This is a genomic window from Gaiella sp. (assembly GCF_035710885.1).
In the GTDB taxonomy this organism is placed as follows: domain Bacteria; phylum Actinomycetota; class Thermoleophilia; order Gaiellales; family Gaiellaceae; genus Gaiella.
In genome coordinates this window covers 1-55768 of sequence record NZ_DASTCS010000076.1, presented here as the reverse complement: position 1 = coordinate 55768, position 55768 = coordinate 1, and the positions used below count along the sequence as shown (strand labels likewise).

General features: G+C 72.6%; 59 protein-coding genes and 1 pseudogene (1 of these 60 cut by a window edge). 33 read left to right on the top strand and 27 right to left on the bottom strand.

The genetic code is table 11. From position 1 onward, the window contains the following. Together VFO26_RS17210 and VFO26_RS17205 are read right to left on the bottom strand one after the other, a co-directional pair. A protein-coding gene (locus tag VFO26_RS17210; protein WP_325116314.1) for an ABC transporter ATP-binding protein crosses the window boundary here: on the bottom strand, positions 1-107 show its 5' portion. It extends 898 nt beyond the left edge of the window; only the first 107 of its 1005 coding nucleotides appear in the window; it begins with the start codon at positions 105-107; its stop codon lies beyond the left edge, outside the window. Further along, on the bottom strand, positions 108-839 hold the full coding sequence (locus VFO26_RS17205) for a GntR family transcriptional regulator (protein ID WP_325116313.1): 732 nt from the start codon (positions 837-839) through the stop codon (positions 108-110). A gap of 100 nt (positions 840-939) precedes the next feature. Here VFO26_RS17205 and VFO26_RS17200 point away from each other — a divergent pair, with 100 nt between their 5' ends. The 10 genes from VFO26_RS17200 (at position 940) to VFO26_RS17155 (ending at position 11947) form a co-directional block, all read left to right on the top strand. Next, on the top strand, positions 940-2097 hold the full coding sequence (locus tag VFO26_RS17200; RefSeq protein ID WP_325116312.1) for a mandelate racemase/muconate lactonizing enzyme family protein: 1158 nt from the start codon (positions 940-942) through the stop codon (positions 2095-2097). Positions 2098-2123: 26 nt separating this feature from the next. Continuing rightward, entirely contained in the window at positions 2124-3749 is a 1626-nt protein-coding gene (locus VFO26_RS17195) for an ABC transporter substrate-binding protein (protein WP_325116310.1), read from the top strand. Between the two features lie 69 nt (positions 3750-3818). After that, entirely contained in the window at positions 3819-4769 is a 951-nt protein-coding gene (locus tag VFO26_RS17190; protein WP_325116309.1) for an ABC transporter permease, read from the top strand. A 47-nt stretch (positions 4770-4816) separates the two neighbouring features. Next, positions 4817-5716: an ABC transporter permease gene (locus tag VFO26_RS17185; RefSeq protein ID WP_414653119.1), complete on the top strand. Its 900-nt coding sequence runs from the start codon at positions 4817-4819 to the stop codon at positions 5714-5716. Then, a complete protein-coding gene (locus VFO26_RS17180; RefSeq protein ID WP_325116307.1) occupies positions 5713-7320 on the top strand; it encodes a D-aminoacylase in 1608 nt (535 codons plus the stop codon). The genes VFO26_RS17185 and VFO26_RS17180 overlap by 4 nt, the downstream gene beginning before the upstream one ends. A 1-nt stretch (position 7321) precedes the next feature. Beyond that, positions 7322-8452, top strand: coding sequence for a GntG family PLP-dependent aldolase (locus tag VFO26_RS17175; protein WP_325116306.1), 1131 nt, complete (start codon positions 7322-7324; stop codon positions 8450-8452). A gap of 46 nt (positions 8453-8498) precedes the next feature. Beyond that, on the top strand, positions 8499-9347 hold the full coding sequence (locus VFO26_RS17170) for a CoA ester lyase (protein WP_325116305.1): 849 nt from the start codon (positions 8499-8501) through the stop codon (positions 9345-9347). Further along, positions 9344-9880: a MaoC family dehydratase gene (locus VFO26_RS17165; protein WP_325116304.1), complete on the top strand. Its 537-nt coding sequence runs from the start codon at positions 9344-9346 to the stop codon at positions 9878-9880. The genes VFO26_RS17170 and VFO26_RS17165 overlap by 4 nt, the downstream gene beginning before the upstream one ends. After that, a complete protein-coding gene (locus tag VFO26_RS17160; protein WP_325116303.1) occupies positions 9865-11085 on the top strand; it encodes an acyl-CoA dehydrogenase family protein in 1221 nt (406 codons plus the stop codon). The genes VFO26_RS17165 and VFO26_RS17160 overlap by 16 nt, the downstream gene beginning before the upstream one ends. A 43-nt stretch (positions 11086-11128) precedes the next feature. Beyond that, the gene (locus tag VFO26_RS17155; RefSeq protein ID WP_325116302.1) at positions 11129-11947 is read left to right on the top strand and encodes a FadR/GntR family transcriptional regulator; all 819 of its coding nucleotides are present in this window, start codon (positions 11129-11131) and stop codon (positions 11945-11947) included. Between the two features lie 6 nt (positions 11948-11953). Here VFO26_RS17155 and VFO26_RS17150 read toward each other — a convergent pair whose 3' ends face one another. Genes VFO26_RS17150 through VFO26_RS17135 form a run of 4 tightly spaced genes read right to left on the bottom strand, consistent with a single transcriptional unit; the run spans position 11954 to position 16708 of the window. Further along, positions 11954-13195: an MFS transporter gene (locus VFO26_RS17150; protein ID WP_325116301.1), complete on the bottom strand. Its 1242-nt coding sequence runs from the start codon at positions 13193-13195 to the stop codon at positions 11954-11956. Between the two features lie 9 nt (positions 13196-13204). Continuing rightward, entirely contained in the window at positions 13205-14227 is a 1023-nt protein-coding gene (locus tag VFO26_RS17145) for a succinylglutamate desuccinylase/aspartoacylase family protein (protein ID WP_325116300.1), read from the bottom strand. Continuing rightward, on the bottom strand, positions 14224-15537 hold the full coding sequence (locus VFO26_RS17140; RefSeq protein WP_325116299.1) for an aspartate aminotransferase family protein: 1314 nt from the start codon (positions 15535-15537) through the stop codon (positions 14224-14226). Before VFO26_RS17140 ends, VFO26_RS17145 begins: the two co-directional genes overlap by 4 nt. Before the next feature lie 40 nt (positions 15538-15577). Then, a complete protein-coding gene (locus VFO26_RS17135) occupies positions 15578-16708 on the bottom strand; it encodes a mandelate racemase/muconate lactonizing enzyme family protein (protein ID WP_325116298.1) in 1131 nt (376 codons plus the stop codon). A gap of 104 nt (positions 16709-16812) precedes the next feature. On the opposite strand from VFO26_RS17135, the gene VFO26_RS17130 reads away from it, so the two are divergent. Genes VFO26_RS17130 through VFO26_RS17115 form a run of 4 tightly spaced genes read left to right on the top strand, consistent with a single transcriptional unit; the run spans position 16813 to position 21871 of the window. Continuing rightward, positions 16813-17835 (top strand): succinylglutamate desuccinylase/aspartoacylase family protein, encoded by a 1023-nt coding sequence (locus VFO26_RS17130; RefSeq protein ID WP_325116297.1) that lies wholly within the window; start codon positions 16813-16815, stop codon positions 17833-17835. 1 nt (position 17836) lies between these two features. Then, a complete protein-coding gene (locus tag VFO26_RS17125) occupies positions 17837-18733 on the top strand; it encodes a carbon-nitrogen hydrolase family protein (RefSeq protein WP_325116296.1) in 897 nt (298 codons plus the stop codon). A gap of 16 nt (positions 18734-18749) precedes the next feature. Continuing rightward, the gene (locus VFO26_RS17120; protein WP_325116295.1) at positions 18750-20129 is read left to right on the top strand and encodes a hypothetical protein; all 1380 of its coding nucleotides are present in this window, start codon (positions 18750-18752) and stop codon (positions 20127-20129) included. Beyond that, positions 20126-21871, top strand: a complete 1746-nt coding sequence (locus tag VFO26_RS17115; RefSeq protein WP_325116294.1) for an IlvD/Edd family dehydratase — start codon at positions 20126-20128, stop codon at positions 21869-21871. Before VFO26_RS17120 ends, VFO26_RS17115 begins: the two co-directional genes overlap by 4 nt. Positions 21872-21878: 7 nt before the next feature. Here the strand turns inward: VFO26_RS17115 and VFO26_RS17110 are convergent, their stop codons facing one another. The 4 genes from VFO26_RS17110 to VFO26_RS17095 are packed head-to-tail and all read right to left on the bottom strand — an operon-like array spanning position 21879 to position 24426. After that, positions 21879-22691 carry an ABC transporter permease gene (locus tag VFO26_RS17110; protein WP_325116293.1) on the bottom strand — a complete coding sequence of 271 codons (813 nt, stop codon included), beginning with the start codon at positions 22689-22691 and terminating at the stop codon, positions 21879-21881. 37 nt (positions 22692-22728) lie between these two features. Further along, complete coding sequence (locus tag VFO26_RS17105; RefSeq protein ID WP_325116292.1) at positions 22729-23583, bottom strand: ABC transporter ATP-binding protein; 855 nt, start codon at positions 23581-23583, stop codon at positions 22729-22731. Further along, the gene (locus tag VFO26_RS17100) at positions 23580-23975 is read right to left on the bottom strand and encodes a SixA phosphatase family protein (RefSeq protein ID WP_325116291.1); all 396 of its coding nucleotides are present in this window, start codon (positions 23973-23975) and stop codon (positions 23580-23582) included. Before VFO26_RS17100 ends, VFO26_RS17105 begins: the two co-directional genes overlap by 4 nt. A 52-nt stretch (positions 23976-24027) precedes the next feature. Further along, positions 24028-24426 (bottom strand): hypothetical protein, encoded by a 399-nt coding sequence (locus VFO26_RS17095; RefSeq protein ID WP_325116290.1) that lies wholly within the window; start codon positions 24424-24426, stop codon positions 24028-24030. A 62-nt stretch (positions 24427-24488) separates the two neighbouring features. On the opposite strand from VFO26_RS17095, the gene VFO26_RS17090 reads away from it, so the two are divergent. The 3 genes from VFO26_RS17090 to VFO26_RS17080 are packed head-to-tail and all read left to right on the top strand — an operon-like array spanning position 24489 to position 26602. Next, entirely contained in the window at positions 24489-25154 is a 666-nt protein-coding gene (locus VFO26_RS17090) for a molybdopterin-dependent oxidoreductase (protein ID WP_325116289.1), read from the top strand. Next, positions 25135-25758 carry a cytochrome b/b6 domain-containing protein gene (locus VFO26_RS17085; RefSeq protein ID WP_325116288.1) on the top strand — a complete coding sequence of 208 codons (624 nt, stop codon included), beginning with the start codon at positions 25135-25137 and terminating at the stop codon, positions 25756-25758. Before VFO26_RS17090 ends, VFO26_RS17085 begins: the two co-directional genes overlap by 20 nt. Positions 25759-25765: 7 nt before the next feature. Next, complete coding sequence (locus VFO26_RS17080) at positions 25766-26602, top strand: PhzF family phenazine biosynthesis protein (RefSeq protein WP_325116287.1); 837 nt, start codon at positions 25766-25768, stop codon at positions 26600-26602. On the opposite strand, the gene VFO26_RS17075 is transcribed toward VFO26_RS17080, so the two are convergent. From VFO26_RS17075 to VFO26_RS17030, 10 genes are all read right to left on the bottom strand, one after another. Next, entirely contained in the window at positions 26599-27174 is a 576-nt protein-coding gene (locus tag VFO26_RS17075) for a YidB family protein (protein WP_325116286.1), read from the bottom strand. The genes VFO26_RS17080 and VFO26_RS17075 overlap by 4 nt on opposite strands. 46 nt (positions 27175-27220) lie before the next feature. Next, complete coding sequence (locus VFO26_RS17070) at positions 27221-27616, bottom strand: hypothetical protein (protein ID WP_325116285.1); 396 nt, start codon at positions 27614-27616, stop codon at positions 27221-27223. Then, a complete protein-coding gene (locus tag VFO26_RS17065) occupies positions 27613-28425 on the bottom strand; it encodes a carbohydrate kinase family protein (protein WP_325116284.1) in 813 nt (270 codons plus the stop codon). Before VFO26_RS17065 ends, VFO26_RS17070 begins: the two co-directional genes overlap by 4 nt. Next, a complete protein-coding gene (locus VFO26_RS17060; RefSeq protein ID WP_325116283.1) occupies positions 28422-29762 on the bottom strand; it encodes a purine-cytosine permease family protein in 1341 nt (446 codons plus the stop codon). The genes VFO26_RS17065 and VFO26_RS17060 overlap by 4 nt, the downstream gene beginning before the upstream one ends. Before the next feature lie 139 nt (positions 29763-29901). After that, a complete protein-coding gene (locus tag VFO26_RS17055) occupies positions 29902-30375 on the bottom strand; it encodes a flavin reductase family protein (protein ID WP_325116281.1) in 474 nt (157 codons plus the stop codon). A gap of 165 nt (positions 30376-30540) precedes the next feature. Next, positions 30541-33330, bottom strand: coding sequence for an aconitate hydratase (locus tag VFO26_RS17050; protein WP_349259099.1), 2790 nt, complete (start codon positions 33328-33330; stop codon positions 30541-30543). A gap of 22 nt (positions 33331-33352) precedes the next feature. Continuing rightward, a complete protein-coding gene (locus tag VFO26_RS17045) occupies positions 33353-33769 on the bottom strand; it encodes a type II toxin-antitoxin system VapC family toxin (protein ID WP_325116451.1) in 417 nt (138 codons plus the stop codon). Then, positions 33766-34014, bottom strand: coding sequence for a CopG family transcriptional regulator (locus VFO26_RS17040; RefSeq protein ID WP_325116279.1), 249 nt, complete (start codon positions 34012-34014; stop codon positions 33766-33768). Before VFO26_RS17040 ends, VFO26_RS17045 begins: the two co-directional genes overlap by 4 nt. Before the next feature lie 15 nt (positions 34015-34029). Then, positions 34030-34464 carry a hemerythrin domain-containing protein gene (locus tag VFO26_RS17035; protein ID WP_325116278.1) on the bottom strand — a complete coding sequence of 145 codons (435 nt, stop codon included), beginning with the start codon at positions 34462-34464 and terminating at the stop codon, positions 34030-34032. Further along, entirely contained in the window at positions 34461-35333 is an 873-nt protein-coding gene (locus VFO26_RS17030; protein ID WP_325116277.1) for a hypothetical protein, read from the bottom strand. The genes VFO26_RS17035 and VFO26_RS17030 overlap by 4 nt, the downstream gene beginning before the upstream one ends. A 17-nt stretch (positions 35334-35350) precedes the next feature. On the opposite strand from VFO26_RS17030, the gene VFO26_RS17025 reads away from it, so the two are divergent. The 3 genes from VFO26_RS17025 to VFO26_RS17015 are packed head-to-tail and all read left to right on the top strand — an operon-like array spanning position 35351 to position 37245. Continuing rightward, a complete protein-coding gene (locus VFO26_RS17025) occupies positions 35351-35584 on the top strand; it encodes a BolA family protein (protein WP_325116276.1) in 234 nt (77 codons plus the stop codon). Next, positions 35581-35946, top strand: coding sequence for a glutaredoxin family protein (locus tag VFO26_RS17020; RefSeq protein WP_325116275.1), 366 nt, complete (start codon positions 35581-35583; stop codon positions 35944-35946). Before VFO26_RS17025 ends, VFO26_RS17020 begins: the two co-directional genes overlap by 4 nt. A 45-nt stretch (positions 35947-35991) precedes the next feature. After that, complete coding sequence (locus VFO26_RS17015; protein WP_325116274.1) at positions 35992-37245, top strand: S1C family serine protease; 1254 nt, start codon at positions 35992-35994, stop codon at positions 37243-37245. Positions 37246-37344: 99 nt separating this feature from the next. Here the strand turns inward: VFO26_RS17015 and VFO26_RS17010 are convergent, their stop codons facing one another. Continuing rightward, complete coding sequence (locus VFO26_RS17010) at positions 37345-38478, bottom strand: patatin-like phospholipase family protein (RefSeq protein WP_325116273.1); 1134 nt, start codon at positions 38476-38478, stop codon at positions 37345-37347. A gap of 18 nt (positions 38479-38496) precedes the next feature. Here VFO26_RS17010 and VFO26_RS17005 point away from each other — a divergent pair, with 18 nt between their 5' ends. From VFO26_RS17005 to VFO26_RS16970, 8 genes are all read left to right on the top strand, one after another. Beyond that, complete coding sequence (locus VFO26_RS17005; RefSeq protein WP_325116272.1) at positions 38497-38874, top strand: hypothetical protein; 378 nt, start codon at positions 38497-38499, stop codon at positions 38872-38874. 65 nt (positions 38875-38939) lie between these two features. Beyond that, positions 38940-39515 (top strand): CGNR zinc finger domain-containing protein, encoded by a 576-nt coding sequence (locus VFO26_RS17000; protein ID WP_325116271.1) that lies wholly within the window; start codon positions 38940-38942, stop codon positions 39513-39515. Between the two features lie 3 nt (positions 39516-39518). Next, the gene (locus VFO26_RS16995; protein ID WP_325116270.1) at positions 39519-42596 is read left to right on the top strand and encodes an FtsX-like permease family protein; all 3078 of its coding nucleotides are present in this window, start codon (positions 39519-39521) and stop codon (positions 42594-42596) included. Continuing rightward, complete coding sequence (locus VFO26_RS16990) at positions 42593-44176, top strand: ABC transporter ATP-binding protein (RefSeq protein WP_325116269.1); 1584 nt, start codon at positions 42593-42595, stop codon at positions 44174-44176. The genes VFO26_RS16995 and VFO26_RS16990 overlap by 4 nt, the downstream gene beginning before the upstream one ends. Positions 44177-44185: 9 nt before the next feature. Further along, positions 44186-44404: a heavy-metal-associated domain-containing protein gene (locus VFO26_RS16985; protein ID WP_325116268.1), complete on the top strand. Its 219-nt coding sequence runs from the start codon at positions 44186-44188 to the stop codon at positions 44402-44404. Between the two features lie 42 nt (positions 44405-44446). Next, positions 44447-44998: a hypothetical protein gene (locus VFO26_RS16980; RefSeq protein WP_325116267.1), complete on the top strand. Its 552-nt coding sequence runs from the start codon at positions 44447-44449 to the stop codon at positions 44996-44998. A gap of 69 nt (positions 44999-45067) precedes the next feature. Further along, positions 45068-45658 carry a sigma-70 family RNA polymerase sigma factor gene (locus VFO26_RS16975; RefSeq protein WP_325116266.1) on the top strand — a complete coding sequence of 197 codons (591 nt, stop codon included), beginning with the start codon at positions 45068-45070 and terminating at the stop codon, positions 45656-45658. Continuing rightward, a complete protein-coding gene (locus VFO26_RS16970; RefSeq protein WP_325116265.1) occupies positions 45655-45900 on the top strand; it encodes an anti-sigma factor family protein in 246 nt (81 codons plus the stop codon). The genes VFO26_RS16975 and VFO26_RS16970 overlap by 4 nt, the downstream gene beginning before the upstream one ends. Positions 45901-45918: 18 nt before the next feature. Here VFO26_RS16970 and VFO26_RS16965 read toward each other — a convergent pair whose 3' ends face one another. Further along, positions 45919-46455, bottom strand: a complete 537-nt coding sequence (locus tag VFO26_RS16965; protein ID WP_325116264.1) for a nucleotidyltransferase family protein — start codon at positions 46453-46455, stop codon at positions 45919-45921. After that, complete coding sequence (locus tag VFO26_RS16960; protein ID WP_325116263.1) at positions 46452-47132, bottom strand: peptidylprolyl isomerase; 681 nt, start codon at positions 47130-47132, stop codon at positions 46452-46454. Before VFO26_RS16960 ends, VFO26_RS16965 begins: the two co-directional genes overlap by 4 nt. Positions 47133-47183: 51 nt before the next feature. On the opposite strand from VFO26_RS16960, the gene VFO26_RS16955 reads away from it, so the two are divergent. The 3 genes from VFO26_RS16955 to VFO26_RS16945 are packed head-to-tail and all read left to right on the top strand — an operon-like array spanning position 47184 to position 50766. Beyond that, positions 47184-47642, top strand: coding sequence for a (2Fe-2S)-binding protein (locus VFO26_RS16955; protein ID WP_325116262.1), 459 nt, complete (start codon positions 47184-47186; stop codon positions 47640-47642). After that, positions 47639-49888, top strand: a complete 2250-nt coding sequence (locus tag VFO26_RS16950) for a xanthine dehydrogenase family protein molybdopterin-binding subunit (RefSeq protein ID WP_325116261.1) — start codon at positions 47639-47641, stop codon at positions 49886-49888. The genes VFO26_RS16955 and VFO26_RS16950 overlap by 4 nt, the downstream gene beginning before the upstream one ends. Beyond that, the gene (locus VFO26_RS16945; RefSeq protein ID WP_325116260.1) at positions 49885-50766 is read left to right on the top strand and encodes an FAD binding domain-containing protein; all 882 of its coding nucleotides are present in this window, start codon (positions 49885-49887) and stop codon (positions 50764-50766) included. The genes VFO26_RS16950 and VFO26_RS16945 overlap by 4 nt, the downstream gene beginning before the upstream one ends. Positions 50767-50814: 48 nt before the next feature. Here the strand turns inward: VFO26_RS16945 and VFO26_RS16940 are convergent, their stop codons facing one another. The 4 genes and pseudogenes from VFO26_RS16940 to VFO26_RS16925 form a co-directional block, all read right to left on the bottom strand. Continuing rightward, on the bottom strand, positions 50815-51969 hold the full coding sequence (locus tag VFO26_RS16940; RefSeq protein WP_325116259.1) for an amidohydrolase family protein: 1155 nt from the start codon (positions 51967-51969) through the stop codon (positions 50815-50817). Positions 51970-51988: 19 nt separating this feature from the next. Then, positions 51989-52195: pseudogene (locus VFO26_RS16935) on the bottom strand (thioredoxin family protein); the annotation flags it as partial. 12 nt (positions 52196-52207) lie between these two features. After that, the gene (locus VFO26_RS16930) at positions 52208-52633 is read right to left on the bottom strand and encodes a hypothetical protein (protein WP_325116258.1); all 426 of its coding nucleotides are present in this window, start codon (positions 52631-52633) and stop codon (positions 52208-52210) included. A 4-nt stretch (positions 52634-52637) separates the two neighbouring features. Further along, a complete protein-coding gene (locus tag VFO26_RS16925) occupies positions 52638-54125 on the bottom strand; it encodes a carboxypeptidase M32 (RefSeq protein ID WP_325116257.1) in 1488 nt (495 codons plus the stop codon). A 48-nt stretch (positions 54126-54173) separates the two neighbouring features. Here VFO26_RS16925 and VFO26_RS16920 point away from each other — a divergent pair, with 48 nt between their 5' ends. Together VFO26_RS16920 and VFO26_RS16915 are read left to right on the top strand one after the other, a co-directional pair. Further along, positions 54174-55337, top strand: a complete 1164-nt coding sequence (locus VFO26_RS16920; protein ID WP_325116256.1) for a M24 family metallopeptidase — start codon at positions 54174-54176, stop codon at positions 55335-55337. Further along, positions 55334-55768 (top strand): acetyl-coenzyme A synthetase N-terminal domain-containing protein (locus tag VFO26_RS16915; RefSeq protein WP_325116255.1); only part of this gene is annotated, 435 nt, incomplete at its 3' end. The genes VFO26_RS16920 and VFO26_RS16915, both read left to right, overlap by 4 nt.

Genomic DNA, 55768 nt, shown 5'->3' with positions numbered 1-55768 from the left:
GTCCGGCCGGGCTCGAGCACGAAGTCGACCCCGTCGACGGCCCGGAGGACGCCGCGCGGGGTCCGGAAGGAGGTGCGCAGGCGCTCGACGCGGAGGAGCTCGGCCATTCAGTCCGACGCGCGGCGCGCCTTCGCCTTCCCCTTCTCGCCCCGCGGGCGCCGCGTCGCCGGCGCCTCGGGTGCCGGCGTCCGCACGACGATGTGCTTCTCCAGCATGCCCAGGACGAGCCTCGGGTCGCGCGTCTGGAGCGCGTCGAGCAGCTCGCGATGCTCCTCGACCATCACCTCCAGGCTGGCGCCCCGCCCGTACCGGAAGAAGTACGCGCGGATCCTGGGCCAGATCGTCCGCCAGATCTGGGCCGTGTGGAGCTGGCCCGCGCTCGTGATCACGATGTCGTGGAAGCGCAGGTCCGCCTCGACCACCTTCGGCAGGTCGTTCGCTCGGGCCGCCCGCTCCATCACCCAGATCTGCTTGCCGAGCTCCGCGAAGTCCGCTTCGGTCATGCGCTCCAGCGCACGCGCGAAGCTGTACCGCTCCAGCACGAGCCGGATCGGGATCAGGACCTCCTGCACCTCGTCGTCGGAGACGCCGAGCACGACCGCGCCCTTGTAGGGCTCGGAGACCACGAGGCCCTCGTTCTCGAGCTGCCGGAGCGCCTCCCGGACCGGGCCGCGACTCGTGCCGAGCTCCTGTGAGAGGGTCGCCTCGATCAGCCGCTCGCCGGGCTCGAACCGGCCGGTGATGATCTCGTTGCGGAGGACGTCGACGACCTGCTGGCCGCGAGGCCCGGTCCTCTCGCGCTTCGGGTCGGGGGCGACGGGCACGGCGTCGGAGCTCACGCGAACCTCTTTCACGACAATGTCGACACTAGCATTGATTGTCGACAATCCCGGAATAGTTGACAATCGATCATCCTCGCGCGTACCCTAGACCACTCCGGTGGAGATCACCAACGTCACGACGACTGCGGTCCGGACGCCGATGCGCGAGCCGCTCAAGTGGCCCGGAGGCGTGCGCCAGTCCGCGTCCGGGCTCATCGTCGAGATCCACACCGACGAGGGTATCTCGGGGATCGGGGAGGCGCCCGGGCCGACGCTGCCGACGATCCAGACGATCATCGAGCGCGAGCTCAGCCAGTTCCTCGTCGGTCAGGACCCGCTCCGCGGCGAGTGGCTGGTGCACCGGCTGGAGGAGTTCTCGCGCAACTGGGCCGCGATCGCCGCGTACGCGATCTCCGGGCTCGAGATCGCGCTCCTCGACATCAAGGGGAAGGCGCTCGGCGCCCCCGTCGCCGAGCTGCTCGGCGGCTATTGCCGCGATCGGGTGCCGGTGGTCGGCTACCTCTTCATCGACGAGCCCGAGGCGAACGCCAAGAAGGCGAAGGCGTTCGTCGACGCGGGCTACACGGAGCTGAAGCTCAAGGTCGGCCGCGACTTCCAGCAGGACCACGACTCGATCGCCGCGATCCGCGACGCGGTCGGCCCGGACGTGAAGCTGCGGATCGACGCGAACATGATCTGGAGCGTCCCGGCGGCGATCAAGTGGATCCGCGGGCTCGAGCAGTTCGACCTGCAGTACGTCGAGCAGCCGGTTCCCGACTTCGACGTCCAGGGGCTCGCGCAGGTGCGCCGCTCGGTCTCGGTGCCGATCGCGGCGGACGAGGCCTGCACCGACGTCCGCTCCGCGCTCGAGCTCGTCAAGCACGACGCGTGCGACGTCTTCGTCGTCTACCCGTCCGAGGCGGGTGGGCTCGTCCACGCGCGCCAGATCGCCGGGATCGCCGAGGCGGCGGGCAAGTGGTGCGCGGTCGGGAGCTGGGCCGAGCTCGGCCCCGCGACGATCGCGAACGCGCACCTGGCCGCGGCGACGAGCAGCTTCGTGTTCGCAAGCGACACGCACTACCCGCTTCAGGTCGAGGACGTGCTCTCGCAGCCGCTCGACCTCTCGGACGGGCTCCTCGCCGTGCCGCGCGCACCCGGGCTCGGAGTCGAGCTCGACCGCGAGGCAATCGAGCGGCTCGCCAACCTTCAGGTACGCGAAGCCGTCTTCTACGACGACGTCGATGCAGAGGCACCGAGGGTCGGTCAGATCCTCTGACGACCGCACGGAAGGAGGGAAGGCACGTGTCAGACACTCCGACACCAGAAGGAACGGGTGGAGCCGGCGAGCTCAGTCGCCGAGACCTGATCGTCAAGGCCGGCGTGGTCGGTGCCGGCGCCGTCGCTGCCGGCTCGATCGCGGGCAAGGCGACTGCTGCCCCGAAGAGGGTCGGCGCGACACCGAGGAAGGGCGGCAAGATCACGTTCGCCCTCGAGCAGGATCCGGTGCACATCGCGCCGTTCGGGGCGATCCTGACCTCGAACCACTGGGGCAAGGAGCCGATGTACGAGTCCCTCATCGAGTGGGACGCGAAGCTCAACCGACGGCCGGCGCTCGCCGAGAGCTGGAAGGTCGTCGACCCGAGGACGGTGGACTTCACGCTCCGCCGCGGTGTCCGGTTCCACAACGGCAAGGAGGTCACCGCCGCCGACGTCAAGTACTCGGTCGAGGGGTGGCTCAACCCTCCGCTCCCGGGCAGCGTCGCGACGCTCGGCCAGATCCCGTCGATCACGTCCGCCGAGGTGCGGAGCAAGTACGTCGTGCGCTTCAAGCTGGCCAAGCCCGACGCGCGGCTGTTCGGGTTCCTCGCCTGGAACCGGTACTCGCCGATCGTGCCCGAGGGCATGTACCAGCAGGTGAACGCCGGACGCGAGGGGATCGGCACCGGGCCGTTCCGGCTGGTCAGCTACGTGCCGGGACAGGGAGTCGAGTACGCCGCGTACGCGAACTACCGCAAGCGCGGCCTGCCGTACCTGAACCAGCTCTCCCTGCCGACGCTGCCCGATGAGCAGGCGCGGATCGCCGCCCTCCGCGCCGGTGCGATCGACGGGGCGACGCTGTCCGCGGACGGGGCCCGGTCGTTCCAGGGGAACAGCAACTTCACGGTCCTGCGTGGCCTCACGGCGGCGTTCCGCGAGCTGCAGATGACGCAGAAGATCGGCGAGAACAAGCCGTGGACCGACAAGCGCGTGCGGCAGGCGGTCAACTTCGCGATCAACCGCCAGGAGATCCTCGACCGGGTCTACAACGGGTTCGGCGAGTACTCGGGCCACGTGCCGCCCGGCTACGGGCCGTGGCCCCTGACCCGCGCCGAGCTCCGCAACAAGTACCTCAAGTTCGACCTGGCGAAGGCGCGGACGCTCATGCGGCAAGCGGGCTTCGCCAACGGCTTCGAGGTGACGATGACGACGTTCTCGACACCGCTCGACTTCGGGCAGGTGGCCGCGGTCATCAAGGCGCAGCTCGACCGGATCGGCATCGAGGTCAACATCAAGGCCGAGGAGCCCGGCACGTTCGCGGCAAACAACGGCCCCGGCCGGTTCGAGTGGGATCTGACGGCACGCGGCATGCGCGGCGACGTCGACGGCTACACGGCCGAGTTCAACCCCGTCAACACCTCGTACAAGGCCTGGTACCCCGCGTACCGGAACGTCAGGATGTGGCGACTGGTGGGCAACGGCTTCATCCAGCTCGACGAGAAGAAGCGGCTGCCGATGTACAAGGAGCTCCAGCGGCTCCTGCTCGAAGAGCAGCTCCAGGTGCCGCTCGTCGCCGTGACGAAGTTCCAGGTCGTCCGCAGGCGCGTCAAGAACATGTACGTCGCCTTCAGCGACTTCAACACCGGTCTCAAGACCGCCTGGGTGGAGTGAACTCGAGGCTCGACCCTGCGACCGTGGGGGCCTGGACGGCCAGGCCCCCACGAGAGCCTCGCTGACGCTGTGCTCGGGTTCATCGGCCGCCGCGTCCTGCTCACGATCCCGACGATCATCGGGATCTCGATCATCATCTTCCTGATGGTGCGCCTGATGCCCGGCGACATCATCGACGTCCTCTTCTCGGGCGACGTGACCGCGACGGAGGAGGTGAAGCAGCAGGCGCGCGAGGACCTCGGGCTCTCGGGCTCGTATCCCGAGCAATACTGGAACTGGGCCTCCGGTGTCGTCCAGGGCGACCTCGGCGACTCGTACCGGAACACCGAGCCCGTCAGCGACGTCCTGCTGCGGGCGCTCCCCATCACGCTCGAGCTGATGATCCTCGCCCTGCTCATCGCGGTGCTGATCGGCGTCCCGCTCGGCGTGATCTCCGCCGTCCGGCGCGACTCCGCCGGAGATTACGCCTCGCGTGTCGGTGGGCTGATCGGGATCAGCATCCCCAACTTCTGGCTTGCGACCCTCCTGCTCCTCTTCACCTCACGCGTGTTCGGCTGGGTGCCGCCGCTCGGGCACATCTCCTTCTTCGACGACCCGATCGGCAACCTCAGCCAGTTCGTCCTGCCGGCGATCTCGATCTCGGTCTTCACGCTCGCGATCGTGATGCGGATGGTCCGCGCGACGATGCTCGAGGTGATGAGCCAGGACTACGTCCGCACCGCGCGGGCGAAGGGCGTCCGTCGGCGGCTCGTCGTGTACCGCCACGCGCTCCGGAACGCGCTCGTTCCCGTCGTGACGGTGATCGGATTCGAGGTGGGGATCCTGATGGGCGGCGCGGCGATCGTCGAGCTGATCTTCGGCCTGCCCGGAGTCGGCTACGTGCTCCTCCAGGCGATCTTCAACCGGGACTACCCGCTCGTGCAGGGGGCGACACTGCTGATCGCAGTCATCTTCGTCCTCGCCAACCTGCTGGTCGACATCGTCTACGGCTGGCTCGACCCGAGGATCGTGCAGGAATGACGCCGAGCGACCCGCGTCCGACACCGGTCCCCGCGCTCGCCGGCGACATGCCGGCCGACCTCGTCGCGTGGGACGCGATCCCGCGCCAGCGGTTCGGTTTCCTCGGCAAGTGGCGCAACCCGATCGGGCTCGTCGGCGCGGTGATCATCGGCTTCAACGTCCTCGTCGCCGTCTTCGGCCCCTACGTGTACACCGTTGACCCGGACGCGCAGGAGTCCGACCGACTGCTACCGCCCAGCTGGGACAACCCGATGGGGACGGACGAGCTCGGCCGCGACGTCCTCGCACGGATCATCCACGGCGCCCAGGTCTCTCTCCAGGTCGGGGCGATCGCCGTCGGCATCGCGCTCGTCGCCGGAACCCTGCTGGGGCTCCTGGCCGGATACCACAGGGGCATCGTCGACGGCATCCTGATGCGCGTCGTCGACCTGATGTTCGCGCTTCCGGGCCTCGTGTTCGCGATCGTGATCGCCGGCCTGCTCGGCCCGAGCCGGCGCAACGCGATGATCGCGATCGGGATCGTGATCACCCCGGCGTTCGCGCGCGTCGTCCGAGGGGCGGTGCTCGAGGTGATGGGGTTCCCGTACATCGAGTCGACCCGCGCGCTCGGCGCAAGCGGGTACCGCGTGATGATCCGCCACCTGCTGCCGAACATCGTCGCGCCCCTGACGGTGCTCGTCACCGTCTACCTGGGAACGGCGATCCTGAGCGAGGCTGCGCTGAGCTTCCTCGGCCTCGGCACGCAGCCGCCGGAGGCGTCGTGGGGCGGGATGCTCAACACCGCACGCTCGTACATCGATCTGGCCTGGTGGCTGTCGGTCTTCCCCGGGGCCGCGATCATGCTGGTCGTCCTCGGCTTCAACTTCCTCGGCGACGGGTTGCGCGACATCCTCGATCCGAGGCTCGGGCCGACCGTCGGGGAGGTCCCGGCGGCCAAGAAGGAGTGACCCTCGACGTCCTGATCCGCGGCGGCCGGGTCGCCGACGGCACCGGCAGCCCGCTGTTCCTCGGCGACGTCGCGATCGCGGACGGGAGGATCGAGGAGGTCGGCCGCCTCGCGCCCGAGGCCACGGCCGCGCGGGTGATCGACGCGACGGGGAAGGTCGTCTGCCCGGGCTTCGTCGACCCTCACAGCCACAGCGACTTCTCGCTGCTCGCGAACCCCACCGCCGAGAGCACGATCCGGCAGGGCGTGACGACGGAGGTCGTGGGGAACTGCGGCACCAGCCACGCTCCCGTGACCGATCACTCGCGGGAGGTGGTCAGCGGCTGGCTCCACACCTTCGGCTACGACGGGCCCGTGATCCCGTGGACGACGTTCGGCGAGTATCTCCAGTTCGTCTCGGACGTGGGGCACACGCCGAACCTCGCCTGGTTCGTCGGGCACAACACGCTCCGGGCCGCGGCCGGCGTCTCCGGGTCGGAGCCGACCGAGGAGCAGTTCCTCGCGATGGAGGGGTTCGTGCGCGAGGCGCTCTCCGCCGGAGCCCTCGGCATGTCGACCGGCCTCGAGTTCGACCCGGGTCGCGAGGCGACGCTCGAGGAGCTCGTGCGCCTGAACGCCGTCGCGGGCGAGGCGGGCGGCATGTACACGAGCCACGTCCGCAACCGCGATACCGGCCTCCTCCCTGCGATCGAGGAGTTCCTCGCCATCGCCCGCGCCGGCGGCGGCAAGGCGGAGATCTCGCACCTGAACGTCCGTCACGACACGGGGGCGCCCGACCGCGGCTGGGAGAGGGCCGTGGAGCTGATGGCGAGCGCGCGCGAGGAGGGGCTCGACGTGCTCGCAGACACGACGCCCTTCCGCGAGGGGCTCGGCCAGCTGGCCGGGATCCTGCCGCACTGGGTCTCGGCCGACGGGCCGGAGGCAGCGCTCCGTCATCTCGCCGACCCGGACACGCGCGCCCGCCTCCGCGGCGAGTGCGACCGCTACTGGCGCTTCATCCACAAGGGGCAGTGGGAGCGCGTGCGGCTCCAGGCGAGCGAGGCCCATCCCGAGCTCGAGGGCCTCACGTTCGCGCAGATCGCCGAGGCGCGCGGCCTCGACCCGTGGGACTGCTACTTCGACGTGCTCCTCGACGCGGGCACGGCGTTCCAGTCGGTCCTGGTCGTCGGGACGCTGTTCACCGACGAGCACCTCGCCGAGATGATCTCGCACCCGCTCTTCTCGCTCGGCGTCGACGCCTTCACGGTGACCCTCGAGGGGCCGCTCGCCGAGGTGATGCGGCACCCGCTCGGCTATGCCGGCCACGTCCACTACCTCACCCACCACGTGCGCGAGCGCGGCACGCTCCGGCTCGAGGAGGCGATCCGCAAGATGACGAGCATGCCGGCGGCTCACTTCGGCCTCCAGGACCGCGGTCTGCTCCGCCCGGGGTACGCGGCAGACGTCGTCGTCTTCGACTTCGACGAGCTGGAGGACGTGTCGACCACCGACGCGCCGCACGCGTATGCCCGCGGTGTCGAGCACGTGCTCGTGAACGGCGTCCAGGTGATCGACGCGGGCGAGCACACGGGCGCGCGACCGGGGCGGCAGTTGCAGCGGGCCTGACGTGGCCCGGGCGACGGCGATCGACCTCCGCTCGGACCTGTGCACGGTCCCGACGGCGGAGATGTGGGACGCGATGCGCGCCGCCGAGCTCGGCCTGGCCGCCTTCGGCGAGGACGCCTCGGTCAACGAGCTGTGCGGGCGGGTCGCGGAGCTGCTCGGCAAGCCCGCGGCGTTGTGGGTGCCGACCTGCGGGATGGCGAACCTCGTGGCGCTGCTGACGTTCTGCGAGCCCGGCGACGCCGTCGTGCTCGAGTCGAGCTCACACGTCCTCACCTCGGAGGCGATGGGGATCGTCGAGATCGCCGGCCTCGAGCCGCGGTCGCTCTGGGCGGCGGACGGGCGGATCGCCCCCGACGCGGTCGACGAGCTCGTGGCCGAGAGCCGCGCGCCGCTGCTCGTGCTCGAGAACACCCACACCCGCGCGGGCGGCACCGTCCTCTCCGTCGAGCAGGTCGCGGCGCTCGCCGATGCGGCGAACCGTCACGACTGCCGGGTGCACGTCGACGGCGCGCGGCTCGTGAACGCCTCCGTCGCCCTGGGAGTGCCGCTCGCCGCCCTGGCGCAGCGGGCCAACTCGGTCGCGCTCTCGCTGAACAAGGGACTGTCAGCTCCGCTGGGAACGGTGCTCGCCGGGAGCGAGGCGGTCGTCGCGCGTGCGCACGTGATGCTCCGGAGGCTGGGCGGCGCCACGGTGCACAGGGCAGGCATCGCGGCGGCCGCGGGCCTCGTCGCGCTCGACACGATGATCGACCGGATCGGAGACGACCATCGCCGGGCCCGCGAGCTGGCGGCCCGGCTCGCGTCGGTCCCCGGGCTGCGGCTCGACCCGGAGGTCGTCGAGACGAACATCGTGCTCGTCGACGTCGCGGCCACGGGGCTCCCGCCCGAGGAGCTCCTCGGGCTGCTCGAGCAGGTGGGCGTCCGCGCCATGGAGCGCGACGCGAGCCGCATTCGCTTCGTCACCCACCGGCTGATCGGCGACGACGACGTCGAGGAGGCTGCCCGGGTCGTCGCAGACGTCGTCGAGCGGCACTCCGTGCCGCCGTTCGAGCTGCCGGAGGTCGAGGGTCTCGCCGAGCTCGAGGAAGCGGAGCCGGAGGAACCGGAGCACGAGGAACGCGGGGCCGGTTGACGACCTCGACGTTGTCCCTCCGATAAATGTCTGACATTATCGCCGGATGGATGCGCTGCTCCGCAAGCTCGCTGCGGCGCGCACGTTCCTGATCTTCCCGGGAGACGAGGAGCGGAAGCGCGAGCGGGCGCTCACGAGCGCGGCCGACGCCGCCGTGCTCGACCTCGAAGACGGTGTCGCGCCGGACGCGAAGGAGGAGGCCCGTGCCGCGGTCGGCCCATTCGCAGAGGCTCCCGGCGGGCCGGCGAGGCTCGTCCGGGTCAACGACCCCCTTGGCGAGGACGGGGCGCGAGACCTCGCCGCCGTCGCCCGCCTCGAGGCGCCGGTCGGCGTTCTCGTCCCGAAGGCGACCGTGCATGCCGTCGAGCGGGCGGCCGAGCTGGAGCGTCCGCTGGTGGCGCTCGTGGAGGACGCAGCGGGGATCCGCGACGCCTACGCGCTCGCCGAGCATCCGGCGGTCTTCGCCCTCGCGCTCGGCAGCGCCGACCTGACCGCGTCCCTCGGCCTCCTCCCCGACGGCTCGGGCTCGGAGCTTCTCTTCGCGCGCTCTCAGCTCGTCGTCGCCTCCGGCGCCGCGCGCATCCGGCCGCCGATCGACGGGCCCTGCCTGGACGTGCACGACCCGGCTGCGCTCGAGCGCGAGGTCGCTGCTGCCCGCACGCTCGGACTACTGGGGAAGGTCTGCATCCATCCCGACCAGGTCGAGGGCGTGCGGCGCGGCTTCGCCCCGACCCGAGCAGAGCTGGAGCAGGCGCGTCGCGTCGTCGCGGCATGGGCGGCGATCGTCGCCCATGGGGGCGCCGTCGGCGTCGTCGACGGGTTGCTCGTCGACCCGCCGGTCGCCGAGCGGGCGAGGGCAGTCATCGAAGCGAGCGAAGGGAGTGGGACGGCATGAGCGCGACGGAGCCGCCGGCGGCGCCGAAGGAGTGGCGCGGCAGGTTCTTCGAGGACTTCGACGTGGGGGACGTCTTCCGCAGCCGGCTCGGGCGGACGATCTCCGAGACGGACAACACCTGGTTCACGAACCTGACGCTGAACACGAACCAGGTGCACTTCAACGCGCCGTATGCAGAGGCGACCCGCTTCGGGCAGATCCTCGTCAACAGCTGCTTCACCCTCTCCCTCGTCGCGGGCCTGACCGTGCCCGACACGAGCGAGAACGCTGTCGCCAACCTGGGCTGGACGGACATCCGCCTCCCGAAGCCGGTCTTCGTCGGCGACACGTTGTGGGCGGAGAGCGAGATCGTCGAGCTGCGGCCCTCCGAGTCCCGGCCGACCGTCGGGATCGTCTCGATGCGCTGTCGTGGGATCAACCAGCGCGGGGAGGTCGTGATCGAGTACCTGCGGACGTTCATGGTGCTGCGCCGGAGCGCGCCGGAGGCCCGGTCGTCGTTCCCCGCCACGGACACACCGTGGGGGGTGGGCTGATCGTGCACGCCCAGACGCAGGAGCAGCGCGAGATCGTCGCTCTGGTGCGGGAGTTCGTCGACCGCGAGGTGATCCCGCAGGCCTCGGCCTTCGACCACGACGACGTCTTCCCCGAGCCGCTCGTCGAGCGGATGCGCGAGCTCGGCCTGTTCGGGATCACGATCCCCGAGGAGCACGGCGGCCTCGGCCTCGACGTGACGACGTACGCGCTCGTCCAGGCCGAGCTCTCGCGCGGCTGGATGTCGCTCTCGGGCGTCCTCAACACGCATCTGATCACCGCGCGGATGATCGCGACGCGGGGCACCGGTGAGCAGCGTCAGCGCCTGCTCCCACGCATGGCCACCGGCGAATGGCGGGCCGCCTACTCGATGACGGAGCCGCACGCGGGCTCTGACGTCCAGGCGATCCGCACGACCGCACGCCGAGACGGTGACGACTGGGTGATCGACGGCCAGAAGATGTGGGTCACGAACGGCCTGCGCTCCTCGCTCGTCTGCCTGCTCGTCCGCACCGACCCGGAGGCAGACCCACCGCACCGGGGGATGACGGCGTTCGTCGTCGAGAAGCCCGCGGGCGCGGCCGACGTCCCCGGCCTCACGATCGCCAAGCTCGAGAAGCTCGGGTACAAGGGAGTCGAGTCGACGGAGCTCGCCTTCGACGGCTTCCGGACCCCGGCGTCGTCCGTCCTCGGCGGCGAGGAGGGGCTCGGTCGGGGGTTCGCCTGGTTCATGGAGGGGATCGAGCTCGGCCGCATCAACGTCGCGGCGCGCGGCGTCGGGATCGCGACCGCGGCGCTCGAGGCTTCCCTGCGGTACGCCCGCGAGCGCGAGACCTTCGGCAAGCCGATCGCGGCGCACCAGGCGATCCAGATGAAGCTCGCCGACATGGCGACGAGGATCGAGGCCGCGAGGATGCTCATGCTCTCGGCCGCGGCGAAGAAGGACCGTGGCGAGCGCGTCGACCTCGAGGCGGGCATGGCGAAGCTGTTCGCCACCGAGACCGCCCAGGAGGCCGCCCTCGAGGCGATGCGGATCCACGGCGGCTACGGCTACTCGCCGGAGTTCGTCGTCGAACGCCTCTACCGCGATGCGCCGGTGCTCGTCATCGGCGAGGGCACGAACGAGATCCAGCGGCTCCTCATCGCCCGCCGTCTGCTCGAGCGGGCCGAGGAGAGCGATCCCGGGCCGGAGGCACGCGGACGGTGACCGGCCCCCGGTCGGACGGCGGCGCTGCGGTCGAGTCGCCTGCATGACGGCGGTGCCCGCCAGGCAGGACGAGCGGGCCGCCCTCGAGGGGTTGCGCCGCGCGCTCGCGGGCGACCCCGTCGGCACCGAGGCTCCCGGGCCGCCGGCCCGCAAGGCGTACCAGCACGTGGCGGAGCAGCTCCGCCAGCTGATCCTGACCGGCGCCCTCCAGCACGGCGAGCGCCTGCCGACCGAGTCGACCCTGGCGGCGGAGTTCGGCGTCAGCCGCGCGACGGTGCGCGAGGCGCTTCGCATGCTCGCTGCGCAGGGCCTCGTGGTGGCGACGAAGGGGGCAAAAGGAGGCACGTACGTGACCCGGCCCAGCCTCGACTACGCCTCGAGCCTGCTGCGGGCCAACGTCGCCCTGCTCGCGGAGATGGACGACATCACGCTCGAGCAGCTGTTGGAGGCCCGGCGGGTGATCGAGGTCCCCGCCGCCCGGCTGGCGGCACGACGACGGGTCGACGGCGACCTCCGGCGGCTCGAGGCCTCGATCGCGGACGACGCGCGACCGCACGGCACGGACGAGCGCTACCGGGCGAACACCGGGTTCCACACGAGCCTGATGGCGGCCTCGGGCAACGCGCTGCTCGAGGTGGCGGCGCTGCCCGTGTTCGCCGTGCTCCAGACGAGCCTGGCTCGCTCGGGGCTCGGCGCGCGCTTCGCGCGGCGGATCGAGGCGGACCACCGGGCGATCACCGATGCGATCGTGCGGGGCGACGAGGACGGCGCAGAGCAGGCGATGGGCGCCCACCTCGACTATCTCCAGCCGCACTACCGGCGTGTCTGGCGCCTCGCACGCGACCCGGCGCCGCGGCGCTGACCGCGTTCAGGGCGAGCGCGGCTCGACCCGGCGCGGCGGCGCGGTCCTGACGAGCGCCGCCGCCCCGAGCGCGGCGACGAGGATCGCGATCGCCCCCGCGCTCGTGAAGGCGAGCTTCGTGCCGCCGAGCGAGGTCAGCGCCCCGGCGATCAGCCCTCCCACCGGCGCGCCTCCCTGGAAGCCGAAGAAGTAGAGGCTGGCGGCCCGGCCGCGGAGGTGCTCGGGTGCCGCGAGCTGGAGCACGGCCAGGGCTGAGGATCCCCAGAGGATGTAGAAGATGCCGATCACGAAGAGCAACGCGCACACGACCGGCAGGGAGCTCTGCGGGGCAAGCGCGAGCTGGAAGGCTCCGAAGCCCGCCGCGCCGCCGAGCACCAGCACGAGGCGGGCACGTCCGACGGTGGCGAGGATCAGCGCCCCACAGAGCGCTCCCGCGCCGAACACCGAGGCGATCAGCCCGAACACCGCGGCCCCCTCGTCGAGCGTCCGGCGCGCGACGAGCGGAAGCAGCACGTCGAAGTTGAAGGCGAACGTGCTCACCAGGAGCACCGTGAGGAACGTCACCGTCACCCGGCGAACGCTGAACGCGAAGCGGAACGTCTCGGCGATCCCGGCCAGCAGGGGGCCGGCCGCCGCCCCGAGTCGCTGCCGGGAGAGGCGCATCGCGAGCAACGCGACGATCGAGACGATGTAGCTCCCCGCGTTCACCGCGAATGCGACGCCCGGGCCCGCGGCGGCGACCACCAGGCCGCCGAGCGCAGGGCCGACGATCCGCGCGGTCGTGCCGAGGCCCGAGCTCAACGCGACGGCGTTCGGCAGGTCGTCGCGCCCGACGATCCGGAACACGAGCGTGTGGCGCGAGGGCGCGCCGAGCGCGACCACGACGCCGTACACGAGCCCCAGGGCGTAGAAGTGCCAGACCGCGATCGCGCCGGACAGGGCCAGCGCCGCCAGCGTCGCCGCCACGACGGTCAGCACCGCGTCGCAGGCGACGAGCATCCGACGGACGTCCACGCGGTCGGCCAGCGAGCCGCCGACGAGGCTGAGCACGGTCACGGGCAGCGTCTGCACGAGCGCGAGCGCGCCGACGGCGACCGGCGAGTGGGTCAGGTCGAGCACGAGCCAGAACGCCGCGATCTGCTGCATCCAGGTCCCGATGAAGGAGACGGCGCTCCCGGCGAAGTACAGCCGGTAGTCCCGGTGGCGCAGGCTCGCGAACGTCCGTCCGCCGAGCCGCGCGCTGCCCATCGAGGCCGCTTAGAGGAGCTCGGAGCGGTCGAGCGGCTGGCCGAGCACGAACACGCAGTCGCCCTGCTCGACGACGGGGATCGCCTTCGTCACGGCGACATGGCCGCCGAGAGGCGCCTCCAGCTCGAGCGGCGGGCGCGTCGGGGTGTCGACGAACCACAGCCGGCCGACGGGCTGGCCGACCGAGACGGGCTCCCCGGGCTCGAGCAGCGCCTCGAACAGCCCGTCCTCGGGCGAGACGACGATGTTGGCCGGGTTCCGCCCGTCGAGGATCACGGCGGGGGGAAGACCGAGCGAGGCGCGCGTCTGCACCTCACCCTCGAGCACGCCCACGTGGCGGAGGACGTTGGTGAGCCCGCTCCACGCGAGCTGGTGGACCGGTGCGGGAACCCTGCCGCCGCCACCGAGCTCGGTCGTGATCACGAGCTTGCCCTGGTTCTCGGCCTCGACGGGGAGGAGGCCCGAGCCGTTCACGTCGATGTAGAGGTAGTGCCAGTCGGAGTTCCAGGCCTCCATGCCCTCGAGCATCGCCCTGCGCTGCGCCGGGTCCTCGACGACGTGCATGTGCGAGCAGGGGATGAACCACGCGCTGCGGCCTCCGGAGTGCATGTCGATCACCACGTCGGCCATGGGGAACAGCACGCGCGTGAGGTAGTCCGCGAGCTGCTCGTTCGGGGGACCGTCCGGGCGGCCGGGGAACGAGCGGTTGAAGTTCGCGCCCGACGGCCAGTTCCGCGTGTTGGCCTTCGCCGCGGCCTTCGACAGCACCGGGATCACGATCACGCGGCCGGAGACCTGCCCGGGCTCGAGCTCCTGGAGCAGGCGGAGCGCCGCGACCTGCCCCTCGTACTCGTCGCCGTGGTTGCCTGCCAGCACGAGCACGGTCGGGCCGTCGCCGTTCGCGATCTGCGCGAGCTGCACGAAGGTGCTCGCCCAGCCGGCCGTGTTGGTGATCTTCTGGAGCGAGAGGTGGCCGACCTGCTTGCCCTGGCGCGTGTAGTCGATCGTGCAGCCGACGGGCGACTCGATCATGCGCGCGTCCCGAGGTAGCGCGTCACGGCGACCTCGGTCGCCTCGAGCAGCCGGTCGACGTCGTCGTCCGTGTGGGCGTAGGAGACGTGCGAGCGCTTGAGGTTGAGCGGGAGCTCGAAGATGCCTTCCCTCATCAGCTCGCGCCTGTACCCGACGAAGAGATCGACGTCGTTTCGCAGCAGGTCGTCGTACGAGACGACGGGACCCTCGAGGAAGTACGTGACGAACACCGAGCCGAAGCCGCTCACGACGGCCGGGACGCCGAGCCGTGCGTAGAGCGCCTCGAGCCCGGTGCGCGCACGTTCCCCCAGCCGGAACACATGCTCGTGCACGGGCTCCCGACGGAGCTTCTCGACCGTCGCCAGCGCCGCGGCCGTCGTCGCCGGATGGCCGTTGAAGGTCCCCGCGAAGAAGGCGGGGCGACCCGGCGTCGTCGAGAAGAGGTCCATCAGCTCCGCCTTGCCCCCGAGCGCGGAGACGGGCCAGCCGTTCGCCATCGCCTTGCCGAGCGTCGTCAGGTCGGGCGTGACCCCGCAGACGGCCTGATAGCCGCCGAGCCCGTGGCGGAACCCGGTGATCACCTCGTCGAACACGAGCACCGTGCCGTGCTCCGTCGCGAGAGACCGCAGCCGCTCGAGGAAGCCGGGGACGGGAAGCACCGCGCCGATGTTGTGGGGGATCGGCTCGAGGATGATCGCCGCGACGTCGTGCTCGGAGAGAGCGCGCTCGACCGCGTCGGCGTCGTTGAAGGGCACCACGATCGTCGCGTCGAGCACCTCGGGGAGGATCCCGGCCGAGAGAGGGTCCTTCGACCCGACCTTCTCCGCGGGCGAGATCACGTTCATCGCGACGGCGTCGTGCCAGCCGTGGTAGCAACCCTGGAACTTGATCACGTGCCGCCTTCCCGTCACCGTGCGCGCGACGCGCAGGGCGTGGAAGGTCGCCTCGGTCCCCGTCGCCGTCAGGAGCACCTTCTCCACCGAGGGGACCGCCTCGACGAGCCGCTCGGCGAGCTCGATCTCGACCGGCGTCACGCCCACGCCCATCAGGTCGACGGAGCGGCCCGTCGCGGCCACGGCCGCGTCCACGTCGGGGTCGTTGTGACCGAGGAGCGGAGGCCCGAACGCGGCGTGGTAGTCGGTGTACACGCGCCCCTCCGCGTCGGTGAAGGTGGCACCGCTCGTCGCGGTGATCACGAGCTCCTCGAGCCCGGGCACGCGCCGCTGGCCGCTGTTCACCCCGCCGGGGATGACGGCTGCCGCCCGCGCGGCGAGCGCGGCGGCGAGCTCCGATGCCGTGAGGCTGCTCATCGCGCTTCCCCCACGGGGGCGAGCCGAAGGCGAGCGACGCTCATGCGTCCACCCGCAGGGACGCGAGGACGTCCTCGTCGAGCTCGACGCCCAGCCCCGGCGCGGTCGGGACCGCCACGCAGCCGTCGGCCTCGAGCGGCAGCCGCTGCACGGTCAGCGTCGTGTTGATGGGCGTCTCGGCGACGCAGTACTCCTGGTAGCGGGCTTCGGGCAGCACGGCGTTCACGTGGAGCGAGGCGGCCTTGATGATGCCGCTCTTCCACGCGTGCGGCACCGTCTCCACGCCGCGCTCGTCGGCCAGCTCCCAGATCCGGAGCGTCTCCGTGATCCCCCCGCAGCGGGTCACGTCCGGCTGGACGACGTCGACGTGTCCGCGCTCGATCAGCTCCCGAATGCCCCAGCGCGTGACGTCCTGCTCGCCCGCCGCGATCGGGATGTCGACCTCGTCCGCAAGCTCTGCGTAGGCCTCGTAGGCGTCCGGCAGGAACGGCTCCTCGAGCCACCCGATGCCGAGCGCCTCCAGCTCGCGCGCGACGCCGATCGCGGTCCTCGCGTCGTCCCCGTACCCGAGGCCCGCGTCGATCAGCACGTCCACGTCGGGCCCGGCCGCCTCCTTCGCCGCCGTCGCGAGCTGGACATCGTGCGCCGAGTCCTCGCCGAGCGGCCCCCAGCCGAGCTTGATCGCGGTGAAGCCCTGCTCCCGCAGGCCGGTGACGCGCTCGCTCGTCTCCTCCACCGTGTCGGGCATCAGGAGCGACGCATACGCGCGCACGCGGTCGCGGCGGACGGTGCCGAGGAGCTCGCAGACGGGCTTCCCGAGCGCCTTGCCCTTGATGTCCCACAGCGCGATGTCGATCCCGCTGATCGCGTGGATCGCGATCCCGCGCCGACCCACGTAGATCAGCCCGCGGTACATCGCGTCCCACAGCCCCTCGACGTCGAGCGGGTCGCGGCCGATCAACGTCCCGCGAAGGCTCTGCGCGACCGCGTGCGAGGCAGGCTGGCGGACGAGCGCCGCCACGACGTCCGGCGCCGAGTCGACCTCGCCGATCCCCGTGATCCCCTCGTCCGTCGAGACGAGGATGACGAGGTCGTCCTGGCTCCCGTCCGCGATCCCCTCGTCGACGGCCGCCTGGCGTAGGACGATGGCCTCGACGTCGGTGATCTTCACGCTTCCTCCCGGGGTCTGGACGGGTGTGGCCCCGAGCCGCCCCCGGCACCGATTGTCGACTATAGCGAAATTGTCAACAATCCACTAACCTCCCGGCGGAGCTCATGACCGACTCTCCGATCCGCTGCACGATCGACCTGGACGCCCCCGGGAAGCAGATCGGACGGCTGCAGGTCCCTCGCTCCTCGAACACGAGCGGCTGGTCGAGCCTCTTCGTCCCGATCGTCTCCGTCGCGCGGGGCGAGGGCCCGTCGGCGCTCGTGATCGGCGGCGTGCACGGCGACGAGCCCGAGGGCCAGGTCGCCGCCCTGAACCTCGCGCGCGATTTGCGGCCGGATCAGGTGACCGGCCGGGTGACCGTGATCCCCTGCCTCTCGCCGGACGCGTCCCGCGCCTACACGCGCCTCTGGCCGTCGGGGGCCAACCTCAATCGCTCGTTCCCCGGCCGGCCCGACGGGCCGGCCGACGAGCAGCTCGCGCACTTTCTCTCGACGGAGCTGTTCCCGCGTGCGGACGTCGTGGTGGACATCCACTCCGGCGGCCGAACCGCGCTCTGCCTGCCCTGGTCGGAGATGCACTGGGTCGAGGACGCGGACCAGCGCCGACGGATGGTCGAGGGCATGCTGGCCTGGAACACCGACTGGTGCTGCGTGTACATCGACGTGGCAGGGACGGGGCTCCTCGTCGGCGAGGCGGAGCGCCAGGGGAAGACGGTGATCTCGACCGAGCTCGGCGGCGGAGGGCACGTCACGGCGGAGATCCATCGCCTCGCGGCGAGCGGCCTCGCCAACGTGCTGCGCCACGAGGGTGTCCTCGCAGGAGAACCGATCACGCGGGCGGCGCTCGGCAAGCCCGACCCCACGCTGCTGATGGCGACGGACGTCGACGACTACGTGCTCGCTCCGGAGACGGGGCTCTTCGAGACCCTCGTCTCGCTCGGCCAGCACGTCGACCCGGGCCAGCCGGTCGGCCGGATCCACTTCCTCGAGCGCCCCGAGCGGCCGCCCGAGGTGGTCGGGGCCTCGAACGGCGGCATCGTCTGCGTGATCAGGGCGATCGCGTCCACGAGCCAGGGGGACAACGTCGTCGTGACCGCTCGCGTCGCCGAGCGCTCGGAGCTCGACTGACGTGGAGCGCTGTCGCGTCGCAGCGACGCAGGTCGACGTCCGGCACCTCGACGTCGAGCACAACCTCGAGACGCACCTGCGGCTGATCGGCGAGACAGCGGACGCGGGCTGCGACCTCGTCGTCTTCCCCGAGTGCTCGGTCACGGGCCACAACGGCAGCCCCGAGGTGACCCGCCTTGCCGAGCCGCGCGACGGCCGGATCTTCGAGACCCTGGCCGCGCGCGCGAGGGAGTGCCGCATCGTCGTCGGCTACGGCTTCTGCGAGCTCGACCGCGGCACGCACTACAACTCGTTCGCACTCGTCGGCCCCGACGGCATGCTCGGCGTGCAGCGCAAGGTGCACGCGTCGGACGACGAGTTCAACCGCTTCCGGCAGGCGTACGAGTGGGGCGTGGTCGACCTCGGCTTCTGCCGGGTGGGGACGGCGATCTGCCACGACAGCGACTTCTTCGAGAGCTGGCGCATCCTGGCGCTCAGGGGCGCGGAGCTCGTCCTGCTGCCGCACGCGAACAGGACGATGCCCGCCGGCGGCGGTGAGCTGACGTTCGACGGCCGCGGGCGCGAGGCGGCGAACGAGGAGCTCGTCCGAGCCCAGCGCGAGCTGCTCGCGGGGTCACCCGGCCCGCCGCGCCTGCACGACGTCCTGGCGCGAGACAACGCGGTCTTCGCCGCGTTCTCGGACCAGGTCGGGTTCGACGGCCATTCCACGCACATCGGCGGCGCCTACGTCCTCGGGCCCGACGGCTCGCAGCTCGCAAGCTCCGATGCGGGCACCGACACGTGCTGGATCGCCGCCGAGCTCGACCCCGAGGCGCTCGGCCGGGCAAGAGAGAACCCCTGGTTCGCGCTGCGCAAGCGGCGCCCCGAGGCCTACGACGAGCTCGTCGCGCGCCGATGAGCGGGGAGGGCACATCATGAGCACGCTCACTGCAGGCGTCGCCCGCGTCGACGTGACGCCGCCGTGCGGGCTGCCGCACGGCTGCTGGGCGGCCAGGACCGGCCTCGCGGAGGGCGTCCACGACCCCATGCTCGGCCAGGCCCTCGTGCTCGACGACGGCCGCACGCAGCTCGCGATCGTCGCCGTCGACCTCGTCTTCGTCGGCTCCGGGCTGACCGCGGACGTGCGACGGATCGCCGGGGAGCTCACCGGGATCCGCCCCTCGGCGGTGCTCGTCAATGCGGCCCACAACCACAGCGCGCCGAGCCTCTCCCGCGGCTCGACGGTCGCCGGTCTCGCGGACACGCCCGCGTTCGCCCGTTACGCGGACGGCCTCGCGGAGCGCCTGGCGGGCGCGGTGTACGCGGCCTGGCGCGGTCGGGTGCCCGCGCGGGTCGGCTGGGGAGTGGGAAGAGCGGGGGGCGTCTCGGTCAACCGCGTGCGGCACGAGCGGCCGGTCGACGACAGCGTCCCGGTGCTGCGCGTCGACAGGGCCGACGGAGCGCCCCTGGCCGTGGTCGCCTCGTTCGCCTGCCACGCGACGCTGATGGGTGGGCAGACACTCCTCTGGAACGCCGACTTCCCCGGTCCGCTGCGCACGGCGGTCGAGGAGGGGCTTGCCGGAGCCGAGTGCCTCTTTCTCTCGGGCTGCGGCGGCGACGTCGCTGCCTGGGACTTCTGGTTCGGCAACCGAGACGCCCGCCCGCACTCCTACGAGGGTCGCGACGAGCTCGGCGGCGCCCTCGCCGCGGCGGTGCTCGCGGCCGCCGCCGCCGTCGAGCCCCAGGACGAGGCGCCCCTCGGCGCGGCCTCGGAGAGGCTGGCGCTGCGGCGCAGGCGCATCCCGTGGGAGCTCGACGAGCTGGAGTCGAGGCTGGCCGAGCTCGAGGCCACGCGCGCGGTCGCCTACCCCGAGCGATGGCCGGACGGGATGCACACCGCGACGTCCGCGCAGGACGAGCCTGCGATGTACCAGCGCTCCGCGCTCGCGATGTACGCGGACATGGTCAGGCGAAGAGACGAACCGGTGGAGGCGGAGATCCAGGCGCTGCGCATCGGGGACCTGGGTTTCGCCGCCAACCCCTTCGAGCTGTTCAACGAGTGCGGGTCGCGGATCCGGTCGGCGAGCCCCTTCGCGACCACGTTCACCCTCGGGTACTGCAACGACTACGCCGGATACCTCCCCGCGAGCGAGGACCTCGCGCTCCTGGACGGCGTCCCCCTCGACGACCTGCTCGACCAGGACCGTCACCGGTGGGCCTACGGGATCACGAACTCGAACGTGGACGCGGGCGGGGTCGACCGGCTGATCGACCGGAGCGTCGCGGTGCTCGACCGGGTGCGCGAACGCCCGTGACCCGGCCGCTGCGCAGCGCGCGCTGGTTCGGCGGACACGACCTCGCGGGCTTCATCCACCGGGCAACCCTCCACGCAGAAGGCATCTCCCGGACGGCGCTCGCCGGGCGCCCCGTGATCGGGATCTGCAACTCGTGGTCGGAGCTCGTCAACTGCAACCTGCACTTCCGCGGTCTCGCGGAGTCCGTCAAGCGCGGTGTCCTGCTGGCGGGGGGCGTGCCGCTCGAGTTCCCGACGATCTCGCTCGGCGAGAACCTGATGAAGCCGACCTCGATGCTGTTCCGGAACCTGATGGCGATGGACGTCGAGGAGTCGATCCGGGCATACCCCCTCGACGCCGTCGTCCTGCTCGGGGGGTGCGACAAGACCGTGCCGGCGCAGCTGATGGGCGCGGCCAGTGCGGACGTCCCCGCGATCATGGTCACGGGCGGGCCTGCCGAGCCCGCCGTCTTCCGCGGGCGGCAGCTGGGGGCGGGAACCGACCTCTGGCACTACGCGGACGAGCTCCGCGCCGGCCGGATGACACGCTCCGAGTTCGACGAGCTCGAGGCCGCTGCGACCCCGACCGTCGGCCACTGCAACGAGATGGGAACGGCGTCCTCGATGACCTCGGTGGTCGAGGCGCTCGGGATGTGCCTCTCCGGGACGGCCTCCATCCCCGCGGTCGACGCCGCACGCCACCGCGCCGCAGAGGCGACGGGGCGGCGGGCCGTCGAGCTCGCAGTCGACGGCCCTCGTCCCTCCGAGGTGCTCACCCCGGCCGCGTTCGACAACGCGATCACGCTGCTGATGGCGCTCGGCGGCGCGACGAACGTCGTCCTGCACCTCCTCGCGCTCGCAGGCCGCGTGGGGGTGCCGCTCTCGCTCGTCCGCTTCGACGAGCTCTCGCGGCGGACACCCGTGATCGCGAACGTGCGCCCCTCGGGAGAGCACCTCGTCGAGCAGCTGCACCATGCCGGGGGAGTCGCCGCCTTGCTGAAGGAGCTCGCGCCGCTGCTCGACCTCACCGCGCCGACGGTTGAGGGTCAGGCTCTGGGAGAGCTCGTCGAGCGGGCGAGCGTGCACGACCGCGACGTGATCCTGCCCCTCGAGAGCCCGCTCGCCGCAGAGGGCGGCATTGCCGTGCTCCGCGGCAGCCTCGCGCCGGACGGGGCGATCGTCAAGCAGAGCGCCGCGACCCCGGCGCTGATGCGCCATCGGGGGCCGGCGCTCGTGTTCGAGGACGTCTACGACGTCCAGGCCAGGATCGACGAGCCTGCGCTTCCCGTCACGCCGGAGACGGTGCTCGTCCTGCGGAACTCCGGCCCCCGGGGCGGGCCCGGGATGCCGGAGTGGGGGGCGATCCCGGTTCCGAAGAAGCTGCTCCGGGCGGGCGTGACCGACGTCGTCCGCGTCTCGGACGCGCGCATGAGCGGTACGGCGTCCGGCACCGTCGTCCTCCATGTGGCACCGGAGGCCTACGCGGGCGGGCCGCTCCGGGCGGTGAGGGACGGCGACCCGATCCTGCTCGACGTCGCCGCGCGGAGGCTCGACCTCGACGTGCCCGAGCCGGAGGTTCGCCGCCGCCTCGAGGAAGTGGGTCCTCCGACGCCGCGGTACGCGCGGGGCTGGGGCGCGCTGTACGCGGACCACGTGCTCCAGGCCGACACCGGGTGCGACCTCGACTTCCTCCGTGCCCGTCCCGGGGAGCCCGCCGAGACGGAGCCGTACGGCCTCCTGAGCGGCTGGGTCGGCGGCTGGTAGCCAGAGGTCAGCGCTCGCGCGGCTGCCAGCCGAAGCGGCGGACCGCCACGGCGAGGCCGGCGAGCCCCCAGGCGACGACGACCGCCACGGCCCCCATGTCGTGCGCCAGCGACTCGCCGTGGAGGTACGCGGCTTGCACGAGGCGGATCAGGTACGTCAGCGGCAGCACGTCGGCGATTGCCTGGAGGACGTCCGGGTAGTCGGCTGTCGGCCCGAACGAGCCCGAAAGGAACGCCATGGGCAGGACGACGAGGTTGACGACCGCCGACGCGCCCTCGTCCGAGCGGATCAGCGCCGCGAGTCCGATGCCCATCCCCGCGAAGGCCGCGGCGCCGAGCAGCAGGACAGGGACGAGCGCCGCCCAGCTCTCGGCTCCGTGCGCGCCGTAGAGGAGCATCCCCAGGGCGATCGTGACCGCCATCTGGAGGCAGAAGACGATCAGCGTCGAGACGAGCACGGCGGTGAGGTAGGTCGCCGGCGGGAGCGGCGTCGCTCGCAGCCGCTTGAGGATGCCGCCCTCGCGTCGGACGACGAGCGTGATCGCGAGCCCCGCCAGCGCCGTGTTCGCGCAGCCGTACCCCATGATCCCGACGAGCAGCCGGTCGACCGCGGGCTCGCCGTCGATCTCTCCGTCGTACACGGCGCCGAGCAGCAGGAACAGCATCGGCGGGAAGACGAAGATGAAGACGGCGGACTCCCTGTTCCGCCAGAACAGGAGCTGCTGGTTCCGCAGCTCGTGCCAGAGCAGCGTCACGTTCCCGCCGCCGCTCGCGGCACGCTGCTCTCCGGGCCCGTGCCCGCGCACTGCGCCCTCCGGCATCGCACCACGAGCGACGACCCGGCAACGTCACGGAACGTCACTCGTCGCCGTCCACGAGCTCGAGGTACACGTCCTCGAGCGTCGGCCGCCGCACCTCCAGCGCCTCGAGCTCGCGCCCCTCCGCGATCGCGCGGCTGGTCAGCTCGGCGAGGACGCGTGTCGGCTCGCCCGTCGTGACGACCATCTCCCGGCCGTGCGCGCGGTAGCGGATCTCGACCTTGGGCGTCGCGCCGATCAGCTCCGAGGGCGTACCGATGCGGACGAGGCTCCCTTCGCGGATCACGGCGACGCGGTCGGCGAGCTGCTGCGCCTCGTCGAGGTAGTGGGTCGTGAGGACGATGGTCTTGCCGAGCGACCGGAGCGAGCGGACGAGGTCCCAGGCCGTGCGCCGCGCGGCGGGGTCGAAGCCGGTGGTCGGCTCGTCGAGGAAGACGAGCTCTGGATCGCCGACGAGCGCCACGCCGAGGTCGAGACGGCGCTTCTGGCCCCCGGACAGCGTCTTGACGCGCTCCTCGGTCTTGTCGGCGAGCCCGACGAGCTCGATCACCTCGTCGATGTCGCGCGGATGGAGGTAGTACCCCGCGAACATCCGGTGCACCTCGCGGACGGACAGCGCCGGCGGCAGCTCCGAGTGCTGCAACACCACGCCGATTCGCTCGCGGTGGGATCCATCGCTCCGCCACGGGTCGACGCCGAGCACGCGCACCTCGCCGGCGTCGCGCTGCCGGTAGCCCTCGAGGATCTCCACGGTCGTGGTCTTGCCGGCACCGTTGGGCCCGAGGAGGCCGAAGACCTCGCCGGGGAGGACGTCGAAGTCGATCCCGCGGACAGCCTCGTTGCCGTCGTAGGACTTCCGCAGCCCGCGGACGAGGATCGCGGGAGCCCCGCTCACGCGTCGAGGTCGAGCTCGGCCATCGCCCCGGGGGAGAATCCCGGGTCGGCGCCCGTCGCGGCGAGCGCGATCTCCGAGCAGTCGGGCTGGTGGCCGACGGTGGCGACCGGCCCCTCGAGGCCGGCGAGCGAGTCGCGCAGGTCGCCGACCGTCGCCCCCGGCGCGAGCCGTGAATCGGTCCTGATCGACGCGCCCGTCGCGGCCGCGATCGCCTCGGCCGTCTGGCGCGCCCGGACGAGCGGGCTGGCCACGACGAGCCTGGGGGGCTCGGGGAGCGCCGCCAGGCGCTCGCCGAGCTCCTGCGCCTGCTTGCGGCCCTTGCCCGTCAGCTCGCGCAGCTCGTCCGGGTCGCCGGGCGCCGCCTTCGCATGTCTGCACAGGTAGACGCGCACCGGCGCGAGCATAGTCGCGCTCCGGGCAGGGGGATGGAGAGCCGGGTCACGATCACCGGCGGAGCCATCGAGCCACGGGTGGCCGCCGGAGGTACCACCACAGCAGCGCCCAGCCGACGAGAGTGAACGGGAGCAGGGCCGCGAGATCCAGGGACGATGCAGACGCGACCGCGCACACGATGGGCAGCGCCGCCGTGCAGGCGAGCAGCGCGCGTCGCGACAGCGAGCCCGACCAGAGCCCGAAGGCCGCGAGCCCGAGCGCGGCCGCCACACCGAGACCCGCCAGCAGGGGCACGGGGTCGCTCGACGTGTCGCTCGCGCCGCAACAGCCCGAGACCGTGGTGGCGATCAGGCCCACCCCGACCGAGAGCAACGCCACCGCGAGCATCGCGACCGAGACGACCGATGCGCTGCGAGGCCGCGCTTCGCCGGTGACGCCCGCATCGACCACGTCCCGGGATTCCCGCCCCGAGATCTAAGACCTGCGTAAGGAGCCCGCGGTACAAGGAAGGGATGCACGACCGCACGATCGGGCGCGCGGCCTTCCTCGGCATCCTCGGGGCCGGTGCGGCGGGGCTCTTCTTCGGCCGGGACGCGCTGCGGCTCGCCGGCAGCGTCGTGCCGGACTCGGTCGAGGCGGTCGTGCCGGCCTCGGGCTGGCGGATCTACACGATCGGGAGCTCCATCCCGAGCATCGACCCACAGGCCTACCGCCTGACGATCGCCGGTGCGGTCGAGCGGCCCGTCACGTACACGCTGGCCGACCTCCGCGCTCTGCCGCGCGTGCAGCAGGTGTCCGACTTCCACTGCGTCACGGGATGGAGCGTGAGCGACGTCCGCTGGGCTGGTGTCCGGTTCCGCGATCTGCTGGACGAGGCGGGCGTGCGACCGTCCGCCAAGGCGCTCAGGTTCGTCTCGGACGAGGTTCCGTACGACGACACGCTCTCGCTGCCGCAGGCCTTCGCCGCCGACGCGCTGCTCGCGCTCGACATGGACGGCAAGCCGCTCTCGGAGGCGCACGGCTTCCCCGCTCGGGTGGTGATGCCGCGGATGTACGGATACAAGAGCGTCAAGTGGGTCACGCGGGTCGAGGTGCAGACGCACCTCGACCACGTGGGGTACTGGGAGCTCCGCGGCTACGACGAGGACGCGTGGATCGGTGACTCGAACGGGCTCTGAGCGGCTCGTCCCCCGCTTCGGCGCGACGGAGCGCGCGCTGCACTGGGTGCACGCGAGCGGCTTCCTCGCGATGCTCGCGACCGGGCTCGTGCTCTACCTGCCCGCCCTCTCGGAGCTCGTCGCCCGGAGGAACCTCGTCAAGAACGTCCACCTCTTCAGCGCGCTCGGCTGGGCCGTCGCAATCGTGCTGGTCGTAGCGCTCGGCGACCGACGGCGCCTCGCCGCCGACTGGCGCGAGATCGAGGCGATCGACGCAGACGACCGCAGGTTCCTGCGTGGCCGCAGAGCGCCGCAGGGCCGCTTCAACGGAGGGCAGAAGCTGAACGTGCTCGTCACCGCCGCGTTCGCGCTCCTGTTCGCGCTGTCCGGGTTCTTCCTCTGGCTCGGCGAGCGCGACCACCGCTTCCTGTTCGACGGGACTGGGACGGTGCACGAGACCCTGACGCTGGTCGCTCTCGGGCTGCTCGTCGGTCACCTCTACCTCGCGGTTATCCACCCCTCGACGCGGCACGCGCTGCGCGGGATGACGCGGGGCGACGTGCGCGAGGCCTGGGCGCGCGAGCACCACCGCAAGTGGGTCGAGGAGCTCGAGCGCGGGTTATAACCCGCCCGTGCCCTCGCATCGCTACGTCGTCGCCGACGTCTTCACCGACACGCCGCTGACCGGCAACCAGCTCGCGGTCTTCACGGACGCCCGTGCGCTGGACGACGCGACGATGCAGGCGCTCGCGCTCGAGATCGGCTTCTCCGAGACGGTCTTCGTCCTTCCGGCCGAGGCGGGCGGCACGGCCCGGATCCGCATCTTCAACCCGCTCGCCGAGATGGCGTTCGCAGGACACCCGATCCTCGGCGCGGCGTTCGTCCTCGGCGCGCCGCTCCAGCTCGGCGTCGTCGAGCTCGAGACGGGCGCCGGCATCGTGCCCGTGGCGCTCGAGCGCGATGAGTCCGGTCGCCTCGTGTTCGGCCGGATGCGCCAGCCCGTGCCGCGCGTCGAGCCGGTCTCCGCCCCCGAGTCGCTGCTCGCCATCCTTGGGACGCAGCGCTCGCTCTTGCCGATCGAGCTCTACGACAACGGCGCGCGCCACATCGTCGTGACGCTCGCCGCGGAGAGCGAGGTCGCGGCGCTCCGGCCCGACGGGCCCGCGCTGGGCCGGCTCGAGGTCACCGGCGTGAACTGCGTCGCCGGCTCAGGGACGAGCTGGCGCAGCAGGATGTTCTGGGCGAACGGCGAGGACCCGGCCACCGGCTCCGCCGCAGGGCCGATCGCGTGCCACCTCGCACGTCACGGCCTCGTCGGCTGGGGCGAGGAGATCGTGATCCGCCAGGGTGTCGAGATCGGCCGCCCCTCCACCCTCCACGCGCGCGCGGAGGGCGGGGGCGGCCTGATCGACGCAGTCGAGGTCGGGGGCGCGGCTGTCGTCGTCGCCCGCGGCGAGTTCCGGCTCTAGCCCGCGAACTTCGCGACGAGCTGGTCGACCTCGTCGTCGGACGGGAGCTGGCCGTTGGGGGTGAGCCCGTTGACGAGTTGCGGGACGATCTGCGCGAGGGCGCCTGCGGCCTCGTCCTCGGGGACGCCTGCCTCCTGCGCAAGCTCGCGGACGGTGTCGTCGCCGACCACGCCGCGGATCTCCTGGGGGCCGATCGGTGCGTTCTCGCCGGGGCTGACCCACGAGTCCGCCTGCGCGGACAGGCCGCTCGCCCGGGCACCCTGCATCATCTTCTGAAGGCCGCCCTCCTTGAGCAGCTTGATGAGGAGCGGCCCGATCACGGTCGCCAGAGCCGCGACGTTCATGCCGCCCCCGCCCCCGCCTCCGCCGGACTGCGTGCCCATGCCGCCTCCGCCGCTCGACCCCGACCCCCCACCGAGCAGCCCGCCGAGGATGTCCTGAAGGCCGCCTCCGCCGCCTCCGCCGCTTCCCCCGAGCAGCCCTCCGAGAAGGTCTTCGATGCCGCCCCCGCCCTGCCCTCCGCTCTCCTTGCCCTTGGTCAGGCTGCCGAGTAGGTCGTCGAGCCCGCTCATCGTCCTCCTCCGATCGTCGGGAGCCGCGATCCTCGCACACCGGAAGTCACCGGACGAACGCGACCGAGGTGATCCCGGGCAGCTCCACGGTGAGCGCCGTCCAGAACCGCCCGCCGTCGTGCGAGACATGGAGGCGCTCCGCGGTGGCGTACACCATCAGGTCGGGGTGATCCGGCGAGATCGCGATCGCCACCCCGGGGGCGAGTCCGGCGCCGGCCTCGCGCCAGGTCGAGCCCCCGTCGTTCGAGACGACGAGCGGTGGCCGGCGGTCGACGACGGCCACGACCGTCGAGCCGTGCGCGGCCGCCGTGACGACCAACGGCAGGTCGACCGACGGCTCCGGGGCGGGCGCGATCTCCACGCCGTCTACCTCGACGATCTCCTCCTCGTCGAGGTCGACCTCGACCGTGCCGACCGCGCAGGCGACCAGGACGTTCGTCATCGGACGCTGATCAGCTCCGCGACGGCGTTGGCGGCGCGCTCGGCGGCGGCGACGGGGCCCAGGCCCTGCGCCCGTCCGTCGACGTAGACGAGGGAGAACGCGTCGCCGGCGCCAGTGGGGTCGACCGTCCCGGACACCGTCTGCGCGTCGACGCGCGTCGCGCCCTCGGAGGTGACCACGAGCGCCCCCTGTGAGCCCAGCGTGAGCACGATCTCGGGAACGCCGAGCGCGCGCAGCGCCCGGGGCTCCAGGTCTCCGGCGAGGATCCGTCCCTCGTCCTCGTTCAGCTTCAGCACTGCGAGGTGGCGCAGCGCCTCGCGGTCGAACGCCCCGTCCCGGGTGAGCGGCCCCGTGCGGGCGAGACGCACGAGCCCCTGCGCGTCGAGCAGCAGTCGCCTTCCCCCCCGCGCGAGCGCCTCGATCGTGGGTGCGGGGAAGTGCGAGCGCAGGAGCCCTGCCACGAGCACCCACCCCGCCCCGTCGAGCGCGGCCGAGGCCCATCCTTCGACGTCCTCCGGCGTCCACGGCTCGCCGACGGCGTCGACGGCCATCACCCGGTGGTCGCCCTCGTAGTGGAAGCTGAACGCCGTTGTCTCGGTCGCGTCTGCGCACGTCACCGGCAGGCCGAGGGACTCGAGCGGCGCGAGGGCGGTCGCGCGGTCGCCGGGTGCGCACCGCGTGACCGCGACCGCGTCCGCCCGCACGTGTGCCGCGGCCCGGGCGGCGTGGAAGACGCCGCCGCCGGCGCGCGGAGGCGCGCCGGCGATGCGGTCGACGGCGAGGTTCCCGATCGTCGCGATCGTGCTCATGCGCGGGCCGGCCGCGCGCCCACGCGGCCGGTGGCGACCGCGACCGCGAGTGCGAGGACGAACGAGACGAGGAAGCTCGGCAGCGTCGCCCCGATCCCCCAGGCGGGCGGATCGAGGCGCCGGACCTGCTCGACCCACCAGTCGGGGCCCGTCGGCGAGAGCCACTGGTACGCGACGAAGCCCGCAATCCAGGCGACGACGAGCCCCGCGCGCACCGGCTCCGCGCCGAACACGTCGTCCCGGTCGTACAGGCGTCCCGATGCGAGCCAGTCGGCGAGCAGCACCGCGAACAGCGGCACGAAGCAGGAGCCCAGCAGGAAGAGGAACGACTGGAAGCTCGTCAGCTCGAGCGCGAGCGCCCCGATCGTCCCGAGGGTCGTCGTGAGGGCGACGAGGAGCCGCTGTGGCGCCCGAGGCAGGAGATTCTGCAGCGAGACCGCGCCCGAGTACGCGTTCGCGAACGCCTCGTCGGTCTCGGCGACCGTCAGGGCGAGCAGCGCCAGGAGCGCGACGAGCCCGCCGGCGGCGACCGCGGCGGGAAGCGCCGCCGCGTCCGCGATGTCCCGCGTCAGCAGGACGACCGCGCCGAGCGCGAGCAGCAGCGCGTCGGGCACCAGGTAGCCGACGCCTGTCCCCCAGAACGCCGCCCTCGGGGTGCGGGCGAACCGCGTGTAGTCGGCCGCAAGCGGGATCCAGGAGACCGTGACCCCGACGACGATGTCGATCCCCTGCCACGTCGAGAGACCTCCCTCGCCGCGACGGTTCCATGCCTCCTCCAGCCCGCCGCCCGTCAACGCCCACCAGGCAAGGTAGGCGACCGCGAGCGGGACGACCCACACGGCGACGCGCCGGATGACCGTCCTGACGACGCCGATCGGGCCGAGCAGCCCGAGAAGGAGCGCGGCCGCGCCGAACACGAGCGTCCAGGCCCAGCGCGCCTCGAACCCGAAGAGCTCGTCGGAGAGGGCGGCCGCGGCGGTCGCGATCACGAGCAGCTCGAAGACCGTCCAGCCGAGGCACTGCACGACGTTGATCGCGGTCGGCAGGTACGAGCCCCGTACTCCCAGCGGCGCGCGCATCAGCACCATCGACGGCACGCGCGCCTGCGCGCCGATCGCACCGGCGGTCGCGAGCATCAGGTTGCCGACGAGGCACCCCACGAGGATCGCGACGAGCGCGGCGGGGAGGGACAGCGCCGGCACGAGGATCGCCCCCGCCACGACCACCAGCAGCGACACACCGAGGTTGCCCCAGAGCAGGCCTAGGTCGAGCCCGCCGAGGACGCGCAACCGCTCGGGCACCGGCTCGATCCCCCAGGAGGTGTCGCGCTCGCTCACGGCTGTCGAGGGTATCGCCCTGTCTCACGCACGGCATCGGCGCGCATCGACCGGGGTGTCAGCTTCGGTCGTATCTGCGTGCCTGGCGCCTGGACATGTCCCGGTCGGCCGTGTCTTCGTGCCTGGCACGAGGCACGTCTCAGGCCGCGGTGTACGCGCCGCGGACGCGGACGAGCGCGGGGGCGTCGCTGAAGTGCTCGACGCGCCGGACGTCGCAGACGAAGAGCGTGTGCGTGCCGACCTCGACCTCCTCGCGGAGTGCGCACTCGAGCCAGCCGAGCGCGCCGACGAGCAGCGGTGCACCGCTCGCGCCGGCCTCGGTCGCGATCCCGTGCCACATTCCGATCGGCGGCACGCCGCGTGCGAAGTGCTCGGCGAGCCAGTCCTGCCCTGCCGCGAGCAGCGAGATCGCGCAGCCTCCGGCCTCGCGCAGGAGCTCGTGCAGCGCGGCCTGGCGCGAGATCGAGAAGCCGATCAGCGGCGGGTCGAGCGAGAGCGCGACCAGCGAGCCGACGGTCAGCCCCAGCCGCTGGCCGCCGGCGTCGACCGTGACGACCGCGACGCCCGCGGGGAAGCGGCCGAGGAGCGCGCGAAGCTCGTCGGAGTTCGACATCGCCGGATCGTGCCAGGCCGAGGGGACTGACCCCGCCGGGGGCGTGTCCCCGGCGACGCGCCGAGTCCCAGGAACCCTGCGGGCTCGTGCGCCGGGCGGCCGGGCGAAAGGTGTGCGAGGCGCGTGAGCGTCACTGGGGTCTTCCCCCTGGGGACAGACCCCTTGCTACGCGGCGAGGAGCTTGCGCAGCACGTACTGCAGGATGCCGCCGTGCCGCAGGTACTCGCGCTCTCGCGGGGTGTCGAGCCGCAGGATCACGCGGAACTCGCGATCGTCGGCCCTCACGGTGACCTCCCGCGCCTCGCCGTTGGAGACCCCGGTGACGGAGAACGTCTCGCGCCCGGTCAGGCCGAGCGTCTCGCGCGTCTCGCCTGGGAGGTACTGGAGCGGGAGGATCCCCATCATCAGGAGGTTCGAGCGGTGGATCCGCTCGTAGCTCTCGGCGATCACGGCCTTCACCCCGAGGAGGCCCGGGCCCTTCGCCGCCCAGTCACGTGACGAGCCGGAGCCGTACTCCTTGCCGGCCAGCACGATGGTCGGGACTCCCTCGGCGATGTAGCGCTCGGCGGCTTCGAAGATCGTCGTCTCGTCGCCGGAGGGAAGGTGCACGGTCCACGTGCCCTCCGACTCGGGGACGAGGAGGTTCCGCAGCCTGACGTTGGCAAACGTGCCCCGCACCATCACCTCGTGGTTCCCGCGGCGAGAGCCGTAGGAGTTGAAGTCGGCCCGCTCGACACCGTGCTCGATCAGGTAGCGCCCGGCGGGGCCGTCCGGCTTGATCGCGCCGGCCGGCGAGATGTGGTCGGTCGTGACCGAGTCTCCGAGCGAGACGAGGCAGCGGGCGTCGAGCACGTCCTCGACCTGCCCGGGCTCGCGGGACATGCCGTCGAAGTAGGGTGGCTTCCGGACGTAGGTGGAAGCCTCGTCCCAGGCGAACACCGAGCCCTCGGGCACGGGCAGCTCGCGCCACTCGGGGTCGCCCGTGTAGACGTCACCGTAGGTGCGCTCGAACATCTCGCGCCCGATCGCGTCCTCGACCGTCGTGCGCACCTCCTCGGGCGAGGGCCAGACGTCGGAGAGATACACCGGCTCGCCGCTGGACGTGTGGCCGAGCGGCTCCGTCACGAGGTCGACGTCCATTCTCCCTGCCAGCGCGTAGGCGACGACGAGGGGCGGGCTCGCGAGGTAGTTGGCCTTCACCTCCGGATGGATCCGCGCCTCGAAGTTCCGGTTCCCGGAGAGCACGGCGCAAGCGACGAGCTCGCCCTCCGCGATCGCCTTCGACACGGGCTCGGGCAGCGGCCCGGAGTTCCCGATGCAGGTCGTGCAGCCGTAGCCGACCGTGTGGAAGCCGAGCGCCTCGAGATACGGCGTCAGCCCGGCCCGCTCGAAGTACTCGCTGACGACCTTCGAACCCGGCGCGAGGCTCGACTTCACCCACGGGCGCCGGTCGAGCCCCAGCTCGACGGCCTTCTTCGCGAGCAGCCCGGCGGCGACCATCACGGACGGGTTCGAGGTGTTGGTGCACGACGTGATCGCGGCGATCACGACGGCGCCGTGGCCCAGGTGGACGATCTCGCCGTCGAGCTCGCACGGGATCCCCTCCGTCCACACCGGCGCGAGCGCGACCGGCGCCGCCCGTACGGACTGGTCGCCCTGCGGCGTGTCCGAGCCGGGCTCGACGTGGGCCGGGGCGTCGCTGGCCGGGAACGACTCGGCGACGGCCTCGTCGAGGGCGTTGCCGTAGTCGACGCCGAAGGTGCCGAGCACCTCGAGGAAGGAGCTCTTCGCCGCCGCGAGCGGGATCCGGTCCTGCGGCCGGCGGGGCCCCGCGAGCGACGGCTCGACCGAGGAGAGGTCGAGCTCTACGACCTGCGTGTACGTGGCCGGCTCAGCCGGGTCGTGCCAGAGCATGTTCTCCTTGCAGTAGGCCTCGACGAGCGCGACCCGCTCCTCGGCGCGTCCCGTGAGGCGGAGGTAGCGGAGCGTCTCGTCGTCGACCGGGAAGAAGCCGCAGGTCGCCCCGTACTCGGGCGACATGTTCCCGATCGTGGCGCGGTCGGCGATCGGCAGCCCGGCCAGGCCCTCACCGAAGTACTCGACGAACTTCCCGACGACGCCCGTCTGGCGGAGGATCTGGGTGACCGTCAGCACGAGGTCGGTCGCCGTCGCCCCCTCGGGCAGCTGGCCGTGGAGGCGGAACCCGACGACCTGCGGCACGAGCATCGAGATGGACTCGCCGAGCATCGCCGCCTCGGCCTCGATCCCGCCCACGCCCCAGCCGAGGACGCCCAGGCCGTTGATCATCGTCGTGTGCGAGTCGGTGCCGACAAGGGTGTCGGGGAACGCCCGCCCCTCGCGCGACTCGACCACGCGCCCGAGGTACTCGAGGTTGACCTGGTGGCAGATGCCCGTGTTGGGCGGCACGACCTTGAGCGCGTCGAACGCGCCCTGGCCCCAGCGCAGGAATGCGTAGCGCTCGCGGTTGCGCTTGAACTCGAGCTCGGCGTTCCGCCGGATCGCGAGCCGGCTCGCGTAGTCGTCGACCTGTACCGAGTGGTCGATCACCAGCTCGGCGGGGATGAGTGGGTCGATGAGGCTCGGGTCGCCGTCGAACGAGGCCATCGCGTCGCGCATCGCGGCGAGGTCGACCACCGCCGGCACGCCGGTGAAGTCCTGCAGGAGCACGCGGGCGGGGGCGAAGGTGATCTCGCTCGACGGGTCGGCCGCCGCGTCCCAGGCCGCCACGGCCTCGACGTCGGCGCCCGTGACGGTGTCACCGTCCTCACGGCGCAGCAGGTTCTCGAGCAGGATCCGGAGCGTGTACGGCAGCCGCGCGACGTCGTAGCGCGACTGCAGTGCATCGAGGCGGAAGACCTCGTGCTCGGTGCCTCCGACCGCGAGGGTGGAGCGGGCGCGGAAGGTATCGGGATGGGTCATGTCGGTCTCCTCGATGCTCGCTGGGGCAAGGAAGCGTTCACGGCTCGAGGGTGAAGCCGAGGACGCGGAAGTCGTTGTCCAGGCCGAAGACGGCAGCGGCACGGCCCTCCGTGGCCGTCACGGCGCCGACGCAATCGGTGAACGAGAGGGTGAGGTCCGGGTGGCGCTCCATCAGGTCCCAGGCCCTCGCGTCGAGCGCGGCGTCGGCGTGGCGGACGATCAGCCGTCCGGCCTCGACTGCCGCCTCGAGGAGGCTGCGGAACGCGATCGCCGCCTCGAGACCGGCGTCGAACCTCAGCCGGGTGGCCGTCTCGGAGACGACGAGGTCCGACGTGAGCAGGACGTCGCCCGCCTCCCGCAACTCCGTGTAGTGGTCCCGGATCCGCTCGTGCGCGCGGTCACGACGCCAGAGCAGCGCGATGAAGGCGCCCGAGTCGGCGTAGACGACCCTCAGACCCGCTCCTTCGGCGCGCCGTAGAGGTAGTGGTCGTGCTCCTCCGCGACGTCGTCGGGTCCCGTCTCGTCGGGAACGAGCCCGATCAGGCGCTCGAGGGGATCCTCCGGGTGCTCGATCCCGTCCGCGAGGTAGCGGTGCAACGCCTCGCGGATGTGCGAGGCCTCCGAGCGTCCGGTGCGTGCTGCAAGACGCTTGAGCGCCCTCTCGCTGGCGTCGTCGAGGTAGATCTGCTTACGACGCATACATCGCAGTATACATCATGGAGAAGGGATCCGTGCGAGCTCCGCGTCGGGGACGAGACGCTGGATCGCCTCGAAGAGCTCGCGCTCCTCCACCCTCACGTGGTCGTGGAGCAGCATGCCGAGCTCGCGGAGCGTGTCGGGCGACACGTCCTCCGCCGCCACCTCTGCCCGGATCGCCCGTGCGAGCCCGTGCAGCTCCATGTGCTCGCGCAGGATCCGATCGACGAGCGCCGCGTCCGCGCCCGGCTGCCGCAGGTAGACGGGGAACAGCTCTTCCTCCTCGCGGCGGAAGTGCTCGACGGTCACGGTGAAGAACATCTCGACGTACGCGACTGCGGCCGCGAGCCGCTCGTGGGGCTCGCCGTCCGCCGCCGCACGGAGCCGCCTCGCCTGGACGAGCTCGTGGTGATGGTCGTCGGAGAGGGGGACCAGCGCCGGGTGCCGCTTCACCGGGCGCGCTCCGAACGGCGAAGCCTCCCGAGCCCGCGCTCGGTGAGCGTGGGGCGCTCCGTGTCGAAATGACGCGCGACCGCCTCCCCGTACGGGCGGGAGACGCGGCGCGCATACGCTCCGAAGCCCTCGCTCGCGACGGGGCGCAGGTCCGCGCGGTAGGGGTCCAGCACGTGCTGGCGCCCGACGTACCGGGCGGAGTTGAAGAAGGCAAGGCCGATCCCGACGGATACCTCGAGCAGGCTCGTGCGCTCCCGCCGGGCGGCCTCCCGCAGGCCGTCGAACACGCGCGCGAGCTCGTCCGGTGCCGGGAGCGAGGCAGCGTCGCGCCTGATCTGGCCGAGTGATTGCCTGAGTGCCTCGACCTCCAAGGGCGGGATGTCGACGAGCCTCGCGGTGGTCCCGGAGACCCCCTCGAGGCCGGCGAGGAGCTCGTCGACCGAGCCGGGCCTCGACCCCTCGGGCAGCACGCCCGCGCGGACGAGCTCCCCGACGAACGCGTCGAGGTAGACGCGCGAGCCGTGCGTGACGTCCGCCGCGGCCGCCAGCACCCAGAGCGGCGAGAAGCCGAACGCCGCGATCGAGCCGAGCTCGACGACGTTGCCCGCGCCCTTCCGGACCGCGAGCCGGCCCGGGTCTGGCTCGTGCTCGCCCTCGACCGGCGCCCGGGCCGGGACGCCGCCCACGAGCTCGATCGTCACGCGGAGGACGTTCTTCGCGGTCGCCTCGTAGAGCCGGGACTTGCGCACGAGTCGCGGCAGCGCGAGCTCGAACGTCTCGTGGAGGGTGCCGCCGAGCACGGCTGCGAGCCCGCGCACGACGCGCTCGGGCACGGACAGCAGGAAGCTCGCGGTCGGGCGGAGCGCCATCACTACCATCATCGTGGATGTCGACCGACACGCTGCGCGCGCTGCTCGAGGATGCGTTCCCCGGAGGGGAGATCGACGTGCTCGACCGCACCGGCGGAGGCGATCACTTCCACGTCACCGTCTCGAGCGACGCGTTCGACGGCCTGTCGCTCGTCGAGCAGCACCGCCTCGTGAACCGTGCACTGGCCGCGCCCCTTGCCGACGGCACGATCCACGAGCTCCGCATCACGACGAAGGGACTCTCCGAATGACGCTCCGCGACCAGATCAAGCAGGTGATCGACGACGAGCCCGTCGCGATCTTCATGAAGGGCACGCCCGAGCGCCCGGCGTGCGGCAACTCGCTGCGCGCGCTGCAGGCGCTGTGGCAGGCGGGCGCGCCGATCACGGCGGTCGACGTCCTCCCCGACCCCCAGATCCGCCAGGAGCTCTCGGCGCTGACCGACTGGCCGACCATCCCGCAGGTGTTCGTGAACGGCGAGCTGCTCGGCGGCGCGGACATCACCGAGGAGCTCTTCGCCTCGGGCGACCTCGGGAGGAAGCTCGACGACGCGCTCGGTGCCGAGCGCGAGCAGGTCGTGAAGACGGTCGCCGTCGCCGCAACGACGGCTTAACGCCTCACAACAGAGCGTTCACGGGCCTGCGCCTATAACGACGGCGTGAGCTCTTCCGAGTCACCAGGCCGCCCCGACGCGGACGGCCCGACGCGGTCGGGTCGAGTCGCGTCCGCCGCGAGGCCGCTCGCCGCGCTCGCCGCCGCTTCCCTTCTCGGCGGCGGCGCGGCCCTCGCCGGCGCCTGGGCACTCGGCGCGTTCGACGATGCCGCGTCGGTGGAGGAGGCCACTCCGATCGCGAGCCAGCAGACAGCCGCCACGTCCCCCGCTGGCTCGACCACGATCGACGTGGCCGAGATCTACCGTCGAAGTGGCCCCGGAGTGGTGCAGATCACCTCGACCTCGCCCGGCGCGCCCGGGACCGACGTCTTCGGCAACGTCGTTCCCGGACAGGCGCAGCGGGGCCTCGGTTCGGGGTTCGTGATCGACAAGGAGGGCCACATCGTCACGAACTTCCACGTCGTCGACGGGGCCGCGGAGATCGAGGTCAGCTTCTCGAACCAGGACACCGTCGACGCGAAGGTGGTGGGAACGGACCCCTCCACGGATCTCGCGCTGCTCGAGGTCGAGGTCGACGCCAAGGGTCTGACACCGCTCTCCCTGGCCGACTCCGACGCCGTCGAGGTCGGTGACCCCGTGGTCGCGATCGGAAACCCGTTCGGTCTGGAGCGCACCGTCACCGCCGGGATCGTGAGTGCGCTCCAGCGCGAGGTGCGCGCGCCCAACAACTTCACCATCGACCACGTGATCCAGACCGACGCGCCGATCAACAGCGGCAACTCGGGCGGCCCGCTGATCGACGCCGACGGGCGCGTGATCGGAGTCAACTCGCAGATCGAGACCGCCAACGGGTCGGGCGGGAACGTCGGGATCGGTTTCGCCGTGCCCTCCAACACCGTCAAGAGCGTCGTCGCCCAGCTCCTGGAGAACGGCCGTGTCGACCGGGCCTATGTGGGCGTCACGCTCCAGGACGTCGACTCCGAGGTCGCCCGTGTCCTGCGGCTGCCGGCGGAGGAGGGCGTGCTCGTCGGCGCGGTGCAGCCCGGGAGCCCCGCCGCCAAGGCCGGCATCGAGGGAGGCGATACCCAGGTCGTCGTCGCGGGCCAGAGCTATCAGCTCGGCGGGGACATGATCGTCGCGATCGACGGCAAGGAGGTCACCTCCGGGGACGCGCTCCGCGAGGCGATCGCGGGCCACGAACCGGGAGACACCGTTCGCCTGGCGGTCGTCCACGCCGACGGCAAGAAGGAGACGATCGAGGTCGAGCTGGGGCGGGTGCCCGAGCGCGCCTCCTCGTAGATCTTCGGCGGGCGTCCTGGCCCGCCCACGAGAGCAGAGGCTGGTCGCCTGCCCGCCTCTGCGGCCCGCCGCCGCCGAGAGGCGGCGGTGGCGTTCCGGCTAGCTACGACGCTCCCGGAGCACTGCGTCGGTCTGCTCGTAGCCGCGGGCGACGAGCGCGAGCTTGTCCTCCATGGGCCATTCGAGACCCGTGCGGAAGGTCGAGTCGAGGGCGTCCTCGCCGGGGTCGCCGCGGACGATGGTGAGCGGCAGCGCGCGGTCGTGGCGGAAGGGAAAGCGCGCACCGGCAAAATGCGCCTGGACCTCTGCGACGGCGGCGCGGCGACGCCAGGGAGCGGCGCTGCGCCGGACCGTCGCGACCACGTCCTGGCGGAGCGCCTCCAGCTCGCGGACGGAGGCGTCCTTCTCGTTCGCCGAGCGCACCTCGAGCTCCGTGTTGCGCGCCACCGTCACCCGCATCAGGCGGACGATCATGTCCGCGAGGTGCGCGGGCTCGCCGCGCTCCTGGCGCTCCTCGGCCGCGCGGAGGTCGCCGATCAGCGCGCGCACCGGGGGGACTCCCCGGAACCGCTCGAGGCGGCGCCGCAGCCGCGCCAGGTTCTCGCCCGAGCCGCGGGTGACGCGGGAGACGTAGCGGAAGCCGATGATCTCGCCGACGTCGGGGTTGTCGTAGGCATGGCCGAGCGGGAAGTTGCGCACCCAGCCGCCGTCCGTCCCGATCACCTCGCCGACCCGGAGCGGCAGGACGAGGGCGCTGATCGCCGCCGAGGCGAGCACCGCAGTGGCCATCACGTCGCTCGGTGTCGTCCGGCTCGAGTAGACCCGCTCGTACGCGTGGCTCTCGTCGAGCTCGCCGTCCGTGACGTCGGTGACGGTCACCACGAGCTCGATCGGCATGGTGCCGACCTCGCGGGCCAGCTCGCCGACGGGAGCGAGGCGCCGGGCGATCGTCTCGGGGAGCGCGTAGTCGTGCAGGCCGTTGAGAGGGGTCTGCCAGAGGCGGTTCGGGCGGAAGGTCTCCTCCGGTCGGAGGTCGAGCACGAACTCCTCGAGCGCGTCGAGCCGGTCGAGCGCCCCCATCATGCCGCACAGGGCGCCGGCCGACGTGCCGTAGATCCAGGCGACCCGCTCCCAGAGCGGATCCTCGCGCAGGCGCTTCAAGAAACCCAGCTCGAGCAGGAGGCCGTTCATCCCTCCGCCGGAGAGCACGAGCGCGAGATCGCGGTCGCTCATCGCATCTATTGTGCTGGCGTGGAGCGGGAGGCACCGCAGCGGGGCACGCTCGACGTCGCGGAGGAGGAGCTGCTCGAGGACGAGGAGCTCTGGCGCGACGACGACGCGGGGAACCACACCGGCTGGTGGTGCGTGAAGACCGACCCGTTCCCGTGCCCCGCGAACGGTTGCACCTTCGTGGCGGAGTTCATGACCGCCGCCCACCTCGTCCTCGTCTGGCAGGACCGGGACGATCCGAACCTCCTGTGGCACGCGAACCGCGCGAAGCAGGTGGGGCGAAATCCCCGCGTCGTCTCGTACGAGTCGGGCTACGGGCCGAGCGCCTCCTACTACGCGTGGGAGGCGGCGGGACGGCCCGTGCACGGGATCGCAAACGAACGACCGGTGTCATCTTGACGAAGGTTACGCGGTAACCGTCGAAGATTCTTGACCGGTAGCGCAGACCGCGCTACGTTCACCGTGTGGCCTCGAGCTTCCAGCCCGGCGGCCGGCCGCCCGCTCCCGCCCCGCTCGATCTCGTCCAGGACTTCGTCAACACGGAGATCCCGGACTGGAACCGCGACGACGTCGCCACCCCGGCGGCCCTCGGCGCGTGGCTCGAGGGTCGCGGCCTGACCCGGCCCGGCGACGACGTGGACGGCGAGCTGTTCGTCGCGGCGCGGGCGCTCCGCTCGGCGCTGCGGGAGCTCGCGCTCGCGAACACGCTCGGCGTCCCGCCCGGGGCCGATCGGCGAGCGGCGATCGACGCGGCGCTCGGGGCGTTCCCGCTCGTCGTCCGCGCCGGGAGCGAGGGCGTCGGGCTCGCCCCCGCCGGCACGGGCGCGGCACGTGGGCTCGGGGCGCTCGTCGCGCTCGTCGCGGAGGCACGGGCCGCCGGGGCCTGGGAGCGCCTGAAGGCGTGCCGGCAGGAGACGTGCGGCTGGCTGTTCTACGACAGCTCCCGGAACCGCTCTTCCAGCTGGTGCTCGATGCAGGTCTGCGGAAGCCGTGAGAAGTCGCGGGCATACCGGCACCGCCGGGCCGGGGCGGAGGGATAGCGGGTGCGCGGCGCCTGGTACGTCGTCTCGCTCGCCCTGCGGCGGCTCCGCCGCCGCGACGGCGGTGCGCTCGGGGCGGCGCTCGGGATCGCAGCCGCCGCGGCGGTGCTCGCCGGCATCCTCGTGGGCGCCACCGTCGCAAAGGACCGGAGCGTCGCGCAGGACGTCGAGCGGCTGCCTGCGGCGGCCCGGGCGGTCCGGGCGTCGTGGTTCGGCGTGCCGGCCGGGCGCGAGGAGGAGTGGCCCCGCCTCGACCGCGAGGCGCGCAAGGCTCTCACACCCCTCCCCGCGGGTGAGCCGACCGCGATCGCGCTCGTCCGCGAGAGCACGATCGGCGGCGTGTTCGTCGGGCTCGCGGCGGTCGACGGGCTCGCGCCCCACGTCGTCCTCCGCTCGGGGCACCTGCCCCGGGCATGCGTGCCCGAGCGCTGTGAAGTGCTGCGCCTGCGCGGCGTCGGAAGCCTCCCCGACGTGCCGGGCCTGCGCGTCGTCCAGGTGGGGACCGCAGCGCTGCGCTCGCGCCAGCTGTTCGGCGACTTCCTCGCGCCGACGGACAACGCGCTCGCCGACGCCGCTCTCGCCCCGGCGCTCGCCGAGGCGGCGCGCTACCACCGCCCCGAGCCGGGGCCGCTCGTCGTGGCCGAAGGCGTCGCCGGCCTCGCCGCCTCCCCCGTCCTCGACCGCTCCTACCGGAGCTACAGCTGGGTTCAGCCGCTGTCGGCGGGGACACCGCGGCTGTGGCAGATCGGCCCGCTCGCGGCGGACGCCGACCGCGCCAGGGCCGAGCTCCAGTCGAGCTCCTTCGCATGGTCGCTCTCGCTCCCGTCGCAGGAGCTCGAGGCCGCGGAGCGCGACGCGACGGTGGCGGGCCGTCGCCTGCTGCTCGTAGGCGGCGAGGCGGCCGCGCTCCTCGTCGCGTTCGCGATCCTTGCCGCCGGCGCTCTGCGGCGCGACCTTGCCGCTGCCCGGCGTCGCCTGACCTGGCACGGTGCGACCGGCTGGCAGCGGGGCCTCCTGACGTCGACCGAGAGCGTCGTCGTGGGGTTCGGCGGGGCCGCCGCCGGCTGGGTCGTCGGCTGCGTCGGCGGGGCGGTCGCCACCGCGCTGGCAGACGCTCCCGTGGGCCCGGTGCTCGCAGAGAGCGTGCTCTCGCCGACCGGCCTGCTGCTCGGCCTCGGGGTCGCCGTCCTCTCCGCGCTGGTGCTCGCGCTGACCGTCTCGCTCGACGCCCGCCGTCGGGGGGGCTTCGGCCCGCTCGACATCGCCGCCGTCGCGGCGCTCGTCGCTGCGCTCGCGATCTGGGCGAGCGGCTCGGTCGACCCGGACGAGCTGGCCACGGGCGGCGCGGCCCCGATCGTGCTCCTGCTCCTGCCGGGCCTCGTCGCGTTCGCCGCCGCCGTCGGCGCCTCCAGGCTGCTCCCCGCGGTCGGCCGGCTGCTCGCGCGCCGGGGTCGGCGCGACGTGCGGCTGGCGGGCGTCTCGGTCTCGCGGGCGCCCGGAGCCGCGGCCATCGCGGCGGCGTTCCTGGCGCTTGCCGTGGGCCTCGCGGTGCTCGCGGAGGCATACCGCTCGACACTCGTGGCCGGGGAACGTGACCGGGCCGCCTTCGCAGTGCCGGCCGACGTGGTGGTGCGGGAGGACCTCGGTGCCCTCGTCCCTGTCCTGCGCGCGGCGCCGCTCGAGCGCTACGCCTCGGTTCCCGGGGTCGAGGCCGCCCACCCGGTCCTCCGCGCCTCCGCCAGCGCCGGTCCCTCGGCAGCGGTCTCCGGCGTGACCGTGCTCGGGCTCCCCCAGGAGGCGATCCGGCAGCTGCCGCTCTGGCGCGGAGACTGGGGAGTCGCGCGCGGCCGGCTCGTCGAGGCGGTCGCGCCGCCCGGAGACACTGCCCTCCGCGGGGCGCCACTCCGCGGACCGGTGCTCCGCGTCTCGGTGGGCCCCGGGCTGCTGTCGTTCCGGGCAACGGTGGAGCAGCCCGACGGCGAGTTCCGGCGAGTCGACCTGGGCTCGGCAGACGCCCGGCGGTCAACCGTTCTCTCGGCCCGACTGCCGGAGCGCGCCCGAGGCGGCCGGCTCGTCGCGATCGCGCTGGTGCCGCCCAGAATCCTCGAGCGGGGCTCCGACGAAGGGGTCGCGCTGCGCGGGACGACGACCCTCGACGTCGCCGACACCTCGCTGGACGGCTGGCTCGGCGAAGGAGGTGCCACGATCCTCGCCGCACGGGAGGCGACGGGGTCGATGCGCGTCAGGTACGCGGTGACCCCGCAGCGCGAGGCGCGCCTCCGCCCGCGGCAGCCGACGGACGGCGCGCCCCCCGCCGCTGCGGTGACGCCGGCGCTCGGCGAGCTCGCGGGTGGAGTCGGGGGCAGGCTTCCGCTCCTCGTCGGGGGCGAGCCCGTCAACGTCGAGGTCGCGGCGGTCGTCGAGAGGATCCCGGGGACGACCGGCGATGCGGTCGTCGCCGACCTCGGAGCCCTCTCGACCGCGATCAACACCGCTGCACCGGGCGCGGCGCCGGTGTCGGAGCTGTGGCTGGACGTCGACGACGGCGCGCGGGAGAACGTCGAGGCCGCGCTCTCCCGGCGGCCCTTCGCCGTGCTGGCGAAGAGCTCGCGTGCCGCGCTCGAGGAGGATGCCCGGCGTGATCCCCTCGGGCACGGCACGCTCCTCGCGCTCGCCGCGGCGGCCCTCGCTGCGCTCGCGCTCGCGGCCGTCGGCCTTGCCGTCGCGATCCGCGCAGACCTCCGCGACGACCGCGGCGAGCTCACCGACCTCGAGGCGCAGGGGGCCACCCCTGGTCTCCTGCGACGCATGGTCACGACGCGCGCGGGCCTCGTCGCCCTGACGGGCGTGGCGGTCGGGGCCGTTGCGGGCGTCGCATTGGCGTTTCTCGTCACGCGGGTCGTGTCGGTGACCGCCCGCGCCGATGCGCCGGAGCCTCCTCTCGCGACCACCGTCGACCCGCTGGCCCTCGCGCTCGGGGTCGCGGCGTTCGCGGCCGCCGCGGTGGGGCTCGTTGCGCTGACGACGCGGTCCGCGTTCGACGACCCGCGCGGGCCGGGTCGGATCGGAGGGGAGACGTGAGCCGATCCGCACCGGCCGCGTCTCGCCCGGCGGTCGGGCCGGGACGGGGGACGCCGCTCGTGGACCTGCGGGACGTGTTCGTCGTCCACCCTTCCGAGGACGGTGGCGTCGCGGCCCTGCGAGGGCTGACCCTCGCGGTCGAGCCCGGGGAGCTGTGCGTCGTCCTCGGCCCGAGTGGGGCGGGCAAGTCGACGCTCGTCCGCGTCGTCGCCGGTCTCGAGCGGCCCTCGGCCGGCCTCGCCCTCGTCGACGGCCTCGACGTCGGGGGCGCGCGGGCGTCGGTGCTCGCCCGCCACCGGGCCCGCGTGGTCGGCTACGCCGACCAGCACTACTGGCGCGCGCTCTCGAAGGAGCTGACCGCGCTGGAGCTCGTCGCTCTCCCCCTGGGGCTGCGCGGAGCCACCCGGGCGGAGCGCGAGCGGCGGGCGCGCGCGCTGCTCGAACGTGTCGAGCTGGTCGACCGCGCCGACGCGCGCCCCCGCGAGCTCTCCGGGGGAGAGCAGCAGCGCATCGCGCTCTGCGCGGCGGTGTCGCACTCCCCCGCGCTGCTGGTCGCGGACGAGCCGACCGGCGAGCTCGACGAGTCGTCGGCGCGCGGCGTGCTCGATCTCCTCGCCGAGCTCGCCCGTGAGGAGGGCGCCGCCGCGCTCGTCGTCAGCCACGATCCCTCCACCGCCGCGATCGCCGACCGCGTCGTGCACGTCCGGGACGGACGGGTGGGCGAGGAGCGTCGCGCGGACGGGGACACGATCGTGATCGGACGGGGCGGGTGGCTCCATGTCCCGGAGGAGACGCTCCGTGCCGCCGGGATCGGGGACCGCGCCGTCGTCCACCTGGGTCGCGGCGTCGTGGAGCTTCGCCCTGCCGGTGACGTTCCCGAGGATGCGACCGCGCCGGAGGCACCCGTCACGGCCTCGGGCTCCGTCGTCGAGGCCCGCGGGGTGACCCGGCGGTTCGGCCTGGAGACCGCCCTCGAGCGAGTGGATGCGACGTTCCTCCCGGGCACGCTGACCGTCGTCACTGGGCCCTCGGGCTCCGGGAAGTCCACGCTGCTCGCACTGCTCGCCGGTCTCGACACGCCGGACGAGGGCGAGGTGCTGGTGGACGGGGTCGTGCTGTCCCGGCTCGACCGGGACGGGCGTGCGGCGTTCAGGCGGGAGCGCATCGGGGTGGTCGGACAGACCCCCGGGCTCTCCGGGCTGCTGACCGCCCGCGAGAACGTGGAGCTCACGCTGGGGCTCAGGGGGATCGAGGGCGTGGAGGCGCACGAGCGGGCGATGGACGCGCTCGCGATCGTCGGGCTCGCCGACCATGCGGCGCGTGCGGTCGACCGGCTCTCGGCCGGAGAGCGGGAGCGCGTCGCGCTGGCGCGTGCCATCGCCGGTGGCCCCGGCGTGCTCGTGGCCGACGAGCCCACCGCCCGCCTCGACAGCGTCACGACGCTCGCGATCGGGGGTCTCCTCGCAGATCTGGCCCGCGAGCACGGGACGACGGTGATCTGCGCGACGCACGACCCGCTGCTCGTGACGCTCGCGGGTGCCGAGCTGCCGCTCCGTCGCGCCGCCGCCGCGTCCGTCTAGGATCGCGGCGTGGCGAGCACGACGGACACCCTCCACGTCTCCGGCATCCGCTGCGAGCGCTGCGTGATGCGCCTCGCAACGGCGCTCGAAGGTCAGGCGGGGCTCGAGGGCGCGCACGCGAGCCTGATGGGTGAGGTGACGCTCACCTGGGACGACGAGCAGACGTCGCGCGACACGCTCGCACGGGCGCTCGCCGGGGCGGGCTTCCACGAGCGCCCCGCGACCTGAGCCCGTCTGACCCGATCACTGTCCCCCGTGCACACTGGAGTCATGCGCGGGCTGCTCGCCGCTCTCGTGGTCGCCGCAATCGTCCCGCAGGCTGCGGGCGCGGCGAGGGTCGAGCCGCGCGACCTCACGCTGTTCGAGGTCGACGCCCCGGCGGGCTACCTGTTCGATCAGGGCAACAGCGCGGGGCTTTCTCGGGCGGCCCTCGCCGCGTCGCAGCTCGACGAGGCCCGGAAGCTCGTGCGGGAAGGGTTCATGGGCATGTACGTCGCGCGGTACATGAACACCGCTCCGCCGCGGTGGCGGTTCGTCACCTCCGGTGCGTACGTCTTCCGTCGTACGGCCGGGGCACGGAGCACGCTCGTGTCGCAGTTCCGGTCGCCGGCCGGCGGCGGATTCGGGCCTGCGCGACGGATCCGACTGGGTCACGAGGGATGGGTGCGTACCTCGAGCGCCAGCGATACCGGGACCATCGTCTTCTGGCGCCACGGACGCGTCCTGGCGTTCGTGGTCTGCTCGCACATGACACGGCACCGGGCCCTCGCGGAGGAGCTGGCGCGGAAGCAGGAGAGCCGCATGGCGTCGCGACTCGGCTGACGCCTGCTGGGAATAGTCACGTCCCCCCGGCCGTTCACCCTTCCGTAACGACGCTGCTACGGTAGCCCGGTGGTCGAGCCCGACACGGCCGAGCCGGACGGGGCGCGGCGGATCGCGGCGGAAGCACGCGACCGTGTGCGCTTCGAGGAAGAGGCCCTCGCGCTCGCCGACCAGGTCTACCGGGTCGCACGTCGATTCGTCACCACCCGAGAGGAAGCCGAGGACCTGGTGCAGGACACGTACGCGAGAGCCTTCAGGAGCTGGCAGTCGTACACGCCCGGCACCAACCTGCGTGCGTGGCTGCTGCGGATCCTCACGAACCTCAACGTCGACCGCGGCCGGCGGTTGCAGCGGCGCCCCGACGAGACGCCGCTCGAGGAGAACGACTACTACCTCGCCAACAAGGTCGCCGAGTCCGCGGGGGAGCAGGTGCTCGACCAGGACCGTGTCGTCGAGCGCCTGTCGCAGGATTCGATCGTGACCGCGCTCTCGTCTCTCCCGGACGACTTCCGCGACGTCGTCATCCTCGTCGACATCGGCGACTTCAGCTATGCGGACGCGGCCCAGATCCTGGATATCCCGATCGGCACCGTGATGTCGAGACTCCACCGGGGCCGTAGGCTCCTGAAGTCCAGGCTCGCGGAGGAGGCGGTTGCATGAGCGACGACTGCGGCAAGTGCGAGGAGCTCCTGCAGGGCTATCTCGACCGCGAGCTGACGGACGAGGAGGTCACGCAGGCCGAGCTCCATCTGAACGGGTGCGACTACTGCCGCCGGCGCTACCGCTTCGAGGAGCGGCTCCGCACGTACGTCCGCACGACTGCGGCTGAGCGGATGCCTCCGGGGCTGATGGAGAAGCTCACGCAGCTGCGCACGACGGACCCGGGCACCTCGCCCGTCTGAGCCGCCCGGCGTCCCGACCTACGGGTCCAGCGCTGCGAGATCCTCGGGTGTGTCGACGTCCCCGGGAGCCCCGAGATCGTCGCACGGCACGAGGCGCGGGTCGACCACGCGGAGGCCCTCGTCGGGGACGTCCGGCCAGACGCTCCTGGCAGCAAGCAGCGGATGGCCCCTCTCGCCCCCGTAGGAGGCGGCGACCACCTCGCCGCCCTCGGATCGCCAGCTCGAGATGACCCGGGCGACCGCCTCCGGGTGGAGCAGCGGGCCGTCCGCCATGATCACGACCGCCGCGCCGACGTCGTCCGCGAGCGCTGCGAGCCCGCAGCGGAGCGACGCCCCGGGACCGCGCTCCCAGTCCGGGCAGCGGACGAGGCGAGGCGAGCGCGAGCCCGCCTGCCGGCCGAGGCCGAGCGCGTACGCCCCCTCGACGACGACGACCTCCTCGACGGGGCTGGCGGCCAGCCGCTCGAGGACGAGGGGGAGCAGCCGGTGCTGCTTGGGCGCCCCGAACCGCGTCGCGGCGCCCGCCGCGAGCACGACCGCGGCGATCCTGCTCATCCGCTGGAGGCGGCGGTCACGGACTCGACCACGACGGGCAGGAGCGGTTGCTCCGTCGTCGGATCGCCGATCGCGTCGATCAGCAGGGCGACGTCGAGCCCCTCGGTGACCCTCCCGACGACCGCGTACTCGGGCGGCAGCCCGATGTTGGTGCCCGTGACGACGAAGAACTGGCTGCCCGCGGTGCCTGCCGGCTCCGCTGCAGTCTTGGCCATCGCCATGACGCCCCTCACGTACGTCGTGTCGGAAGCGGGCGCGTCGACCGTCGAATAGCCCGGCCCGCCGGTCCCCGTCTGTGTGGGGTCGCCGCCCTGGATCACGAATCCCGGCACGACGCGATGGAAGAGCGTGTCGTCGAAGAACCCGTCCTCGGCGAGCGCGACGAGCGACGCCGTGGTCGCGGGAGCGCCCGCGGTGTCGAGCGTCACGACGAACCTCCCGCAGGAGGTGTCGAAGGTCAGCGTCCAGGTGCGCTCCGGGTCGAGCCGCTCGCCGGGCTCTGTGGCGCCGCCGCCCTTCCGTGGCGCGGGCGCCTCGACCTTGGAGCACCCTGTCGCGCCGCCGGTCTCCGTTGTCTCGGTGGTCGTGTCGGCCGCTTCGTCGCTCCCGTCGTCGCCCCCGCAGCCCGCCGCCGCGAGGAGAAGGACGAGCACGAGCATGAGGACGACCCGCGGCATGGCGCGGAGGGTAGTTGACGCCGGTCGACCGGGGCCTGTAGTGCTAGCAGGGTGGCGATCTCCCTCGTGGTGAACGGCGAGGCTCACGCGCTCGACGTCCCGCCGACGCGCCGTCTGCTGAGCGTCCTGCGCGACGACCTCGCGCTGCTCGGGGCGAAGCACGGCTGCGGTGAGGGTGCCTGCGGGGCCTGCGCCGTCCTGCTCGACGGGAAGCCGGTCGTCTCGTGCCTGCTCCCCGTCGGCGCGGCCGAGGGGCGCACGGTGACGACGATCGAGGGGCTCGACGAGGCCGCGGCGGCGCTGCAGGAGGCGTTCGTGGCCGAGGACGCGCTCCAGTGCGGCTTCTGCACCCCGGGTCAGATCGTGTCCGCGAGCGCGCTCATCGCCTCCGACCCCACGCCCACGCGAGAGGCAATCCGCGTCGCCATGGCCGGCAACATCTGCCGTTGCGGCGCGTATCCGAAGATCGAGCGCGCGATCCTGCGCGCGTCCGGGCAGGCGGTCGGATGAGGCCGCGGCTCGTCAAGTCGCAGCGGGAGATGGAGGGCCGCTTCGAGGACGTCTGGGTGCTCGTCGACGAGGACGACGACCTGGAAACGTGGGCGGAGGGTGCCGAGCTCGACGTGGTCGGGAAGCCGGCCACGCGCGACGACGGCCTGCTGCGCACGAGCGGGGCGGCGCGCTACACGGTCGACATCGCGCTCCCCGGGATGCTCCACGCGCAGGTGCTGCGCGCGCCGGTCGCACGTTGCCGCGTGACCGGTCTCGACCTCGAGGCCGCCCGGGCGACTCCGGGAGTCCGGGCCGTGCTCGGGCCGGACGGGCCTTTCACGATGCGCGGTGACGCCGTGCTGACCGCCGAGCCAGGCTGGGCCGGTGCGCCGATCGCGGCCGTCGCGGCCGACACCCCGGAGGCGGCCGCGGCGGGGATCGCCGCGCTCTCCCCGGAGCTCGAGGCCCTGGCGCCGCTGGAGCTCGAGGCGGGGCTCGAGGAGCAGCGCTTCACGGAGGAGCCGCGCGAGACGGTGCGCGGCGACCCGGACGGCGCGCTCGACGGGGCCGAGGTCAAGGTCGAGCTCACGTGCGAGACCCCGGCACACGTGCAGACGCCGCTCGAGCCGCACGCGGCCGTGGCGCGCTGGGACGGGGATTCGCTCACCGCCTGGGTCTCGACCCAGGGGATGTTCGATGCGCGGCGGGAGCTCGCGGGGCGCTTCGGGCTCGGAAACGAGCAGGTGCGGGTGATCTCGGAGTACATCGGCGGCGGGTTCGGCGCAAAGCAAGGCGCCGGCGTCGAGGCGCTCCTCGCGGCCGAGCTGGCGCGCGCCGCGGGTCGGCCCGTGCACCTGGCGCTCGGCAGGCACGAGGAGCAGCTCGTCGGGGGCCGGCGGGCCTGGACGCGCCAGACGGTCACGATCGGTGCCCGCCGCGACGGCACCCTCGTCGGGATCGAGGTCGCAGCCGTGGTGGCGATGGGGGCCGCGGGCTGGATCTTCCCGGTCGGGGAGCCGGCGCTCTCGCTCTACGCCTGCCCGAACGTCCGCGCGATGATCTTCCCCGTCAAGACCAGCCTACGCGCGCAAAACGCGTTCCGTGCGCCCGGCGTGGTGGAGGGGGTGACGGTGCTCGAGCAGGCGATGGACGAGCTCGCGCTCGCGCTCGAGATGGATCCGCTCGAGCTGCGACGCACGAACCACATCGAGCTCGACCAGGGCTCGGGTCTTCCCTACTCGAGCAAGCGACTGCTCGCCTGCTACGACCGGGCCGCCGAGCTCGCGGGCTGGGCCGAGCGCGACGGGCTCCGCGAGGCGAGCTCGGACCGCCTGCTGCGCGGGATGGGGTGCGCGACGCAGATCTGGTGGGGCGGCGGCGGCCCGCCGGCGCACGCGACGGTGCGCCTCGACGCGCAGGCACGCGCGCTCGTGACGACGGGGATCCAGGACATCGGCACGGGCACGCTGACATCCGCGCGAATCGTCGCCGCGGAGGAGCTCGGGCTGCCGCTCGACCGGGTGGTCGCCCGCGGCGGCGACACCGCGCCGAACCTGTACGGGCCGGTCGCGGGCGGCTCGATGACGACGCCTGCCGTGATGCCCGCGGTGCGAAGTGCAGCCGGGAGCGTCCGCCGCACGCTCCTCAGCCTGGCGGCGGACGTGCTCGAGATCGCCGCCGCCGACCTCACGATCTCCGGGGGCCGGATCCGCTCGCGCGACGGCGGCCTCGACGTCGACGTGATCGAGGTGACCGGCAAGCTCGGCAACGCGACGATCGACGGCTCGGGCGCCCGCGGCCCCAACCCCGAAGGGTTCCGCGTCAACACGTTCGGCTGCCAGATCGCCCAGGTCGCGGTCGACCCGGGGACGGGGGTCGTCACCGTCGAGCGCGTCGTCGCGGTGCACGACGTGGGGCGCATCGTCAACCCGCTCGCGGCCTCGAGCCAGGCGGAGGGCGGCGTGATCCAGGGGATCGGCTACGCACTCTGCGAGGAGCTCCTCACGGACCCCACCACGGGGATCCCGGTCAACGGCCACCTCGACGACTACAAGGTGCCCACGATCGCAGACGTGCCCGAGATCGTCGTCGACTTCGTCGACGTGCCGGACGCGAACCTCCCGAACCTCGGCTCCAAGGGGCTCGGCGAGCCGCCGATCGTGCCCACCGCCGCCGCGATCGCCAACGCGTTCGCCCACGCGACCGGGCGCCGCGCAGGCGCGCTGCCGCTCACGCCGGCCCGCGTCCTGGAGGCGCTCGCGTGAGCGGATACGCGCGGCCGAGCTCGCTCGACGAGGCGCTCTCGCTGCTCGACGGCGACGGCGCAGCGCCCCTCGGCGGCGGCACCGACCTCGCCGGCCAGCTGGACCGGGGGATCACCTCGCCGACCCTCCTCGTCGACCTCCGCGACGCCGGGCTGGGCGCGATCGAGGAGCGGGACGGCGGGCTGCGGATCGGCGCCACCGTGACGCTGGCCGAGCTCGCGGCCTCTCCGCTCGTCGCGGGGTACGCGGCGGTCGGCGCGGCGGCGTCGCTCGCAGCGTCGCCGCTCTTGCGAAACGTCGGCACCGTGGCCGGCAACCTGTGCCAGCACACGCGGTGCTGGTACTACCGCGGGGCCGAGTGGCACTGCTGGCTCGGCGGCGGCGACACGTGCTTCGCGCAGGTCGGCGACCACCGCAAGCACGGCCTCCAGCCCGGCGACTGCATCTCCGCGCACCCGTCGGACCTCGCGCCTGCGCTCGCCGTGTCCGGGGCCACGGTCGAGACCAGGTCGGGACGCGGCACCCGCGAGCTGCCGCTCCTCGAGCTGTACCGGCGCCCGTCGGCCGACAACCGGTCCTTGCTCACCCTGGAGCCGGGCGAGCTGGTGGTCGCGGTGCTCCTGCCCCCGCCACCGGACGCGTCCGCCTACGAGCGCCTCGGCGAGCGGGCAGCGTTCTCGTTCCCGCTGGTCGCGATCGCGGCGGCGCGACGCGGCGACGAGGTCAGGCTGGTCGCGGGAGGCGTCGCGAACGTGCCGTGCGAGCTCGACCCCTCCGACCCCCTCGCGGGGCTCCCCGGTAACCCGCAGTCGGCCTGGAAGCGAAGCGCGCTCGCCACGCTCGCCGAGCGGGCGCTCCACCGGGTGCAGCACCGATAGGACCTTGCGGGAGGAGCGGCTCGCGTAGGAGACGCCGGAAAGGGCGCCCTACGCGGCGTGCGTCACGGCCAGGACGCTCGCGAGGTGGACGAGGCGGAACGCCCCGCGCTGCGCGCGGCGTCGATCCGCGTCGTCCTCCGTCTGCGAGGCAAGGTCCCAGAGCTCGCGCGTCGCGACGAGGAGCTCGCGGATCTGCTCGGTCTGCTCACGGTGACCGTTCGACCGCTCGTCGCACGCGTTGATCGCCAGGCCGACGACGCCGTACGTGTCCGACGAATGACGCAGCCAGAGCATCGCCGAGGCCATCGTCAGGTACTGGTGGATCCGCAAGAACGTGACCGGGTGGGACAGCTCCGTCGGCCCCTGCGGGGCGCCCGGGGCAGGCGGCTCGAGGCCGTCGGCGATCCCTGCGGCGGTGTCGTGCAGCAGCGCGCGCACCTGCGCGTCGTCGAAGCCGCACGCCCGTGCGGTGCGCACCGCCATCAGCAGCGAGTTGGGCTGGCGGCCGTACGGGTAGTCGGAGGCGTACACGACCTGCTCGGGCGGCACGAGCCGGTACAGGTCGAGCAGGTCGAGCGGACTCCACACCGACGTGTCGAAGAAGACCCCCGGCCGGCCCGCGAAGTTCCTCGCCATCGCGGCGAGGTCGACGATCCCGGCGTGCGCGACGATCAGCGCGGGCGGCGCGTGCCGGTCGAGCAGGCGCGCGAGCGAGTTCGCGATCGGCGGCAGGCCGCGGCCGCCGTGGATCAGGATCGGCACCCGGCGCTCCGCTGCGAGCGCGAAGACCGGCTCGAGCCGAGGGTCGTCGGGGAGGAACCGCTGCGCCCGCGGGTGGAGCTTGATGCCGCGCGCGCCGAGGTCGAGGCACCGCGTCGCCTCCTCCACCGGGCTCTCGTCCAGGTCGAGCCGCACGAACGGAAGCAGCTCCGCCGACGCCGCCCCCGCGTGCGCGATCGTCCGGTCGTTCGCCGCGGTGAAGCACGGGCGCCGGTCTGGCTCGTCGAGGCAGAACACGAACGACCGGCTGATGCCGTAGGCGCGCTGGATCGCCAGCAACTCGTCGCGGTCGCCGACCATCCCGTCGATGTCCTCGCCGAGATGCGTGTGCGCGTCGAACACCTCCGCCCCGACGGGCAGCTCGGCCAGGGTGAGCTCCGTGTAGAGCTGGAGAAGGCCGTTGGCGCGGTCGATGGCGTCCACGACCTGAGTGTAGGGGTGGTCAGTTCCCGGCGGCGGCCAGGACGCGCTCGACGAACGCCGGCTCGGGCACGGACCCGGCCCAGGCGTAGCGGCCGTCGACCACGATCGCCGGAACCGCGTGGACGCCGTGGCGATCGGCCTCCACGGCGAACTCGGAGGCCTCGATCCCTCTCGCGCTGACGCGCGGCGAGGCGAGCGCCAACCGATACGCCAGCAGCACGGCCGGCGGGCAGTGCGGTCAGGTGGGCGTGACGAAGACGTCGAGCGCGACGTCGCGCTCGAGCGAGGCGAGGCGCTCCAGCGTGGAGACGCTCAGCGAGGGGGCACCGCGACCCGCCTCCGTGATCGCGTGAACCAGGGTCGTCAGCTCGTAGCCCAGGGGCATGCCCAGGTACTCGAGCCGCGGAGCGATCGTCGTCCGCGGCCACGGGCCGGGGTCGGTGTGCTCGGTGACGGTGAGCGACACCCTGTCGGAGAGCGCGCACACCGCCTCGACCACCTGCCGCGCGACGGCGTTCGAGTCGATCTCGCGCCCACCCGCCGCGAGCAGCGTCACGGGGCTCGCGGTCGGCCCCAGCTCGAGCCTCAGGTCGACGTTCCGCTCGAGGCCCGCGAGAGCTTCCCGGATCGCTTCCTGCTCGCGGTCGCCGAGCGCGATCCCCATCGGCTCAGGCCTCCAGGGCGGTGACCTTGTCGCTCAGGTACCCGAGGTAGGGCGCCGGGTCGATCTCCGGGGAGCCGGTGAGCCGTTCGATCGTCTCCTTGGGCGTGAGCTTGCGTCCGAGGGCATAGAGGTTGTCGCGCAACCAGTCGGAGAGCGGAAGCAGGTCGCCGCCCGCGAGCTGCGCGTCCAGGTCGGGCAGCGCTCGGCGCACGACCTTCCACAGCTGCAGCGAGATGACGTTGCCGAGGGCGTAGGTCGGGAAGTAGCCGATCCCACCGCCCGACCAGTGCACGTCCTGCAGCACCCCGTGGGCGTCGTCGGGGACGTCGATGCCGAGGAGCTCCTGCATCCGCGCGTTCCACGTCTCGGGGAGGTCCTCCAGGGCGACTTTTCCCTCGATCATCTCCTGCTCGAGCTCGAACCGCAGGATGATGTGGAGGCTGTAGGTCGTCTCGTCCGCGTCCACCCTGATCAGCCCGGGCTCAGCGCGGTTGATCGCGCGCACGAAGGCGTCCAGCTCGACGTCCCGGAGACGCGGGAACGTCTCCTGGAGCGGCCCGTACCAGTGCTCCCAGAACGGGCGGCTCCGGCCGACGAGGTTCTCCCAGGTGCGGCTCTGCGACTCGTTGATCCCCAGCGACGGCGCTCCGTGGAGGGTGGAGCGGAGCAGGGAGTCCGCGATCCCGTGGGCGTAGAGGCCGTGGCCGGCCTCGTGCATCGTCGACCAGATCGACTCGAGGTCCTCGGCGCGGTAGCGGGTCGTGAGCCGGACGTCCCGATTCGAGAACGACGTGCAGAACGGGTGCGCGGTCGGGTCAAGGCGCCAGGCGCCCTCCTCGAAGCCGAGCGTCGCGAGCACGCGCTCGGCGAACGCCCGCTGCGCCTCCGGCGGGAAGTCGCCCTCGAGGAACGACGCATCGACGTCGGGCGCGACGGCGACGAGCTCGCCGAGCGCAGGTCGCAGGGTCGCGAAGACCTCTCGCACCTCCGTCGTCAGCATCCCCGGCTCGTAGTCGTCGAGCAATGGCGTATAGGGGCTGTCCGACCATTCGAAGCACTCGACGTAGCGCCGCTTCAGCTCCACGTTCGCCCGCAGGTACGGCAGGAACGAGGCGAAGTCGTTCGTGCGGCGCGCCTCGACCCAGGCGTGATGGCCGCGCGCGGCCTGGAGCGTCATCTCGGCGCGCAGGTCGTTCGGCACGCGTCGGGCCTTCTCCCAGTCGCGCCTCGTCACCCGCACGAGGCTCCGGTCGTCCGAGTCGTAGGGGAGCGACTCGACGAGCGGCTCCGACGCGTCGAGCAGCCGACCGATCTCGTCGTCCGTGAACCGCTCGTGCGCGATGCGGCTGAGCGTCGAGAGCTGGGAGGCCCGCGCCTCGGTGCCGCGCGGCGGCATCGTCACCCGCTGATCCCAGCCCAGCACTCCGGCGGCACGGCTCAGGTCCGACACTTCGGCCAGCCGCGTGCGCAGGTCGTCGAGAGGGGCCGCCACGGGCCAGACCCTACCGCCGGAGGCACGGCCTCTGGGTAGGGTTGCGGCGTGCCCAACGTCCTCCTGATCGGCGACTCGGGACGGTCGACGGAGCTGCGCCACCAGGTTGGTGTCGCGATCATGGACCCCTTCCGCTACGTCGAGCTCGACGGCCGCCGCGTGGCGGTCGTCTGGAGCGTGGAGGGCGATCGGATCGCCGCGTTCGACCCGTCGATCGAGATCGTGCCCGTGGAGACGTTCCCGTCCGACGACCTGATCCGCGAGGGCGTCGACCTGTACGAGATCGAGCCCATCAAGACCGTGCGCATCGCCAGCTCCCTCGGCCTCCGCGACGCGGTCGTGCCCGAGTCGTTCCCGCTGCGTCACGCGGATGCGCTGCGGGCCGACGGGGTGGAGCTGACCGTCGATCAGCGCTTCTTCGACGATCGCCGCCGCGCGAAGACGGCTCGCGAGGTCGAGGCGATCGGCCGCGCCTCCCGCGCGGCGGAGGCCGGGATGGCCGCGATCGCCGCGCTGCTCGCCCGCTCGGAGCCCGGAGACGGCGGTCGCGTGGAGGACGGCGAGCCGTTGACGTGCGAGCGCCTCCGGGCGGCGGCGGTCGAGGCCTTCTCGCACCACGGGTGCCGCGGCGACGACCTCATCGCAGCGCACGGATCGCAGGCCGCCGACGGGCACGAGCAGGGGTCGGGCCGTCTCTCGAACGACGACGTCGTGGTCTGCGATCTCTGGCCCCAGGAGATCGAGACCGGGTACTTCGCGGACATGACGAGGACGTTCACCGTGGGGGCGCCCGACCCGGAGATCGTCGCCTGGCACGGCCAGTGCCTGGAGGCGCTCGACCTCGCGCGCACGCTCGTCCGTCCGGGGGTGAACGGCCGCGACGTGAACCGGTCGGTGTGCGAGTTGTTCTCGGGGCACGGGCACCCGACCAAGCTCTCCGTTCCCGACGGCACCGTGCTCCGCGACGGCTTCTGCCACAGCCTCGGGCACGGAGTCGGGCTCGACGTCCACGAGTCGCCCTACCTCGGAAAGGCGGGTCACGACCTCGTCGTCGGGGACGTCATCACCCTCGAGCCGGGCCTCTACCGCCAAGGGTTCGGCGGCGTCCGCGTCGAGGACATGCTCCTCGTCACGGAGGACGGGTGCGAGACGATCACCGACTTCCCGTACGGCCTCGACCCGTCGGCCGCGGCGCTGGAGGCCGCCCGATGAGCGACCACGCGATCCACACCCTGCTCGACGAGGAGCGGCGGTTCCCGCCCGATGCGGACTTCGCGGCGCAGGCGAACGCCAAGCCCGAGATCTACGCCGTCGACCCGGATGCCTTCTGGGAGGCCGAGGCCCGGGAGCGCGTGAGCTGGTTCGAGGACTTCCACACGCTGTCGGAGTGGGAGCTGCCGTATGCCAGGTGGTACCTCGGCGGCACTCTCAACGTCGCCTACAACTGCGTCGACCGCCACGTCGAGGCCGGGCTCGGCGACCGGGTCGCCTACCACTGGGAAGGCGAGCCCGGCGACACGCGGACGATCACCTACGCCGACCTGCAGCGGGACGTCGTCCGGATGGCGAACGCCCTCCGGGAGGTCGGGGTTCGCAAGGGCACGCCCGTCGCGATCTACATGGGGATGATCCCGGAGCTGGCC

Excerpts from the sequence above, each read along its gene's own strand:
- VFO26_RS17140 (WP_325116299.1), bottom strand. The coding sequence starts at position 15,537 with ATGAGCAGCCTCACGGCATCGGAGCTCGCCGCCGCGCTCGCCGCGCGG.
- VFO26_RS16930 (WP_325116258.1), bottom strand. The coding sequence starts at position 52,633 with ATGGGGATCGCGCTCGGCGACCGCGAGCAGGAAGCGATCCGGGAAGCT.
- VFO26_RS16965 (WP_325116264.1), bottom strand. The coding sequence starts at position 46,455 with ATGAGCAGGATCGCCGCGGTCGTGCTCGCGGCGGGCGCCGCGACGCGG.
- VFO26_RS16970 (WP_325116265.1), top strand. The coding sequence starts at position 45,655 with ATGAGCGACGACTGCGGCAAGTGCGAGGAGCTCCTGCAGGGCTATCTC.
- VFO26_RS17170 (WP_325116305.1), top strand. The coding sequence starts at position 8,499 with ATGGATGCGCTGCTCCGCAAGCTCGCTGCGGCGCGCACGTTCCTGATC.
- VFO26_RS17065 (WP_325116284.1), bottom strand. The coding sequence starts at position 28,425 with ATGAGCACGATCGCGACGATCGGGAACCTCGCCGTCGACCGCATCGCC.
- VFO26_RS17145 (WP_325116300.1), bottom strand. The coding sequence starts at position 14,227 with ATGATCGAGTCGCCCGTCGGCTGCACGATCGACTACACGCGCCAGGGC.
- VFO26_RS17075 (WP_325116286.1), bottom strand. The coding sequence starts at position 27,174 with ATGAGCGGGCTCGACGACCTACTCGGCAGCCTGACCAAGGGCAAGGAG.
- VFO26_RS17040 (WP_325116279.1), bottom strand. The coding sequence starts at position 34,014 with ATGCGTCGTAAGCAGATCTACCTCGACGACGCCAGCGAGAGGGCGCTC.
- VFO26_RS17020 (WP_325116275.1), top strand. The coding sequence starts at position 35,581 with ATGACGCTCCGCGACCAGATCAAGCAGGTGATCGACGACGAGCCCGTC.
- VFO26_RS17090 (WP_325116289.1), top strand. The coding sequence starts at position 24,489 with ATGCACGACCGCACGATCGGGCGCGCGGCCTTCCTCGGCATCCTCGGG.
- VFO26_RS16960 (WP_325116263.1), bottom strand. The coding sequence starts at position 47,132 with ATGCCGCGGGTCGTCCTCATGCTCGTGCTCGTCCTTCTCCTCGCGGCG.
- VFO26_RS17155 (WP_325116302.1), top strand. The coding sequence starts at position 11,129 with ATGACGGCGGTGCCCGCCAGGCAGGACGAGCGGGCCGCCCTCGAGGGG.
- VFO26_RS17120 (WP_325116295.1), top strand. The coding sequence starts at position 18,750 with ATGAGCACGCTCACTGCAGGCGTCGCCCGCGTCGACGTGACGCCGCCG.
- VFO26_RS17030 (WP_325116277.1), bottom strand. The coding sequence starts at position 35,333 with ATGGCGCTCCGCCCGACCGCGAGCTTCCTGCTGTCCGTGCCCGAGCGC.
- VFO26_RS17130 (WP_325116297.1), top strand. The coding sequence starts at position 16,813 with ATGACCGACTCTCCGATCCGCTGCACGATCGACCTGGACGCCCCCGGG.
- VFO26_RS17110 (WP_325116293.1), bottom strand. The coding sequence starts at position 22,691 with ATGCCGGAGGGCGCAGTGCGCGGGCACGGGCCCGGAGAGCAGCGTGCC.
- VFO26_RS17070 (WP_325116285.1), bottom strand. The coding sequence starts at position 27,616 with ATGACGAACGTCCTGGTCGCCTGCGCGGTCGGCACGGTCGAGGTCGAC.
- VFO26_RS17185 (WP_414653119.1), top strand. The coding sequence starts at position 4,817 with ATGCCGGCCGACCTCGTCGCGTGGGACGCGATCCCGCGCCAGCGGTTC.
- VFO26_RS17150 (WP_325116301.1), bottom strand. The coding sequence starts at position 13,195 with ATGGGCAGCGCGCGGCTCGGCGGACGGACGTTCGCGAGCCTGCGCCAC.
- VFO26_RS17055 (WP_325116281.1), bottom strand. The coding sequence starts at position 30,375 with ATGTCGAACTCCGACGAGCTTCGCGCGCTCCTCGGCCGCTTCCCCGCG.
- VFO26_RS16950 (WP_325116261.1), top strand. The coding sequence starts at position 47,639 with ATGAGGCCGCGGCTCGTCAAGTCGCAGCGGGAGATGGAGGGCCGCTTC.
- VFO26_RS16980 (WP_325116267.1), top strand. The coding sequence starts at position 44,447 with ATGCGCGGGCTGCTCGCCGCTCTCGTGGTCGCCGCAATCGTCCCGCAG.
- VFO26_RS17010 (WP_325116273.1), bottom strand. The coding sequence starts at position 38,478 with ATGAGCGACCGCGATCTCGCGCTCGTGCTCTCCGGCGGAGGGATGAAC.
- VFO26_RS17025 (WP_325116276.1), top strand. The coding sequence starts at position 35,351 with ATGTCGACCGACACGCTGCGCGCGCTGCTCGAGGATGCGTTCCCCGGA.
- VFO26_RS17165 (WP_325116304.1), top strand. The coding sequence starts at position 9,344 with ATGAGCGCGACGGAGCCGCCGGCGGCGCCGAAGGAGTGGCGCGGCAGG.